The 56,276-nt window shown below is 57.9% G+C and carries 60 protein-coding genes and 3 tRNA genes (1 of these 63 running past the window's edge); 40 read left to right on the top strand and 23 right to left on the bottom strand.

Annotated elements, in window-relative coordinates; genetic code table 11:
* Both BN1137_RS09445 and BN1137_RS09440 read right to left on the bottom strand, forming a co-directional pair.
* On the bottom strand, positions 1-810 hold the 5' portion of the coding sequence (locus BN1137_RS09445; RefSeq protein ID WP_050718353.1) for an ABC transporter permease. Its footprint begins 1,590 nt before the window's first position; only the first 810 of its 2,400 coding nucleotides appear in the window; its start codon is at positions 808-810; its stop codon lies off the left edge, out of view.
* Between the two features lie 45 nt (positions 811-855).
* Positions 856-1,536, bottom strand: a complete 681-nt coding sequence (locus tag BN1137_RS09440) for an ABC transporter ATP-binding protein (protein WP_050718352.1) — start codon at positions 1,534-1,536, stop codon at positions 856-858.
* A gap of 140 nt (positions 1,537-1,676) precedes the next feature.
* Here BN1137_RS09440 and BN1137_RS09435 point away from each other — a divergent pair, with 140 nt between their 5' ends.
* On the top strand, positions 1,677-2,144 hold the full coding sequence (locus tag BN1137_RS09435) for a DUF4357 domain-containing protein (RefSeq protein WP_050718351.1): 468 nt from the start codon (positions 1,677-1,679) through the stop codon (positions 2,142-2,144).
* Between the two features lie 207 nt (positions 2,145-2,351).
* Here the strand turns inward: BN1137_RS09435 and BN1137_RS09430 are convergent, their stop codons facing one another.
* From BN1137_RS09430 to BN1137_RS09390, 9 genes are all read right to left on the bottom strand, one after another.
* On the bottom strand, positions 2,352-3,545 hold the full coding sequence (locus BN1137_RS09430; protein WP_050718350.1) for a Bcr/CflA family multidrug efflux MFS transporter: 1,194 nt from the start codon (positions 3,543-3,545) through the stop codon (positions 2,352-2,354).
* Positions 3,546-3,661: 116 nt separating this feature from the next.
* The gene (locus tag BN1137_RS09425) at positions 3,662-5,308 is read right to left on the bottom strand and encodes a 6-pyruvoyl-tetrahydropterin synthase-related protein (RefSeq protein ID WP_050718349.1); all 1,647 of its coding nucleotides are present in this window, start codon (positions 5,306-5,308) and stop codon (positions 3,662-3,664) included.
* Between the two features lie 94 nt (positions 5,309-5,402).
* On the bottom strand, positions 5,403-6,698 hold the full coding sequence (locus tag BN1137_RS09420; protein WP_050718652.1) for a hypothetical protein: 1,296 nt from the start codon (positions 6,696-6,698) through the stop codon (positions 5,403-5,405).
* Positions 6,699-6,872: 174 nt separating this feature from the next.
* A complete protein-coding gene (locus BN1137_RS09415) occupies positions 6,873-7,430 on the bottom strand; it encodes a hypothetical protein (protein ID WP_050718348.1) in 558 nt (185 codons plus the stop codon).
* Positions 7,431-7,538: 108 nt separating this feature from the next.
* Positions 7,539-8,963, bottom strand: a complete 1,425-nt coding sequence (locus BN1137_RS09410) for an FAD-dependent oxidoreductase (RefSeq protein ID WP_050718347.1) — start codon at positions 8,961-8,963, stop codon at positions 7,539-7,541.
* Between the two features lie 72 nt (positions 8,964-9,035).
* Positions 9,036-9,866, bottom strand: a complete 831-nt coding sequence (locus tag BN1137_RS09405; RefSeq protein ID WP_050718346.1) for an FTR1 family iron permease — start codon at positions 9,864-9,866, stop codon at positions 9,036-9,038.
* Positions 9,866-12,859, bottom strand: a complete 2,994-nt coding sequence (locus tag BN1137_RS09400) for an NHL repeat-containing protein (protein ID WP_050718345.1) — start codon at positions 12,857-12,859, stop codon at positions 9,866-9,868. The genes BN1137_RS09405 and BN1137_RS09400 overlap by 1 nt, the downstream gene beginning before the upstream one ends.
* A 3-nt stretch (positions 12,860-12,862) precedes the next feature.
* Positions 12,863-13,312 (bottom strand): hypothetical protein, encoded by a 450-nt coding sequence (locus tag BN1137_RS09395; RefSeq protein ID WP_050718344.1) that lies wholly within the window; start codon positions 13,310-13,312, stop codon positions 12,863-12,865.
* Between the two features lie 121 nt (positions 13,313-13,433).
* The gene (locus BN1137_RS09390) at positions 13,434-13,919 is read right to left on the bottom strand and encodes a YqhA family protein (RefSeq protein WP_050718343.1); all 486 of its coding nucleotides are present in this window, start codon (positions 13,917-13,919) and stop codon (positions 13,434-13,436) included.
* A 388-nt stretch (positions 13,920-14,307) separates the two neighbouring features.
* Here BN1137_RS09390 and BN1137_RS09385 point away from each other — a divergent pair, with 388 nt between their 5' ends.
* From BN1137_RS09385 to BN1137_RS09365, 5 genes are all read left to right on the top strand, one after another.
* On the top strand, positions 14,308-15,429 hold the full coding sequence (locus BN1137_RS09385) for a branched-chain amino acid ABC transporter substrate-binding protein (RefSeq protein ID WP_050718342.1): 1,122 nt from the start codon (positions 14,308-14,310) through the stop codon (positions 15,427-15,429).
* An 84-nt stretch (positions 15,430-15,513) separates the two neighbouring features.
* Positions 15,514-16,431 carry an ABC transporter permease subunit gene (locus BN1137_RS09380; RefSeq protein WP_232306916.1) on the top strand — a complete coding sequence of 306 codons (918 nt, stop codon included), beginning with the start codon at positions 15,514-15,516 and terminating at the stop codon, positions 16,429-16,431.
* An 11-nt stretch (positions 16,432-16,442) separates the two neighbouring features.
* Positions 16,443-17,735, top strand: a complete 1,293-nt coding sequence (livM, locus tag BN1137_RS09375) for a high-affinity branched-chain amino acid ABC transporter permease LivM (RefSeq protein WP_050718341.1) — start codon at positions 16,443-16,445, stop codon at positions 17,733-17,735.
* Positions 17,732-18,622, top strand: coding sequence for an ABC transporter ATP-binding protein (locus BN1137_RS09370; protein ID WP_050718340.1), 891 nt, complete (start codon positions 17,732-17,734; stop codon positions 18,620-18,622). The genes livM and BN1137_RS09370 overlap by 4 nt, the downstream gene beginning before the upstream one ends.
* Positions 18,619-19,338 (top strand): ABC transporter ATP-binding protein, encoded by a 720-nt coding sequence (locus BN1137_RS09365; protein ID WP_050718339.1) that lies wholly within the window; start codon positions 18,619-18,621, stop codon positions 19,336-19,338. Before BN1137_RS09370 ends, BN1137_RS09365 begins: the two co-directional genes overlap by 4 nt.
* 39 nt (positions 19,339-19,377) lie before the next feature.
* Here BN1137_RS09365 and BN1137_RS09360 read toward each other — a convergent pair.
* Positions 19,378-19,453, bottom strand: a tRNA-Asn gene (locus BN1137_RS09360).
* 2 nt (positions 19,454-19,455) lie between these two features.
* Positions 19,456-19,531: transfer RNA gene (locus BN1137_RS09355), tRNA-Asn, on the bottom strand.
* Positions 19,532-20,098: 567 nt separating this feature from the next.
* Here BN1137_RS09355 and dauA point away from each other — a divergent pair.
* Together dauA and BN1137_RS09345 are read left to right on the top strand one after the other, a co-directional pair.
* Positions 20,099-21,835 carry a C4-dicarboxylic acid transporter DauA gene (dauA, locus tag BN1137_RS09350; RefSeq protein ID WP_050718338.1) on the top strand — a complete coding sequence of 579 codons (1,737 nt, stop codon included), beginning with the start codon at positions 20,099-20,101 and terminating at the stop codon, positions 21,833-21,835.
* 182 nt (positions 21,836-22,017) lie between these two features.
* A tRNA-Ser gene (locus BN1137_RS09345) sits at positions 22,018-22,105 on the top strand.
* Positions 22,106-22,320: 215 nt separating this feature from the next.
* On the opposite strand, the gene BN1137_RS09340 is transcribed toward BN1137_RS09345, so the two are convergent.
* The 10 genes from BN1137_RS09340 to ascN form a co-directional block, all read right to left on the bottom strand.
* Complete coding sequence (locus BN1137_RS09340) at positions 22,321-23,535, bottom strand: hypothetical protein (protein ID WP_050718337.1); 1,215 nt, start codon at positions 23,533-23,535, stop codon at positions 22,321-22,323.
* Between the two features lie 165 nt (positions 23,536-23,700).
* Positions 23,701-24,765: a type III secretion system export apparatus subunit SctU gene (sctU, locus tag BN1137_RS09335; protein WP_050718336.1), complete on the bottom strand. Its 1,065-nt coding sequence runs from the start codon at positions 24,763-24,765 to the stop codon at positions 23,701-23,703.
* Between the two features lie 64 nt (positions 24,766-24,829).
* Positions 24,830-25,003, bottom strand: a complete 174-nt coding sequence (locus BN1137_RS09330) for a hypothetical protein (protein ID WP_157433694.1) — start codon at positions 25,001-25,003, stop codon at positions 24,830-24,832.
* Between the two features lie 46 nt (positions 25,004-25,049).
* On the bottom strand, positions 25,050-25,835 hold the full coding sequence (gene sctT / locus BN1137_RS09325; protein ID WP_050718334.1) for a type III secretion system export apparatus subunit SctT: 786 nt from the start codon (positions 25,833-25,835) through the stop codon (positions 25,050-25,052).
* Positions 25,832-26,098, bottom strand: coding sequence for a SctS family type III secretion system export apparatus subunit AscS (gene ascS, locus BN1137_RS09320; RefSeq protein ID WP_050718333.1), 267 nt, complete (start codon positions 26,096-26,098; stop codon positions 25,832-25,834). Before ascS ends, sctT begins: the two co-directional genes overlap by 4 nt.
* A gap of 1 nt (position 26,099) precedes the next feature.
* Entirely contained in the window at positions 26,100-26,753 is a 654-nt protein-coding gene (gene ascR / locus BN1137_RS09315) for a SctR family type III secretion system export apparatus subunit AscR (RefSeq protein WP_050718332.1), read from the bottom strand.
* Entirely contained in the window at positions 26,750-27,670 is a 921-nt protein-coding gene (gene sctQ, locus BN1137_RS09310) for a type III secretion system cytoplasmic ring protein SctQ (RefSeq protein WP_050718331.1), read from the bottom strand. The genes ascR and sctQ overlap by 4 nt, the downstream gene beginning before the upstream one ends.
* Positions 27,667-28,806 carry a type III secretion system needle length determinant gene (locus tag BN1137_RS22855; protein ID WP_232306914.1) on the bottom strand — a complete coding sequence of 380 codons (1,140 nt, stop codon included), beginning with the start codon at positions 28,804-28,806 and terminating at the stop codon, positions 27,667-27,669. Before BN1137_RS22855 ends, sctQ begins: the two co-directional genes overlap by 4 nt.
* Before the next feature lie 6 nt (positions 28,807-28,812).
* Complete coding sequence (locus BN1137_RS09300; RefSeq protein ID WP_050718330.1) at positions 28,813-29,274, bottom strand: type III secretion protein; 462 nt, start codon at positions 29,272-29,274, stop codon at positions 28,813-28,815.
* A complete protein-coding gene (ascN, locus tag BN1137_RS09295; protein WP_050718329.1) occupies positions 29,271-30,593 on the bottom strand; it encodes a SctN family type III secretion system ATPase AscN in 1,323 nt (440 codons plus the stop codon). The genes BN1137_RS09300 and ascN overlap by 4 nt, the downstream gene beginning before the upstream one ends.
* Before the next feature lie 189 nt (positions 30,594-30,782).
* Between ascN and sctW the strand changes: the two genes are divergently transcribed.
* The 32 genes from sctW to BN1137_RS09140 all read left to right on the top strand — a co-directional run.
* On the top strand, positions 30,783-31,661 hold the full coding sequence (gene sctW / locus BN1137_RS09290; protein WP_050718328.1) for a type III secretion system gatekeeper subunit SctW: 879 nt from the start codon (positions 30,783-30,785) through the stop codon (positions 31,659-31,661).
* Positions 31,642-31,923, top strand: coding sequence for a TyeA family type III secretion system gatekeeper subunit (locus BN1137_RS09285; protein ID WP_050718327.1), 282 nt, complete (start codon positions 31,642-31,644; stop codon positions 31,921-31,923). The genes sctW and BN1137_RS09285 overlap by 20 nt, the downstream gene beginning before the upstream one ends.
* On the top strand, positions 31,920-32,291 hold the full coding sequence (gene acr2 / locus BN1137_RS09280) for a SycN family type III secretion system chaperone Acr2 (protein ID WP_050718326.1): 372 nt from the start codon (positions 31,920-31,922) through the stop codon (positions 32,289-32,291). Before BN1137_RS09285 ends, acr2 begins: the two co-directional genes overlap by 4 nt.
* On the top strand, positions 32,288-32,653 hold the full coding sequence (gene ascX / locus BN1137_RS09275; RefSeq protein ID WP_050718325.1) for a type III secretion system protein AscX: 366 nt from the start codon (positions 32,288-32,290) through the stop codon (positions 32,651-32,653). The genes acr2 and ascX overlap by 4 nt, the downstream gene beginning before the upstream one ends.
* Positions 32,654-32,655: 2 nt before the next feature.
* Entirely contained in the window at positions 32,656-33,000 is a 345-nt protein-coding gene (gene ascY / locus BN1137_RS09270) for a type III secretion system chaperone AscY (protein ID WP_050718324.1), read from the top strand.
* A complete protein-coding gene (gene ascV, locus BN1137_RS09265) occupies positions 32,981-35,098 on the top strand; it encodes a SctV family type III secretion system export apparatus subunit AscV (RefSeq protein ID WP_050718323.1) in 2,118 nt (705 codons plus the stop codon). The genes ascY and ascV overlap by 20 nt, the downstream gene beginning before the upstream one ends.
* Positions 35,095-35,535 (top strand): LcrR family type III secretion system chaperone, encoded by a 441-nt coding sequence (locus BN1137_RS21905; RefSeq protein ID WP_083443415.1) that lies wholly within the window; start codon positions 35,095-35,097, stop codon positions 35,533-35,535. Before ascV ends, BN1137_RS21905 begins: the two co-directional genes overlap by 4 nt.
* 9 nt (positions 35,536-35,544) lie before the next feature.
* Positions 35,545-35,859, top strand: coding sequence for an LcrG family type III secretion system chaperone (locus BN1137_RS09260; RefSeq protein WP_232306913.1), 315 nt, complete (start codon positions 35,545-35,547; stop codon positions 35,857-35,859).
* Between the two features lie 9 nt (positions 35,860-35,868).
* Positions 35,869-36,993: a virulence-associated V antigen gene (locus BN1137_RS09255; protein WP_050718321.1), complete on the top strand. Its 1,125-nt coding sequence runs from the start codon at positions 35,869-35,871 to the stop codon at positions 36,991-36,993.
* A 15-nt stretch (positions 36,994-37,008) separates the two neighbouring features.
* Entirely contained in the window at positions 37,009-37,506 is a 498-nt protein-coding gene (locus BN1137_RS09250) for a SycD/LcrH family type III secretion system chaperone (protein ID WP_050718320.1), read from the top strand.
* Positions 37,487-38,641, top strand: a complete 1,155-nt coding sequence (gene sctE / locus BN1137_RS09245; protein ID WP_050718319.1) for a type III secretion system translocon subunit SseC family protein — start codon at positions 37,487-37,489, stop codon at positions 38,639-38,641. The genes BN1137_RS09250 and sctE overlap by 20 nt, the downstream gene beginning before the upstream one ends.
* Positions 38,642-38,653: 12 nt before the next feature.
* Positions 38,654-39,547: a YopD family type III secretion system translocon subunit gene (locus tag BN1137_RS09240; protein WP_083443414.1), complete on the top strand. Its 894-nt coding sequence runs from the start codon at positions 38,654-38,656 to the stop codon at positions 39,545-39,547.
* 129 nt (positions 39,548-39,676) lie between these two features.
* On the top strand, positions 39,677-40,120 hold the full coding sequence (locus BN1137_RS09235) for a type III secretion system chaperone (protein ID WP_050718318.1): 444 nt from the start codon (positions 39,677-39,679) through the stop codon (positions 40,118-40,120).
* A 2-nt stretch (positions 40,121-40,122) separates the two neighbouring features.
* Positions 40,123-40,356: a T3SS regulon translocated regulator ExsE family protein gene (locus BN1137_RS09230; protein WP_050718317.1), complete on the top strand. Its 234-nt coding sequence runs from the start codon at positions 40,123-40,125 to the stop codon at positions 40,354-40,356.
* A complete protein-coding gene (locus BN1137_RS09225; RefSeq protein ID WP_050718316.1) occupies positions 40,353-40,754 on the top strand; it encodes a YscW family type III secretion system pilotin in 402 nt (133 codons plus the stop codon). The genes BN1137_RS09230 and BN1137_RS09225 overlap by 4 nt, the downstream gene beginning before the upstream one ends.
* 331 nt (positions 40,755-41,085) lie before the next feature.
* Positions 41,086-41,901, top strand: coding sequence for a helix-turn-helix transcriptional regulator (locus BN1137_RS09220; protein ID WP_050718315.1), 816 nt, complete (start codon positions 41,086-41,088; stop codon positions 41,899-41,901).
* A 119-nt stretch (positions 41,902-42,020) separates the two neighbouring features.
* Complete coding sequence (locus BN1137_RS09215; RefSeq protein WP_050718314.1) at positions 42,021-42,839, top strand: T3SS regulon anti-activator ExsD domain-containing protein; 819 nt, start codon at positions 42,021-42,023, stop codon at positions 42,837-42,839.
* 11 nt (positions 42,840-42,850) lie between these two features.
* Entirely contained in the window at positions 42,851-43,276 is a 426-nt protein-coding gene (locus tag BN1137_RS09210; RefSeq protein ID WP_050718313.1) for a YscB family type III secretion system chaperone, read from the top strand.
* Positions 43,249-45,102, top strand: coding sequence for a type III secretion system outer membrane ring subunit SctC (gene sctC, locus BN1137_RS09205; protein WP_198150619.1), 1,854 nt, complete (start codon positions 43,249-43,251; stop codon positions 45,100-45,102). Before BN1137_RS09210 ends, sctC begins: the two co-directional genes overlap by 28 nt.
* On the top strand, positions 45,099-46,400 hold the full coding sequence (sctD, locus tag BN1137_RS09200; RefSeq protein ID WP_050718311.1) for a type III secretion system inner membrane ring subunit SctD: 1,302 nt from the start codon (positions 45,099-45,101) through the stop codon (positions 46,398-46,400). The genes sctC and sctD overlap by 4 nt, the downstream gene beginning before the upstream one ends.
* The gene (locus tag BN1137_RS09195; protein ID WP_050718310.1) at positions 46,363-46,566 is read left to right on the top strand and encodes an EscE/YscE/SsaE family type III secretion system needle protein co-chaperone; all 204 of its coding nucleotides are present in this window, start codon (positions 46,363-46,365) and stop codon (positions 46,564-46,566) included. Before sctD ends, BN1137_RS09195 begins: the two co-directional genes overlap by 38 nt.
* A gap of 2 nt (positions 46,567-46,568) precedes the next feature.
* Positions 46,569-46,832 (top strand): type III secretion system needle filament subunit SctF, encoded by a 264-nt coding sequence (gene sctF / locus BN1137_RS09190; protein WP_083443413.1) that lies wholly within the window; start codon positions 46,569-46,571, stop codon positions 46,830-46,832.
* Positions 46,833-46,834: 2 nt separating this feature from the next.
* Positions 46,835-47,185 carry a YscG family type III secretion system chaperone gene (locus tag BN1137_RS09185; protein ID WP_050718309.1) on the top strand — a complete coding sequence of 117 codons (351 nt, stop codon included), beginning with the start codon at positions 46,835-46,837 and terminating at the stop codon, positions 47,183-47,185.
* A complete protein-coding gene (locus BN1137_RS09180; RefSeq protein ID WP_050718308.1) occupies positions 47,182-47,739 on the top strand; it encodes a YopR family T3SS polymerization control protein in 558 nt (185 codons plus the stop codon). Before BN1137_RS09185 ends, BN1137_RS09180 begins: the two co-directional genes overlap by 4 nt.
* Complete coding sequence (sctI, locus tag BN1137_RS09175) at positions 47,739-48,077, top strand: type III secretion system inner rod subunit SctI (protein WP_050718307.1); 339 nt, start codon at positions 47,739-47,741, stop codon at positions 48,075-48,077. Before BN1137_RS09180 ends, sctI begins: the two co-directional genes overlap by 1 nt.
* Positions 48,078-48,083: 6 nt before the next feature.
* Positions 48,084-48,821 (top strand): type III secretion system inner membrane ring lipoprotein SctJ, encoded by a 738-nt coding sequence (gene sctJ / locus BN1137_RS09170; RefSeq protein WP_198150618.1) that lies wholly within the window; start codon positions 48,084-48,086, stop codon positions 48,819-48,821.
* The gene (locus tag BN1137_RS09165) at positions 48,821-49,447 is read left to right on the top strand and encodes a Yop proteins translocation protein K (protein ID WP_050718305.1); all 627 of its coding nucleotides are present in this window, start codon (positions 48,821-48,823) and stop codon (positions 49,445-49,447) included. Before sctJ ends, BN1137_RS09165 begins: the two co-directional genes overlap by 1 nt.
* On the top strand, positions 49,426-50,058 hold the full coding sequence (locus BN1137_RS09160; RefSeq protein WP_050718304.1) for an HrpE/YscL family type III secretion apparatus protein: 633 nt from the start codon (positions 49,426-49,428) through the stop codon (positions 50,056-50,058). Before BN1137_RS09165 ends, BN1137_RS09160 begins: the two co-directional genes overlap by 22 nt.
* Before the next feature lie 101 nt (positions 50,059-50,159).
* Complete coding sequence (locus BN1137_RS09155; protein ID WP_083443412.1) at positions 50,160-52,169, top strand: patatin-like phospholipase family protein; 2,010 nt, start codon at positions 50,160-50,162, stop codon at positions 52,167-52,169.
* 2 nt (positions 52,170-52,171) lie between these two features.
* Entirely contained in the window at positions 52,172-52,570 is a 399-nt protein-coding gene (locus BN1137_RS09150; RefSeq protein WP_050718303.1) for a type III secretion system chaperone family protein, read from the top strand.
* A 501-nt stretch (positions 52,571-53,071) separates the two neighbouring features.
* Positions 53,072-54,637, top strand: a complete 1,566-nt coding sequence (locus BN1137_RS09145; RefSeq protein ID WP_050718302.1) for a ShlB/FhaC/HecB family hemolysin secretion/activation protein — start codon at positions 53,072-53,074, stop codon at positions 54,635-54,637.
* Between the two features lie 11 nt (positions 54,638-54,648).
* A partial coding sequence (locus tag BN1137_RS09140; RefSeq protein ID WP_083443410.1) for a filamentous hemagglutinin N-terminal domain-containing protein occupies positions 54,649-56,276 on the top strand: 1,628 nt, incomplete at its 3' end.

Below are 56,276 nucleotides of genomic sequence, written 5' to 3'. Positions count from 1 at the left end.
TACGCTCTGCACGAAGCGCTGGGCGTTGAACACCAAAAATAACCCCACCGCCATGGCGAGCAGGGAGAGGGCGCTGAGGTTCAGCGCCAGGGCGTCGCCGAGCTGGCTGGCATCGAGCGCCGGGCTGATGGGTTCGAGCCACAGTGGTTTGGGCAGTTTGGCTTGCAGCGCCGCGGCTTCAGATTCGCTTAGCTTGAACAGGATGCGATCCAGCCGCCCGTTTTTGCCAAGCAGGGGCTGGGCGATGCCGAGATCGGTGAGCAGCAGTCGCTCCATGGGAACGGCGCCGGGCTCGAAGGTGCCCGCCAGGGTCAGCTGGAGTGTCCGCTCGGCCTGCATAAAGGTGCGGGTTTCTCCGACGGCCCAGCCCAGACGCTTGGCCTCGGGCGCCGCCAGCCAGACGCCGTCGGCCCGCGCCAGGGAGAATGCCTCGTCATTGCCACGCTTCTTGTCTGAGCCCAGCAATGGGCTCAGGGGGCCCGGGTTCAAGAGATCGATGCCGAGCAGCTGAAAGCTGCGGCCCTGCTGGTCTTTGAGCCAGGCGTGCACCTGGGGGAGGGCGGCGAGGGCGCGTTGGCTACGCACCAGCTTCACGTAGAGCTGCTCATCGAGCCCGCCGCTCGGGGCCAGCCGATAATTCGCCTCTCCTGCCAGCTGGCTGCGGGCGGCGACGAAGTTGGTCTGGGCGCTGTGGTTGAGCAAGTCGATGGCCACCACCAGGGAGACCCCCAGCATCAGCCCGGTCAGGCTCATCAGCAGCAGCCAGGGGTGGGCGCGGTAGAGGCGCAGCAGCGCCTTTAGCGGCAGCAAGGCTCGGCTCCTTGCGCTGGATCAGCCGTCCTGACCATCATCAGATCAGCCATGGGCAGGGCCCTTGAGAGCCACCAATTGGCCTCCTTCGAGCCGCAGTACCCTGTCCGCCAGCGCGCCATAGCCCGGGTTGTGGCTCACCAGCAAGAGCCCGGCGCCGGTCTCCTTGACCGCTTCCATCATCAGCGCCATCACCTGCTCGGCGTTGTGCTCGTCGAGACTGCCGGTGGGCTCATCGGCCAGCAGCCAAGTCGGTCGGTGAATGAGCGCCCGGGCCAGGGCGACCCGCTGGCGCTGACCGCCAGAGAGCTGCTCCGGCCAGGCCTGGCGTTTGTCCGCTATCCCCAGGCGTTCGAGCAGGGCGTCCACCCGATCGCGCTGGCGCGGCAGCTGGTTTATCTCCAGCGGCAGGCAGAGGTTCTCTTCCACCGTCAGGGTCGGCAGCAGGTTGAAGTCCTGATAGACGATGCCAAAGTGCCGGCCGCGCAGCCGGGCCCGCTCGTTCGGCGATTGCGCGTCGAGCCGGGTCTCCCCCAACCAGATCTCGCCACTGTCTGGCGCTATCAGCCCCGCAATCAGGTTGAGCAGGGTCGACTTGCCACAGCCGCTCTGCCCCAGCAGCAGGCAGGTTTCACCGGCGGCGAGGGCGAGATCCAGGCCGTGAAACAGCGGCAGGCGCTCGCTGCCATTGTCGAAGCTTTTGCAGAGGTTGCGCAGGGTCAGCATGTGATAACCGGTTGATGGTCAATGGCTTTCACTATGCCAGTTAGTGATCGCGGCTGCAAAAGAGGTGAGGATCCTTGCTGGATCCCAGCCGCCAGAGGTGGTTAGAATAGAGGCTTCCATGGGTCACAGGATGAGCAGGGATGTTACACAAGCAAGTCAGTTTTATCATCGATAGCAAGGGCACCAAGCAGGCTGCCGTGGTTCCCATCGATATTTATAACGAGCTGATGACCCTGCAAAAGGCGCTCTCCGACAACAAACCGGGGGAGCGCGAGCTCTACCATTTCAACGGCAAGGGGGCGGAAGCCCACGGCTATCCGGTCGGCAAACGGCAAAATCCCGGTTTCATGGTGCAGGCGGGATCCACCGCCAACGGTGAAGATGCGGCTTCCCTGCGCGAGGCGGTGATCGAGCTGCGCCTGGAGCTGCTCGATAAAGGGGTGCTCGGCCCCCGCGCCGAGGGGGGCTTCGTGTTTATCGCCGATCAGCTGTTCAACAGCCCGAGCCTGGCCGCCAGTCTGGTGGCGGGTAACAATCGAAGCGGGTTGGACGCCTGGCAAAACAGCGCTGGCTATACCCTCAAGCAGTCCGGGTTTGGCAAGAAATAGCCTCAGGTTCATCAGCTTTGCTAATGAATAAGGGCAATTGATTAGATTTTTTTAGCATTGTGAGCCGGTAGCGGCGAGTGAAGGTTTGGATTGGGCCCTCTCGCCGGCTCTTTACGGCTCAAAGCACGCGGCCCCGGCGCCCTTTGCATCGATACCCGTTCGATGAAAGTGGCGCCGGGGCCGCGTTTTTTATGGCGTTGGCCTGCCTCAGCGATTTTTTCCGGTTAGCAGCCAGTAGCTGAGCGCCGAGCCAAAACCACAGGCCGCGATGGCGATGGCCATGGGCAGGGGGGATTCGGGCGGATTGAGGTTGACCAGGATGCCGACCAGGGCGCCGACGCCAAAGCGCAGGGTGCCAGCCAGCGCCGAGGCGGTGCCGGCGGATTGGGGGAAGTGACCCATCAGGCCGGTCATGGCGTTGGCGCCCACCAGGCTGATGTGACCGACGAACAAGACCACCGGAATGACGATGCCCCACAGGCCGCCCGTCTGGCTCCAGGCGTTATAGATGAGCAGGGCACCGGCCAGCGGCAGCATCATCAGGCCGTATTGCAGCATGCGCTCGGCGCCCACCCCTTTCACCAGTCGACTGTTGACGAAGGTGACCACCATCATCAGCAGGATGTTGAGGCCAAACAGCCAGCCATAGTGCTCGGTCGGTACCTTGAAATATTCGATATAGACATAGGGCGAAGCGCTCAGGAAGGCGAACATGCCGGAGCTCGACAGGGCGCCGCACAGCACATAGCCCATGGCGCCGCGATGGGAGAGCACCCCCCAGTAGTTGCGCAGCACCTGCCCGAGCTTGAGCGGCTGGCGGTGTTCGGGTTTGAGTGTCTCTTGAATCTTCCACTGCATCACCAGACAGATGAGCAGGCTGATCCCCACCAGCAGCCAGAAGATCACCCGCCAGTCGCTGTGGGCGCTGATGTAACCGCCCACCACCGGCGCCACCAACGGTGCCAGGGTCATCACCAGGATGACAAACGACATGGCGCGGGAAAAGGCATCCTTCTCGAACAAGTCCCGCAGCAGGGCGTTGACCACCACGGAGCCGGCCGCCCCGCCGGCGGCTTGCAGCATACGCCAGGCCAGCAGCTCGGGCAGGGAATCCGCCATGGCGCAGCCGACCGAGGCGACGGCAAACATCGACAGTCCCGCCAGGATCACCGGTTTGCGGCCATAGCTGTCGGCGAGCGGGCCGTAGAACAGTTGGCCGATGGCGAAGCCGCCGAGGAAGGCGCTGATGGTGAGCTGGGCACCGTCGATGCTGGTGGCGAGATCCCGGGCGATGGCCGGGATCGCGGGCAGGTACATGTCGACCGCCAGCGGTGTCAGACCCGCCAGGGCACCGAGCAGAATAAACAGGAAGCGAGGAGAGAGGGCTGTGGACTGGGGCATAGGGTATCCGATCGTGAGCGAATGGGGCGTGCGCAACAAAGCTTCATTTTAACAGCTTTGGCCGCCCCTGGTTGGACTATCACGCCCCGGGGCGGGAGGTCTGATCTGCTGGCAAATCAATCCCCTGGCCGCGCCCTGCGGCGATAGCAGGCGAGCCCTGCCCAGAGCAGCCAGCCCAGCAGTGACAGACCATTGCCGAGGCGCTCCGGCCAGCGTGCCGCGAGCTCCAGGTTGAGGCGATGGCGACCTGCGGGTACCCAGACCTGCAGCAAGCCCTGGCGGTTGGCACTCACCGTTAGCATCAGCGTCTCATCCAGCCAGGCCTGCCAGCCGGGGTAATCATATTGGTGCAGCACCAGCCGGGTGGGCACCGTAGCCGTGACGTCCAGTGCCAGTGCGCGGGGTTGCCAGCGCTGCACCGTCCAGCTGGCACCGGGTTGGTCGGCGCTGATCGGGGGCAGAAACTCATCCTTCCAGGCGAGCAAGGTTGGTGCGAACAGGCCGCTTGGCACTTGTTTTGGCCGATATTCGCGGGCGCTGCGTTTGCTGTCGAACTCGTCCGCGATGGCGGTTTTCTCCGGCGCCTGGGTGAGCGGGGCATGGTAGAGATAGGCGAAAGAAGAGATCAGCGTCAGCAACAACAACCCCCACCACAGCCCTTGCCAAGGGCGGTGGGCTGGGCTTGCCAGTGCCACCACGGCCACAGTCGCCAAGGCGAGGATAAGGTTCAGGCGCCAGGGGAACTGCACCCGTTGCAGCGGGGGCAGCAAAGACCAGATGGGCTGACTTGGAGGCAGCATCATCAGGAAGGCGCCGACCCCGATCACTCCCCAGCACAAGAGCTCGGGATGGTGCGGCTCGCGGGCGGCGGCCCAGGCGGCCAGCAGCAAGGCCATGGTCAGCACGCTCTGCCAGCCAAGGTGGGCGCGAAAACGCCAGTCTCCCCACCCGGTTGGCAAGCGGTCGAGGAAGTTGCGTTTGAAATCGAACATGCCGCCGCGCATCAGCTCCATGGAGATGCCCCCCTGATCGGCCAGAGCGGGCAGCAGCAGGGCGGCCGCCATGCAGAGCCCCAGCAACTGTGCTCCCAGCACTTGCCAGCAGGGGCGCAGGGTGCGGCCACGCCAGGCGAGCAGCAGGGCACGCAGGCAGATGAGCCCCATCATCAGCAGCAGACTGGGCAGGTGGGAAAACGCCAGCAGCGCCAAGGCGAACACCAGCAGGAGCAGGCCGCTGCGTTGTTGCCGGGTGGCGAGATCCTGCCCCAGCAGGATCAGCGGCGCCCAGACGAAGGCCCAAAACTCGGCAAGGGCGAAGCGGGCATAGAGATCCATGGTGAGGTGGTAGGGCAGGGCCAGATAGAGCAGGCTGACCAGCAGGGCGCGGCCGGGTGTGCTGACGCTGCGCAGCCAGAGATAGGCGGTGATGCCGGAGAGCAACAGCGCCAGACTGGCGCTCCACAGCAGCGGCTGGATGGCGTGCTGGGCGAGGGCGCCAGGACCGGCAAAGAGGGCGCTGACGTAATAGGGTAGCGGTGGATAAAAGAAGAAGGTCGGGCTGCCAAAGCCGCCGTTCATGGCCATCAGCCAGCGTGGATAGAGCTCCCCCTGCCACAGCTGCTGGGCGAAATAGTGGCCCGACAGCAGATGGTGGAACAGGTCATGCCCCCGAGTTCCCCCCTGTAGCCAGATGGGCAGCAGCAGGAGCGAGCAGGCGAGCAGCAGCACCGGCAGGACGAGCACCCACTCCCTGATCCCCTTCATCGACAAAACCTCCCATGGCGAATGCGCAGTGAGTTTAGTCGAGCCGAGAGAGGGAGCCTATAGGGTCTGGTTACCCATATGGTGAGCGGGCAGCTTAGCCTTGGCGTGGTATGGCGAGCCAGAGGCCGGGTTCGGTGCGAAAGCGGGGGGCGAACCAGTGCGCCTCAAAGGGGCCGGGTAGCTCGCTTGCCGCCAGGGGCCGGCGGCTGAGGCGGCAGGCGCCCTGGGCCAGGGCGAGGCGGGCATCGCCCCCGTACCAGCCATCGGTGACAGGCAAGGCCGTGCTCTCGCGCAGCAGGCGCACCCCCCACTGGGTCACCAGCGCCGGACAGCGCTGCTCGGCCAGTGCGCTGGCCCGACTCATGGCCGGCAAACTGGGCGGGATCAAAGTGGTACCCAACAGCGCCAGCGCCCCCAGCATGGCCGCTTTCATTGGCCAAGCGGCGACAGGCCTTGCCGCAGGCAAGCATCCGGCCAGCAGGATCAGGCCAAGGTAGAGGATCGGTGCGAGGTGGCGGGGGTTATCCGGGTTCTGGCCAAACAGAGTCCAGAGCAGCAGGGCGAGCCAGCCGAGGATCCAGCTTCTATCAAGATGTGTTGGCTTGGCCTTTGACCAGAGCGGCCAGAGCAGCATGCCCATCAGCAGCGGCCAGAGCGGGCCGAGCTGGATATTCAGGGTCTGGCCCCAGCTCAGCAGGCGCGAACCGTGGGCCGCCGCCGTGTTGCCCCAGAGGTGGAAGTGGCCGTCGGTAAAGCGCCGTCCTTCGCTGAAATAGGCCCAGCCATCCGCCTGCCAGACAAACAACAGGCAGGCGAGCCCCACCAGGACGATGGGAGTGAGGAAGGCGAGCCGCTGCCCCTTGTGTTGCCATCCCTGCCAGAGCGGCAGCAGCGCCAGCACGAAATAGGAGGGTCGCAGCGCCAGCAGCAAGCCCAGCAACAGCCCCGCAAGGGCCAGCCGACGCGAAGACACCGATGACGAAGAACGCAGTGCCAGCAGGGTGCCGAGCCAGGCGGCCAGCGCCGGTCCATCGGAGAGACCGGAGAGCGCCAGGGTCGGGGTGAGTGGCAGCGCCATCGCAGTGAGCCACACCGGCGCCAGCAAGGCTGGCCGTTGCCACAGCCGCGCTGCCAGAAAAGCACTCAAGGGGGGCAGCAGGCTGCTGCCAAGCAGGCTGGCCCACTGCACCGCAGCAGCAGGATTATCCACCATCAGATTGAGCAGGCGGGCGAGCCAGATAAAGGCGGGGTAGCCGGGGAAGTGAGGGGAGAACTCCAGCACGCTGAAACGTACCACCCCGTGGGCGAAGTTCAGGGCATCGTCGGAATCGAGCGCCACCGGGAAGGCCAGCAGCCAGCCCATCCAAACCCCTTGCAGCAGGAGCAGCAGCCAGATAGGGCTGGCAACACATTGCTCCTTTCTCCCCTTGCGGGAGAAGGGTTGGGGATGAGGGGGAGAGAAAAACGGAGGACTGGATCCTGGAGGCTCCTGATTAACGCTCTCCTCACCCAGCCCTCGCCCGGAGGGAGAGGGGATAGATTGGCTACGACTGATGGGTGGCAATCAGAGTGGCGCCAGCACGGCCATCAGATCCTGCTCGGCGGCCTTGAATGCCTTCTCATCGGCGACCTTGGCACCTACCCCGAACACGCCCGGGTTGCCGATGGCATCCAGCACTTTGGCCAGGGCCCCGTCGGCAGCCTTGCGATCTTCTTCACTCAGGGCCGGAAGGATCAAGTCCAGGAAGCGCTTGCTCTTGACCACCAGCACCTTGGCGGTCTGGTAGTCCCCCAGATTCTGGCCGACACCCTCGAGACGGCGCTCGATCTCGGCCTTGTAGGCGCGGTTAAGCAGGGTTGCGGTCGCTGCCGCATCCTTGTTTTTGATGGCCTCGGCCAGCGGCGCCTGCAGCACCACCTTGTGATGCTGCTCGAGGTAGGTGAGCTCCTCGGTGAGGCTGGCCAGCACGGCGCTGGCATCCTGTCCTTCGCTAGCGGCTGTCAACAACTGCTCGCGGGCATCGATCAGGGGCTCCTTGCCCGCGGCCGCGTAGGAGTAGGCCTGAGCCTGTCCCATGGTCGTCAGCAATAAGAGGGCGATAAGACCGGCACGAATAGGCATCCTTGGCTCCTTGTATGTGTTGTTCAAGCTGACTCAGGCCCGGTTGTGGGTGTCAGTCACTGCATCTTGGTCGCGATGATCGAAAGTGGCAGGGTGTCTGCCACCATGTCAGGCCACACTCTGGGTCTCGATCACGGTATTTTCGTTGCGATGATTGAAGATGGCGTGCCGTCTGTCCACCCCGTCGATCACCATGTCGGCGGCCATCAGCCCCATCTCCATGGCGGTGTCGGTGAAGATGTAACGAAAAGTCCCCTGGCGGCCGCTCATGATGAGGTTGCCAATGGGCATCAACAGCTGGATGGCTGCATCGCGCCGTCCCTGATAACCGAGATCCATCAGCGGGTAGGCATATTCACTGCGCGCTTCGAAGGTCTCTTCCCCGAGCCGGGTGGTATCGACCCCCAGGCTCGCCAGATCCTGGCTGACTCGCTCGCGCAGGCTGGCCAGCGGCGCATGCCAGGTTTCATCCCCCGGATTGCAGGGGACTTCCAGCATCACCGAGGTTTTACCTGCGGGCGCCATAAAGGGGCTGCGGCGGCGCGGCTCCTGCAAGCGGGTGGCGAGGATGTGCGGATCCGAGAGGTACTGCCAGGTGTTGTCCGACAGGTTTTCCTGATTCAGCGGCATATTGACGAAGCGCAGGGCGCGGTAGTGCAGCTCGCAGGGAAGACCGAGGTGCTGGCAGGTGAGCGGCAGCGGCAGGGTGGAGATCACCTGATCGAAGGCCTCGCTCTGCTCCACGCCATCATGCTGCCAATTCACTCTCTGGATGCGGCCATCGGCCTGAACGAGCCGAGTGATGGTGGCGCTTGTCTTGAGCTCAACCCCTTCTGCGACCAGCCGCTCCCCCAGGGTGGTGAAGATCTGGCCGAAGCCATATTTGGGGTAGCGGTACTTGCGGGCATAGGTACGCACCGAGAGGTTGCCCTTGCGCCTTGGCAGCAGGCGGCGGGCCACGTCTTTCAGATCGATGAGGCTGATGCGCTGACCGGCCCAGTCGGCGGAGAGCCGATCCGGGTTGATGCCCCACAGCTTGCCGGTATAACCCTCGAAGAATTGGCGATAGAGGGTGCGACCGAAGTGACTCTGGATCCACTCGGCGAAGCTCGCCTTGGCAAAATCGGTGGGTTTGTTGGCAAAGGGCAACAGCAGCAGATCCCTCACCGCCCCCGCCATCAGGGAGAGCGGCGCCGTTTTCAGCAGATTTGGCAGGTTGAGGGGGTAGTCATAGGTGCGTCCGGCGAAGCGGATAACGCTCTTGCGCTCGGCATGCAGCAGATCGTCGCCCATCAGCTCGTCGATAAAGGAGAGCAGCTCCGGGTTCTTGGTGATGAAACGGTGACCGCCGTAGTCGAAGCGATAATCGCCATCCTTGCCCGCGAAGCGCTGGGTGGCACACATGCCGCCCACCACGTTCTCCTGCTCGAACAGGGTGACCGCAAAGCCCGCCTGGCGCAGACGCCAGGCCGCCATCAGACCGGCCGGACCCGCGCCCAGCACGGCCATTTTTTTACTGCTGTTATCGCCCATCAATCACAATCCAACGCTATCCACGAGACAAGGAGAAAAGGGGCCCGCAGGCCCCGCTACTGAAAAAGTGACTTATGCCTTGTTGGCTTCAACCGGCTTGTAGTTGCGATACCAGATGGTCACAAAGACCGCCAGATAAGTCAGCCAGGTGGCCAGTTGCAGGCCGGCCGGGGAGGCATTGTAGCCGAACAGGGCGCGCAAGAAGGTGCCAAATACGCCTCTATCGTCGAGGATATGGCTGATGTTGAACACCGGGGTAGTCCAGAGAGTGATGACCCCCGCCGCCTGTAGCATATTGACGGCAGACGACAGCAGGCCGGCAGCGATGATGATGATGAGCAGGCCGGTCCAGCGGAAGAAGGGGGCGAGCGCCACCTTGCGAGTGGATCGCAGCAGCATCCACACCAGCAGCAGGGAGAGGGCCAGCCCCGCCAGTGCGCCAGTCAGACCGGACTGGAGATCCACCCCCTGACCCGAGTAGATCAGCGCCGAGAAGAACAGCACAGTCTCGAAGCCTTCCCGCATTACCGCCAGGAAGGCGAGCAGCACCAGGCCAAACAGGTTGCCGCCGTCGATGGCCGCGTCAATCTGGGCCTTCATGGTGCCTACCTGGGATTTGCCCTGCTTCTGCATCCAGACCGCCATGTAGGTGAGCACCAGGGTGGCAAAGATCAGGATCCCCGCCATCAGCAGGTGGTTGTAGCGCTCGCTTTCGAACTGGCTGACCACCACCTGGAACAGGAAGGCCACCGCCAGGGAGGAGAGCAGACCCAGCCCCACCCCCAGATAGATGAACTTGTTGTAACGACTCGCCCCCAGCTTGGCGAGGTAGGAGAGGCAGATGCCGACCAGCAGGAAGGCTTCCAGCCCCTCGCGCAGGGTAATGAGGAAACTTGCAAACATCAGCGTTCATGCTCCATGTCGGTAGAGGATTGAGTCGGCTGTAACTGTGACAGTTGTAGCCGGTTGAGTAGCACTATGGGGGGCTCGGGCAACTGCGGCTCGCTGGCGCGCACTATGTCGTTGACCCACTTGGGATAAGTTCGGAAATTGAGTTTGATATCGGCCTGGAAGGGACCTTTTGCATCCGCCGGCAGGGGCCAGGCTTCGTCGCGCCAGCCATCGGCCGGGATGCGGGTATCTTCCAACAATTTAGCGTAGCGCCAGAACTTGAGCCCCACCGGCTTGCCTTCGGCATCGCCGAACACCTTGCGAAACAGTCTGGCGTCCTCGGGGACGGCACCGTCCACCGGTTGGCCGCTTTTCAGCACCACCTGGCCGTTGGCATCGGTGACGGTCAGCTCCAGCCATAGCTCACGAAAATCCGCGACCCCGGTGGGCAGGGCGTGGCCAGCGCCGGTGTTGGCGACCCGCACCACCAGGGCTTGTTGTTCATTTTGCGCTTCGATACGGGCGGAGAGGGTGGCGCTGGAGCGCAGCAGCGCCAGGCTCTCTTGCTCAAGACTTGGATTGCGCAGCCCCACCAGCTGGTGCTGGGCACCGGTGAAGTTGTGGCGATAGAGGCGCGTCTTTACGGTGCCGTTCTCGGTGGACTGGCCAGACACAGCCGCGCCGCCGTTGCCGGGCTCCGGGTTCATATGGCAGTCGATGCAGGTGCGGCGCTTGGCCGGATCCTCGGCCTTGGCGAAGCTCGAGTTCTGCCACTCATCCCAGGTGTTGACGATGTTGGCGCCCGTGCCTGGGGCGAACTCGTTGTGGCAGGACTTGCACAGCGCCGCGTCCTGATAGAAGTCCTTCTGATAAGACGCCTTGTGCATGGCCGGGCGGGCGTTGATCTGGCGCTCGGCCAGCCAGTGGCGAACGCTGCCACCGGGGGCATCCTCGAACACATAGCTTTCCCGGTCTTTGAGATTGACGGTGAAGGCGCTGTTACCGCCGGCGTCCTCCAATCTGGTGATGCGATGGCAGAGCAGGCAGCCGGTGCCTTCCTCGACCACGGGCTCGCCCGCCTTGTGCGCTGCGATAAGCGAAGCGCCCCTTTGCTCCAGCATATGGGAGCCCTTGGGCAAGTCGGTCTGGCCCGTCATCACCTGCTGGGGCATGTGGCAGCCCTGGCACCACTGACCGAAGGCCTCCCCCTCGGTCTGTCTGGCCAGCGCTTGCACCGCCTTGTAGTAGGGGTGGGAGTTACCCATCAGCCTGTGGTTGCTGTCGCTCCAGTCGGCGAAGGCCTGTTGGTGGCAATTCTGGCAGGAGGCGGAGTTGAGCCACTCCTTCGGATGGGAGGTCGGCGCCTTGGCCGGATCCGTGCGCGGGGTGTCGAGGCGCAGCCAGTTGGCGAGATAGGGCAGGTTGCCATCCGCCGTCACGAAGGCATGCAGGTCCTCCATCATGGCCTTGACCTCGGTGGGGGGATTGGCGGGATCCACTGCTTGCGCGCCATCGCGGCCATCATGGCCCATGCCACCCTGAGTTTGCTGCGTCATGCGCAGGTACTCGCCGATAAAGTCCCCGGCCACCATGTTGGTCAGGTTGGCGTGGCCATTGATGGCGTTATCTTTACTGGCTTGGCGGTGAGCCTGCATCAGGAATTTGTTGGTGAAGTTGAACCCGTCCAGATGGCAGGAGTTGCAGCTCATCCAGTTGTCCCCCGCCATGGGGAAGCGGCCATTGGCGCTGCTGCTGCCGAGGGTGTTGCCCAGGTTGAACAGCCGCTCGCCGCGTTTGAGGGCGGCAGGGCGGGGATCGGATGTGACCAGTTGGGCGAAGTGAGGCTTGTCCACCGTGACCCGGGCGAAGGGGCCGCTGCCGCCGCTGGCGAGGCGGGTCAGATCCTGGCTCATGACGTTGTGCACCAGTATGTGGTCGCCGTCGATGAGCAGATCCCGCGGGTTCTGGCCTGGCAGGTGGCGCAGCAATTGGGTCGCCTTGGCACCGCCCTGGAACTTCTTGCGGCGGTGACGGTTGCTGTTCTGTTTGCCGCTGCGCGACAGATCAAACACCAGCAGATCCTCGGAGCCCGCCAGGGTCAGGTAGACCCGTTTGCCGTCTGCGGCGAAGCGGGCTGCGAAGGGGTTGGAGACGATCTGGCTGCGGTTGCCGACGCTTGGCAGGTTTATCTGCAAGAACAGCTGTTTACGTTCATCCACTCTCTCCGTCTCGCTGTCCAGATCGATGATGGAGACCGCCGGGAAGACGGTGCTCTGGAACTGGAAGGGATGATCGAGACTCCAGAGTACGTGGGGCAGCCAGGCCTCGCTGCCGTCGGGGGAGAGGGCAATCCCATCGAGCAGGCGTGGCAGGCCCTGGGAGTCGCTTGGGGTGTCGCTGTGGGTCTCGGCCAGGGTGATGAGTTTGGGCTTGGCGAGGGCGGCGGCCGTGGGGGCATTGCCGAGGTTTTTCAGACTGTAGATGGCGAGCTGCCCCGTCATGGCGTGGGTCAGCAGCAGGCGGTCGTCATCGGTGAGTGCCAACCCGCGTGGGGCCTCGGCGGTCGCCACATCCAGCACGAGAGTCCCTTTCAGATCATAGGCTTGCAGGCGCGCCGCCTCGAACAGCGTGACCCAGAACCAGCGCCGCTTGGGATCGAAGATGACGCCATAGGGTCTATGACCGGTGGCAATGGCTTTCTTCAGATCGAGATCGTCATCCAGCAGCAGCAGGCGATCGCCGCTGTAGTCAGTGACCAACAAGGTGCCATCGTCGGCTCGCGCCAGCTGGCGCAGATCGCCGCCAAAGCTGGCCTCCTTGAGCCGCTCGCCGCTATCTCGCGCCAGCAGCGTGATGGAGCCCGTACCCTGGTTGGCACTGAGCAGGCGCGGGGCACCTTGCTGGTCAAAGGCTTGCAGGGCAGAGCCCATCTGCTGGGCCTGGGTCAGCGGAGCCCCCAGCAGTGAGAGGCCGAGGATCAGACAGGAAATCAGTGACTTCAACATGGATCAGGGACGCCACTTGAGCAGGGTCCAGCGCCAGGCGTGACGCAAGACCAGAGGAGTGAGACACAGGGCGCTGAGCCAGTGAACCCAGCTTGCCAATGCACCTAACTTGTCTCCTGGCGTGCCGTGCAGGACGAGCACCAGGCCGCTGCCGAGGCAGGCCAGCAACAGGATCTCGATGATTTGACCTGTGGTGCGCAGAAACGGCTTGTGGCTGTGGCGCAGCAGGCGACGATGAGAGAGCCAGAAGGCGCCAAACAGTAGGGGGAACAGGGAAAGCGAGAGCATGACGTGGAGAAACAGATTCCAGCGAGCCAGTGACCAGAGTGGGGTCAGTGGTTCCCACAACAGCAGCCCGGAGAAGAACATCAGGTAGAGGCTGCCTTCGGCGGCTTGATGGTGATAGGCCAGCCATCGCCAAAAATGTCGTGGTGAGAGAGAAAGGCTTGTCATACAGGCTCCAACGCCCGGACATTCAGTCCGGGGGAGCAAGTTTACAATGGGGTAACCGCAATGAAAAGAGTTATCAATTCTCTCTCTGATGAATAAACCCTGAATGAAAACAAAGGCTGAGCTACTTGTGATCCGCCAGGCGCTCGGTGATCGCATAGATGAGCGCCGCCAGCGAGAAGGCCAGGAACACGATCACCGACCACTTCATCTCGATCTCGTTACCGACACCGTCATCCAGGAACGCCTTGAGCACCTCAATCCCGGCGATGGTCACCAGGGAGTTGATGACGATCAGCTTCAAGGAGGCGAAGTTGATCTTGCTGAGCCAGTTGTTGCCAAGTGCTTCGCGCTGCTCCTGGGTCTGGATGAACTGCACATAGCCGCAGATGGCCACCAGAATGAGCATCTGCGCCACCAGGACGAAATCCACCAGCGTCAGCACCCCGGTGATGAGGTCCATGTAGTGGATGTCGATGATGTCGCGACACAGCACATAGAGCTGCATGGCAAATTTCACCATCAGCAGGGCAACACAGACCAGGATGCAGACATAAAAGGGGAACATCATCAGTCGGCTACCGTTGAGCATGAAATTGAATCGACGCATGGAATTTCCTGAGCAGAGGGTGGATATGGGGTATTGGCGCTGATTATGACTGCTATTGGCCGGCCAGGGCAGCCATTGCGGCAACGCTGCGGGAAAAGTCTCAGCGGGATGGCGCACTGCCTGTTAAACGGCGAAGGGGTCTTGGGAATGGGGTCAAAGTAGCCAATATTGAGGCCATCGTATAAATCATTTTCATTATTTTCAGATAGTTGTGATCCCCGCCGTAATTTCACTTTGTGATGCCGAGCCGCTGAAAACAGCGCTCTATACTCCAGTCTGTCAAATACTTGCCTGATTTGCTCACCGGACAGGATCTGGTTTGAGTGTGTCTTGTGCAAGTTGCGCTCGACCTCACCTAGATAAGCTTCTTTTGATAAGGAACATCATCATGTCGCTGACATTCATCAAAACACCCATTGCGCTTGGACTGGCAGGCTGTCTTATCACGGCGTTTTCCGCCCAGGCGGAGATTGTGATCGGTGTGGCTGGCCCCTTCACCGGCCCGAACGCCACCTATGGCGATCAGTATTGGCACGGTGCGACTCAGGCTGCCAATGACATCAACGCCGCAGGCGGGATAAATGGCGAGAAGATCAAGCTGGTGCAGGGGGACGACGCCTGTGAACCGAAACAGGCAGTCTCCGTGGCCAACCGCTTGGTGGACCAGGAAAAAGTGAATGCGGTGGTCGGCCACTTCTGCTCATCCTCCACCATGCCAGCCTCCGAGGTGTATAACGACGCGGGGATCATCGCCATTACCCCGGGCTCGACCAATCCGCTGATCACCGAGCGTGGCATGAATGACATGTTCCGCATGTGCGGGCGCGATGACCAACAGGGGCAAGTGGCCAGCGACTTCATCGTCGACAAGCTCAAGGCCAAGCGGGTGGTGATCATTCACGACAAGGATACCTATGGACAGGGGCTTGCGGACGCGACCAAGGCGGCGCTGGCCAAGCGCGGGGTGAAAGATGTGATGTACGAGGGCCTGTCGCGCGGCGAGAAAGACTTTAACGCCCTGGTGACCAAGATTGGCGCTCAGAAACCCGATGTGGTGTTCTTCGGTGGCTGTCACCCGGAAGGGGGGCCGCTGGTGCGCCAGATGCGTGAGCAGGGGGTGTCGGCCAAGTTCTTCTCGGGTGACTGTATCGTCAACGCCGAGATGGTCACCGCCGCCGGCGGCCCGCAGTACACCAATGGCATCTACATGACCTTTGGCCAGGATCCGCGTCTTATCCCGGACGGCAAGGCGGTTATCGAGGCATTCCGGGCCAATAAATTTGAGCCAGAAGGTTACACCCTCTATGCCTATGCCTCCGTGCAAGCCATTGCCGCGGCATTCAAGGCAAGCGGTGGCACGGATTCTGCCAAGGCCAGTGCCTGGCTGAAGGCAAACACGGTTGAGACAGTGATGGGTAAGAAGTCCTGGGACAGCAAGGGCGACCTGAAAGTCTCCGATTACGTGGTCTATGAATGGGATGACCAAGGAAAATATAAAGAAGTCAAATAACGACATAGTGGATAACGCTCAGCGCCGACGGAAGTCGGCGCTTTATAAACAGCGAGCCTCAGTGGCCTATAACGAGAGCGTACTATGATGGATGCATTCTTCTTGCAACAACTAATCAATGGATTAACGCTGGGTTCCGTCTACGGTTTGATTGCCATTGGTTACACCATGGTGTACGGCATTATTGGCATGATCAATTTTGCCCACGGCGAAGTGTATATGATCTCGGCCTATCTCAGCGCCATTGGCCTAGCACTGTTGTCCTTCTTCGGGTTGCACTCCTTCCCTCTGCTTATTCTCGGCACCCTGGTATTTACCATAGTGGTGACGGGGGTATATGGCTGGACCATAGAGCGCATCGCCTATAAACCGCTGCGAAATTCTACCCGTCTGGCGCCACTTATTTCCGCTATCGGCATGTCGCTAATATTGCAAAATTACGCACAAATAAGCCAAGGGCCGCGTCAGCAAGGGGTACCTACTCTGCTTGATGGGGTATTTCGTTTCCATATCGACGATGGCTTTGTCCAAATCACCTACACCAAGGTCTTTATTTTGATTGCCTCGTTTGCGGGCATGCTATTGCTCACCTGGATCATCAACAATACCAACTTGGGGCGCATGTGCCGTGCGGTACAACAAGACAGAAAAATGGCCTCGATCATTGGCATCAATACGGACAGGATCATCTCGCTGGTATTTGTGATGGGGGCGGCCATGGCGGGGCTCGCCGGAGTCTTGATCACCTTCAACTACGGCACCTTTGACTTCTATGTCGGCTTTATCATCGGCATCAAGGCCTTCACCGCCGCGGTATTGGGGGGGATTGGCTCTTTGCCCGGTGCCATGTTGGGGGGCCTCATCCTCGGCATTGCCGAGGCGCAATTCTCGGGCATGGTCAATTCCGATTACAAGGATGTCTTCTCGTTCGGACTGTTGGTGATGATCCTCATTTTTCGTCCCCAGGGGCTGCTTGGCCGCCCCATCGTCAGCAAAGTGTGAGGGCGTAAAATATGACGTCACAAACGATGTTACATCAGGGTTTCTCGTTTAAACGCTGTTCGCTGGATGCCATTCTTGCCGGTTTGGTGGCGCTGATTATTTTTGGCCCCATCGTCGGCGTGGTGCTGGATGGTTACAGCTTTAATTTCGCAGGACAACGGTTGGTGTGGATAGTCATGGCCGTCATGGTCGGCCGTTTTCTGATGAGCGCCTTTCTGACCACGGCCGCTGGCACTCGTCTGCTCGCCTGTTTTGAAACGGATAACGGCGGGGTCTATGTACGGGAGCCTGATTACAAGAATCCGCTGCGCTGGATCATTCCACTGGTGCTCGTGCTGGCAATTTGTTTCCCCTTTGTGGCCACTAAATATGTACTGACGGTGGCGATCCTCGGCCTGATTTATGTGTTGCTTGGGCTGGGATTGAATATCGTGGTGGGGCTGGCCGGCCTGCTGGATCTGGGCTACGTCGCCTTCTATGCCATTGGCGCCTATGGTCTTGCGCTGGGTTATCAATATCTTGGGCTGGGATTTTGGTCGATGTTGCCCTTGGCGGCGCTGATATCGGCAGCGGCCGGTGCCTTGCTGGGGTTCCCGGTATTGCGCATGCACGGGGATTATCTGGCGATAGTGACGCTCGGGTTTGGGGAGATCATTCGGCTGATCCTGAATAACTGGCTGGCGTTTACCGGTGGCCCGAATGGCATTTCGGCCCCCGCGCCCACGCTGTTTGGTCTGGAATTTGGGCGGCGGGCAAAAGAGGAGGGCGGCGTGCCCTTCCATGAATTCTTTCACCTGACCTATGATCCCAACCTGAAATTCATCTTTATCTACAGCATCCTGGTGGCGGTGGTGGTGTGGGTGCTCTATGTCAAACATCGGCTGACCCGCATGCCCATCGGGCGCGCCTGGGAAGCGCTGCGCGAAGATGAAATTGCCTGCCGCTCCATGGGGCTCAATCATGTACTGGTGAAACTCTCTGCCTTCACGCTCGGGGCCTCTACCGCAGGCATTGCCGGGGTGTTTTTTGCGACCTATCAGGGCTTCGTCAATCCGACCTCCTTCACCTTCTTCGAATCGGCACTGATCCTCGCCATCGTGGTGCTGGGCGGAATGGGCTCGACCATAGGTGTCGTGCTGGCGGCCTTTGTGCTGACCGTCACGCCTGAGCTGCTGCGGGGCTTTGCCGAGTATCGTGTGTTGCTGTTTGGAATCTTGATGGTGGTGATGATGATCTGGCGACCACGGGGTCTGATTCGCATCAACCGCAGCGGCTTCACGGTGCGAAAGGGAGTGGCGCCATGACACCCCACACACTGAGCGACATGATCCTGAGCGTCGAGCACCTGATGATCTCCTTTGGTGGCATCAAGGCACTCAACGACGTGAGCCTGGAGGTACGGCGGGGATCCATCACCGCCCTCATCGGCCCCAATGGCGCAGGCAAAACCACGGTATTCAACTGTCTGACCGGTTTCTACCGGGCCTCTGGCGGCAATATTTTCTTCAACGCCCGCAATGAAACCACCAACGTGATCCAGATCCTGGGTCAAAAATTCCAGCCAGGGGACTGGGTCAACCCGGCGCAACTCGGGCAGCGCATCTTCTACAAGATGTTTGGCGGCACCCACCTGGTGAATCGGGCAGGACTCGCCCGCACATTCCAGAACATCCGTCTGTTTAGGGAGATGTCAGTGGTGGAAAATCTGCTGGTTGCCCAGCATATGCAGGTGAATCGCAATCTGCTGGCCGGTGTGCTCAACACCACGGCATACCGGCGGGCCGAGAGCCGCGCGCTGGACCGTGCCTTCTACTGGCTCGAGGTGGTGGATCTGGTGGACTGTGCCAACCGGCTGGCGGGGGAGATGTCTTACGGTCAACAACGGCGGCTGGAGATCGCCCGCGCCATGTGCACGGCCCCGGAGATGATCTGCCTCGATGAACCTGCGGCCGGTCTGAACCCGGTTGAGACGCGCACCCTCAGCAAGATCATCCGGTTTTTACGTGACCATCATGGCATCACTGTGCTGTTGATTGAGCACGACATGGGCATGGTGATGGAGATTTCGGATCACATCATAGTGCTGGATCACGGCGATGTGATTGCACAGGGGAAGCCCGAGCAGATCCAGCACGATGATAAAGTGATTGCCGCCTATCTGGGGACCGACGAAGACGAGGCCAGCGCATGAGCGAGACGATGCTGGAGTTTCGTAATGTCGATGTCTTCTATGGCGCCATTCAGGCGCTGCAGCAGGTCAGCCTGCAGGTCAATCAGGGGGAAACGGTGGCCTTGATTGGCGCCAACGGAGCCGGCAAATCCACGCTGCTGATGTCGATCTTTGGCCAGCCCCGCATTCGCAGCGGGCAGATCCTGTTTTGCGGTGAGGACATCAGCCATCAATCGACGCACTTTGTGGCCTCGGCGGGCATTGCCCAGGCGCCGGAGGGGAGGCGAGTCTTCCCCGACATGACGGTGGAAGAGAACCTGCTGATGGGCACCATCCCCATCGGCGATCACCATGCGGCGCAGGATATGCAAACCATGTTCGACTTGTTTCCGCGCTTGAAGGAGCGGCGCAAGCAAAGGGCGATGACCATGTCCGGTGGTGAGCAGCAGATGCTGGCTATCGCCCGCGCCCTGATGAGCCGCCCCAAGCTGCTGTTGCTGGATGAACCCAGCCTGGGGCTCGCGCCCATCGTCGTGAAACAGATCCTGCATACACTGCGGGAGTTGGCGCAAAGCGGCATGACGATCTTCCTGGTGGAGCAAAATGCTCACCATGCGCTGAAACTGTCCGATCGTGGCTATGTGATGGTCAACGGCAAAATCCGGTTAAGCGGCACTGGTGAGGAGTTGCTGGGCAACCAGGAGGTACGCAAAGCCTACCTGGGCGGCGCGGAATAACAAAAAGCCCGCTTAGTTTCCTAAGCGGGCTTTCTAAAATGGCTCCCTCGACAGGACTTGAACCTGTGACATACGGATTAACAGTCCGCCGTTCTACCGACTGAACTACGAGGGAATTGGCTCCTCCTACTGGACTTGAACCAGTGACATACGGATTAACAGTCCGCCGTTCTACCGACTGAACTAAGGAGGAATTACCTGTCTCGATGAGACGGTGCGGATATTAATGGTCACTGGGCCGGGTGTCAACCCGTAACCCCGCGCAAAAAATGGGTTTTCGGTCCGTTTGCCCAAAACTTGCCCGTTATGGACTATTTTCAGCACAATCAGCAGCTTGAGATCGCATTTTATCGACCGACCGGCATTTTTTGCATTCAGCGCCCATCGCACCTCCCATTGTGTCTATCAGTCAGAGCACTGGCTGGAATGCGTTGCCTGTGAGATGCAGGGTCGCCAACATCGTTGATACTAGGGCGACCGATGCGGGGCTGTGAGCCGGTTTGACTGAGCCGTTGCCGAGCCGCCATACGGGCAGAGAAAAGTTGGCTAACGGTGAGCAACATCGGCGATATACGGGTAACCCGCGGCAATACTGCGTGGTAATGGCCATTCCTTGATCCTGCCCATCGAATTTTATCGTAAGCTCGGGTATGGTTGCCCTCGATACCATCGCCGTGTCGACAGCTCTGCCGGCCCTTGATGATGATCGGGTGCCGGTTCACCCCGGCCTTTGTCTCCTTCTTCTGGTATTACCCTATACATGCACAATCAAGCTTCCATAAAAGGCGTGAAGCTGGCCATTGCATTGCGCCAATCCTGTTTCGACGAACCCTATAGCGTTGCGCGCTTCGGTCGCGATCTCATTGCCGGTATCACGGTGGGCATCATTGCCATCCCGCTGGCCATGGCGTTGGCCATCGCCAGCGGTGTGCCGCCCCAGCATGGCCTCTACACCGCCATCATCGCCGGCATAGTGATTGCCGTGACGGGTGGCTCACGCTTCTCCATCTCGGGACCCACCGCCGCCTTCGTGGTGATCCTCTACCCGGTGGCCCAGCAATTCGGGGTGGGCGGCCTGTTGATGGCGACCCTCATCTCGGGTGTCTTTCTGGTCGCCATGGGCATGGCCCGACTGGGCCGTCTGATCGAATATATTCCGCCTTCAGTCACGTTGGGCTTTACCGGCGGGATCGCCATCGTGATCGCGACCCTGCAGATCAAGGACTTCTTCGGCCTGAGCGTGGCCGAGATGCCGGAAACTTACATCGGCAAGGTCGAGGCGTTGGCCCAGGCCCTGCCAAGCTGGCAGTGGGGCGATACCCTGGTGGGGGTGGCGACCCTGGCGGTGTTGCTGCTCTGGCCCAAGTTGCGATTGCCGGTGCCGGGTCATCTGCCGGCGGTGCTGGTCGGGGCAGGCCTTGGCTTTGGATTGCACACCATGGGCATCGATGTGGCCACCATCGGCAGCAAGTTCAGCTACACCCTGAGCGATGGCACCCAAGGCATGGGGATCCCGCCCATAGCGCCGACTCTGGTGATGCCCTGGGCGCTGCCCGGGCCAGACGGTGCGCCCGTGGTCTGGGATCTGGCGGCCATCCAGCGGTTGCTGCCCGCGGCCTTCTCCATGGCCATGCTGGGGGCCATCGAATCCCTGCTCTGCGCCGTGGTGCTCGACGGCATGACCGGGCGCAAACACAGCTCCAACGGTGAGTTGGTGGGGCAGGGGCTTGGCAACATCCTGGCCCCCTTCTTCGGTGGTATCACGGCAACAGCCGCCATCGCGCGCTCCGCGGCCAACGTGCGGGCCGGTGCGACCTCTCCCATCTCCGGCATAGTGCATGCGCTGGTGGTACTGGCCGCCATCTTGATATTGGCTCCCTGGCTCTCCTGGTTGCCGCTCTCCGCCATGGCAGCGCTGTTGCTGCTGGTCGCCTGGAACATGAGCGAGGCACACAAGGTGGTGGATCTCATCCGCCGGGCACCCGGCTCGGATGTGCTGGTGTTGCTGGTCTGCCTGTCGCTCACCGTGGTCTTCGACATGGTCATCGCTATCACCTTCGGGGTGATCCTGGCGTCCCTGCTGTTCATGCGCGAGATAGCCAAGATGACCAAGTTGCACAACCTGGCCGAGCACAAGCGCTATGCCAACGAGGTGCAGGCCGGGACCCTGATCTACAAGATCAACGGCCCGCTGTTCTTCGCGGCGGCGGAGCGGGTGTTCGACGAGCTGCTGGCCGAGGTGCGGGAGAATAAGACGCTGATCTTGCAGATGGAGGCCGTCTCCATACTCGATGCGGGGGGCCTGGCGGCCTTCCAGCAATTTGCCAAGCGGATGGCCAAGGGGGGAGTGACGTTGAAGGTGGCCGAGTTGCAGTTCCAGCCCCTCAAGACCCTGGCCCGCGCCAAGGTGCGTCCCACCTTGGGTGAACTGGAGTTTTACGGCTCACTGGAAGAGGCTATCAAGGGGGAACCCTTGCACGAAGCGGCTAAAAATTGATTGAAAGGGATAGGAAATGACATCTTTTTGGGCAGTTGGTTCGGTAATTGAGCGATTGATTGCAAAAAGTGAAAAATGAGATTGACCGGTCTGCTCCTATCCCTTACATTACGCCCCGTTCCAGCGCAACAGCGCGGCGAACGACGTGGCGATTGGACACGTTAAACCGCAGTCGAAAATTTGGTGAGGTGTCCGAGTGGCTGAAGGAGCACGCCTGGAAAGTGTGTATACGGCAACGTATCGAGGGTTCGAATCCCTCCCTCACCGCCAAATAGCAAAACCCCGCTTGAGAAAGCGGGGTTTTTGTTTTCTCGCGCTACTGAATTTCCCTTCATAGTTCCTATTTCGATGAGCGCTGGCTCGTACCACAGGCGCCAGTCACTCCTTCTTTCTCTTACTCCCCTTCCCATTTACCTGTTTGCCAACGCTTTCTGAGCCCGGCAGAAATCCCTATTTTCATCACATATCACCCGCTTTGCCCTTCATCAGAAAATCACGCCAATAAGCCTGTCGAGCAACACGTCGAAGGGGAACATGGTGAGGAGCAGCGGAATGAAGGGCACGATGGCCGCGAGGATCAGTTGCAGGAACATGTCCCGGTTAAAGGGCATGGGCCTGACCTCCTTGATGACGGTGTAGGCATTGCCCAGATCGGCGAGGGACTGAATGTCGGCGGCGCCGAGCAGGGATTCCCCGTCTCTATCGGCCGTGCGCAGCCAGCGGCGCTCGAAACTGCGGCTGTATTCGGCTGCAAGGGCGCCATATTCCCGTAACCCCTGGCGTTTGGCCGCCATGATATGGGGGGCGAAGACACTCAACGGCGCCAGCACGAGCAGTAGCCCGAAGCTGGCCAATAGAATGATCTCCGGTTTGTAGGTGGTCAGTAAGGCGCCATCATAGAAGATCCGGTTGGCGATGAAACCGGCTAATTGCGCGCCAAATGCGATCAGCAGCGGTGAATAGGCATAGGCAGAAGCCCCCAGAAAACCGAGGCCACAGTTGCGATCGGGGTGGGTCGGAATGAGATCGAGCGAGATCCTGGAGACTTGCCAGAGGAAGCGGGTCCAGATGGTGATCCGGTAGAGCCAGCGCAGGATCAAAAATTGAATGATGGGGTTGCTCACCCAGAAGAACCAGAATCCCGGCAGAGTCAGGGTCACACTGCCCTCGTGCATGGTGGCGTACCAGGTCGAGGCTTGCAGGGTGAAGGTGTTGATCCGGATGAAGTACCCCATCGAAAATACAAACAGAATGAACCCGACCTCCACGGGGATCGAATTGCGCCACGCCATGGCACTGCGGATGGCATCATAAAAGCGTGGCAGGGCGAGGGGGGATACCAGACCCCGATCGATGAATTGGCGGACGATCAGCCTGATCCGCAAGTGGACGATGAGCTCCGCATAGACCAGCAGTGAGACGCAGACCAGAAAGCGGACATGGGTCTCCACATCCAATAGAAAGGGGACGGCGACCCCTTGCAACAGGCTGCCTTCCAGGGCGCACAGCAGCAACAGAGGCAGCCAGCAGAGCCCACTCAGCACCAGAATTCGTCGCCTGATATGGGTCTCGATATCGCCGAGATGCGCCTTGCTCCACAGTTGATAGAGTGGCCCCCCCAGGATCAGCGAGAAGTTGTTTGGATCGGAGAGTGGCGGGGACAGCGGATCGGGTGGGGTGACAGGTCTGTGGCTCGACATGATGAGATCACCTCGTTGGGCAATGTGATGGGGTTGCTCGCCTTTTTACCGGTGGAGGAGGTAATGAGGACGCGGCTAATATCGAAAAGATTAGAGCAATGAAGAGCCCCTTGATCCTTGTATCACTCAAATTTGACCTTGATTCAGACCATAGCCGAACATTTGTTACCAGGATGCATGGTGCCCCTCTGCCTGACGCCACTGTTCCAGCCAGCGCAGTACTTCGGCGGTTGCCTCAATTTGGTCGGCCGGGATGTAGTTGTTGATCAGTGCATCCCGATAAAGGGCTCGGGCCAAAGGGATCCTTTGCAGTACAGGTATCCCCTCCTCTTCGGCAATCTTGCGCACCTGCAGAGCCTGGGCATCTGTGTATTTCAGGGTTACCAGCGGCAGAGGGGTTTCTCCTCGCTCGTAACGGATCCCGACGGCAATATGGGTTGGGTTGGCGACGATAACCGAAGATCGCTTCACATCGGCGCGCATGTTGCTCGATTGCAACTCCTGATGGAACTGGCGGCGCTTGCTTTTGATCTCGGGGCTGCCCTCCATCTCTTTGTATTCCCGTTTTACTTCATCTTTGCTCATCTTCAGCTGCTTGATGTGCTGGAAGTGCTCAAAAGCGTAATCGGCAATGGCAATTACCACAAAACCCATGGCACAAACTGCCATCAGCTGACCTAGCATGCCACCGAGTACGGGGGGGATGCAGGCCATACCGCAGCCTGGTAGTTGCAGCAGGGCTTGCAAGTTGCCTCTGATAGTGACCCATACCAGCAGGCTGAGTAGGGTGACTTTGAGCAGGGATTTGGCAAACTCCATCAGGCTCTTGACGGAGAAAATTTTCTTGGCTCCTTCTACTGGATTGATCTTCTTGATGTCGGGCTTGATCGACTCACCACTCAATAGAAAGCCGTACTGGGCAATATGGGAGATGAGCACCACCAGTACGGCGACCACTAGGATAGGAATGCACAGATAGGCCATCTCCTGTAGCAGGTTCTCCACAACATGGTTGAGCGCTTGGGCAAAGGGGAGATTGATGTGGGGCTCAGGGATCATCATTAATTTGCCAAGATGCTCCAGATAGTAATCGGACATCACCATCAGCATGCCTATCAAGCTCAGGATGATGGCGGTGGAGATCACCTCCTTACTCTTGACGACCTGCCCTTTCTTGCGAGCATCCCGCAACTTCTTCGGGGTGGGCTGTTCGGTTTTTTCGCCGCTCATTGAATCTCCTGAGTAATACGAGTCTGGGCAACGTCAGTCCGGGTCATAGGGTGTTTGTCTTCCATCAGGTTTTCAAAATAAGAATGAACAGGCCGAGGGGATCAATCATCCCTAACACCCAGCAGCAGAGGCGATCCATTGCCCACAGGATAGTGTGTTGTAGGTAGCCATCTGATATCGCCATCAACATGACGATTAAGGTGATAGTTTTTGCTGTCATCGTGCTGCGCTCGACCATGAACACAGCTTGCTGCTTGGTTGAAACTGGAGAATATCAGTGCTCATTATGGCCCCAGAATGGGCTCGAGCAGACGTAGTGGATCCATGACTGCCAGTACCTGCCGGTAGGCGTGATCCATCATCAACTTGATGTAAATGACCAGCAGCAAGCTGGCGACGGCGCTCTTGATCGGCATTGCCAGCACAAAGACGTTCAGTGATGGTGCAAATCGGCTGATCAGAGCCAGTCCAAACTCGGCTAGAAACATGGCGATTAGCAGGGGGGCTGAGAGCAGGGCACAGAGCAGCAGCATCTGACTGAATTGGCTGTAGAAAAAGCTGACCCATTGGTTGCCAATAGTGGGGAAGAAGTGAGCGACTGGCCAGCTGGTGTAGCTCTGGAACAATGCTGTCAGCAGGGCGAGAAAGGCCCCGCCAGCAAAGAACAAGGTGATCAGTGTTTGAGTCAGCAGCAAACCGGTAGGGCTGGTCTGGCTACCGAGGCTCGGATTGAACAGGGACCCCATGGCGGCGCCCCGCTGGTTGTCGATCAGAAAGCCGCTCGCCTCGATGGCCCAGAAAGGGATGGCAGCGACAAAGCCTATCAGCAAGCCCAGCAATACCTCCTTGGCGATCAGCAGGGCCAGCTCCATGCTACCGATGCTTGGGGGTAGGGTGTCGGCGATCATAGGGTAGGCGTAGAGTGCCAGCGAGCAGACGACGCCGTTGCGTATCATCGCGCCCCCCAGCATCTGTTTGCTGAGTATCGGCAACATCACGAAGCAGCTAATAAATCGCGGTAATAGCAGGGTATAGGCCAGCATCTGGGCCTGCAGGCTCTCCAGTGTCATTGGATTTGCGGCACCTTGAATAACACCATATCGGCGAAGCTGTAGAGCTCGTTGCCCAGCCAGGCGGCGGTGGCGAACAGAGTGATCACCACCGCGATCAACTTGGCGACAAAGCCCAGCGTTTGTTCCTGGATTTGGGTCAAGGCCTGCAGCAGTGATACCAGGGTGCCGACCAGCGCGGCGACCAGCACCGGTGGCATCGATAAGATCAATACCAGCCAGAGGGTCTGACTGGTGAAGTGAAGAATATCAGCATGGCTCATGTCATCCTCCGTAGCTGATGACTAGCCCGTGGGTCAGGCGGGCCCAGCCATCTAGCAGCACAAACAGCAGCAGCTTGAATGGTAGAGAGATGGTCATGGGAGACACCATCATCATCCCCATCGCCAGCAGTATGTTGGAGATGATGAGATCGATGGCGATGAAGGGTAGATAGATGAGAAAGCCTATCTCAAAGGCACGGCTGAGTTCGCTCACGGTAAAGGCGGGCAACAGGATCAGCAGGCTGTCTGGCTCCAGACGGTCGGCATACTCACTGGGCCATAGTTGTTTGGTACTGTCGATAAAGAAGGCGTGTTCCCGTGGCTTGATCTGCTTTTTAAGAAAAGCACGGTAGGGAGCCATTCCCTCAGCGAGGAATTTCTCCACCGATTCTGATTTGGCCAGCGATACCTCGTTCTGGCGCAAGTAATCCTGAGTCGCAAAGCCGACCGGGGCCATCACATAGATGCTAAGGATGATCGCCAGTCCATACATCGCCATGTTGGGGGGGATCTGCTGTACCCCCAGGGCGTTGCGTAGCAGGGAGAAAACTACCGCCATCTTGACGAAGGAGGTGGCCATCACGGCGATAAAGGGTAGCAGGGCCAGCAGGGCCAGGCCGACGATGAGGTTGAGCTCATCCGGTAGCTGGATCATGCCTGTGACTCTCCACTCAGTTTCTCGACTCGTACCCCAAGGCGCCCCTGAATTTCCACTAACCGGCCGCTACCGAGTTGGTGACCATTACTGATGATGCGCACCTCTCCATCAAGGGGAGTACCTAGGTCTATCAGGGAACCTGGTTGCAGACTGGTTAGGGTGTGCCAATCAAGAGTCTGGCGACCCACTTCGAAGCTCACCTGAATGGGTAGACTCTCCAGCTCGGTTAGGCTGAGAGGGTCATCGGCGGTGGTGTTATACATATCGGTCAATTCCAGATGTTGATGATGGGCTTGGCAGTAGGCAAAGGGTCGACCCTCCAGGCAAGCCAGTAGCCTCTGACCCAGAGTGCTTTGCTGAGGGGGGAGCAGCACGTCGCCATTGGTAAGATCAGTCAGCTCGGCCATGGTCAGGCGCATTTCTCCCCAGATCAGGGAGACGGTCAGTGGTAGCGACAAGCGTTGCTGGCTAGGTCGAAGTGGAAGTTTGGCCAGCAGCGACTCGGGTTGATGCAGCCAGAGCGAGAGGGTAGATCCGTCACGTTGCAGCAGGATCTGCAGCGCTGGTTCACAGGACGTGGTTGCGGCTTGCTGGATTAGCGCCGAGCAGGTAAGGCCGAGGGGCTCTCCTAACCGTTCGACCAGTGCCAATTGCAGCGCTTCTGGCAGGCTGAACAGCGCCGCCTGTTGCAGATCTGGTGCCAGCCAGTGCGCCAGTTCGGCGCCATGGCACATGAGGGACAGGGCCAGCCCTTGCCACTGCAGTTGCAATCGGGTATCCAGGTTGGCTGGGGCGAGCACAATGGCGAGGTTAATCTCGCCATTTCCCCAATGAAAGTGGTGACGGTGGTGACTCAGGCTCTGTTGCAGGGTCAGCTCCGCCAACGAGGCAGAGCTGAAGATAATCGGTGTCATGCGTCGGCGTCCCACTCTTCATAGATGGATCTCTGCTGACGTGAACCCTGCTCACTATCAGCCTGATTGAAGAGGTCGAGGGTGACCTGTTCGCCTGGATAGAGCCGCTGCAGGCGGTCGATCAGTTCGCTGCGCCCCTGATTGAGCAGCAGTTGTCCCTGGCTGGTGGCGAGGATCTCTATTTGTAGCTCGCCATGGTGGTGAGCGATGCGGATAGCTAGCTGACCTAGCTCTGGTAGGTTAAGGCGCAGCAGAGGTGGGCGCTCCGGCCGTCCCAATTCAAGCTGGATATCCACCGCCAGCCGCTCCAGCAACTGATCTAATTCGTGATTCATCAGCGTGGGTGAGACCCGGGCCAGTAACAGATCTCCTGGGGTTCTGACCAGCGGAGTAAACGGCTGCCCGTTGGCGCCGAGTTCTTCATCCGCTAGTCGAGTCTCTTCGGATTCAGTGGCGAGCAGGGGGCCAACGTCACTATCTACCAATGAGGTATTGTCTTCTGGCTGGGCTATGTTGCTGGCGGTTGGCACCATATCCGGTACCAATGGGTCGATCATCGTGTGCGGTGCCATATTATCTGCTGCGTCGTGCATTCCCTGCGTTGTGCTGGGAGTGGATGAGCGCGGGGTATCCAGTGCAAGAGGCAATGAGGTTGGCTGAATTCGCTCTTGAGCCGAGAGTTGCAATGGATCTGCCGTAAAGAGATCCAAATTTATGTGTTCTTTATCCAGGTCAAAGGCGTGTTGTGCGGTTTGGTCTCTCTTGTCCAACGCGTTATGGGTAAACCATTCCGATGGGGTTATATGCTGCGTGTTGCTCCCATTCTCTTGGATAGATACCGGGTTTAGCAGTGATTGCTGGGGTGCCTGAGACGTCGGTATATCATGCTGGAGGGTAGAATCCGCCTCGATGTTTTCTTGTGCATCCGATTTGTGCTTGCGCAATGATTGTTGATTTCGGTGCAGTTGATCTCGAAGACGGTGCAGTTCATCCACTACATGGTGACGGGCTGTCTTCTGTTCTTGATCGAGGTGCATTGCTTGCTCAAAGCGCTGTTGTTGCACTTGATTAGCCTGTGCCATCGGAGGACCGTCCGGTGCTGTGGTAGTGCCCTGTAAGGACATGACTCGGTTCATGATTCATTACATCCTGATCTGCTGGCGGAACTCTTCTTGTTCCTGCTCTTCGTGGTAGTCACGCAGGGCCTGCTGTGACGCCTGTTCCTGACGGTGAAGCTCGGCAAATTTTTCTTGCTGCTGGCGGGCGCGATGTACTGCCAATTGGCGCTCCTGCAGCCGGATACGCTCTTCGGCCACCCGCTCGGCTTGTTCTGCGACTGTTTGCTCCAGATGGGCCTCTTTCTCTCGTAGCAGGGCGACTTGCTGTTGCCACTGATCCAGCCCCTTGCGATCGACTTGTTGTTCCTGACAGAGGATGAACAGACGATCCTCCTCTTGCAGGCGCCACTGGCGGTAATGCTGGCTTTCCAGTTCCGCCTCTTGTTGACGCGTTCGAGCCAATTGCACTCTAGCCTGTTGGGCCGCGAGCTGTTGCTCGGTCCGCTCCCGTCGCAAAACCTTGATCCGTTGTAAACGACCGATCATCGGGTCAGCACCTCCAGGCTAGTGAGGGCTTGCTCGAGCGAGCTTGGTTCATGGGTTCCCTGCCTGAGCCACTGACGAATTGTTTCGATGCGAGAGATTGCTTCGTCGGCAACTTTGTCCTGTCCCTTCTGGTATTCGCCAATTTGCAGCAGTAGCTCCACCTCTTCATATTTGGCAAGCCAGCTACGCAGTCGACCGGCTTGCTCCTGATGGGGCGATGCGATGATCTGATTCATCACTCGACTGGCCGAGCGCAATACGTCGATGGCCGGGTAATGGTTGGCCGCCGCCAATTTGCGTGAAAGTATGATATGGCCATCCAGGATAGATCGGGTCTCATCAGCGACCGGCTCCGTCATATCATCCCCTTCCACCAGCACTGTATAGAGGGCGGTGATGGAGCCTTTGTCAGATTGACCCGCCCGCTCCATCAGGCGGGGCAGGGCGGCAAACACCGAGGGGGGATAGCCACGCCGAGTGGGAGGCTCTCCGGCGGCAAGCCCTATCTCCCGTTGCGCGCGGGCAAAGCGGGTGACGGAATCCATCAGCAGCAGCACCCGTTTGCCCTGATCTCGAAAATACTCGGCGATGGAGGTCGCGACAAAACCCGCCTTGGCGCGCTCCATTGCGGGGCGATCCGAGGTGGCGACCACTAATACTGCCTTTTTAAGCCCTTCCTCCCCCAAGTCTGCCTCAATAAATTCACGCACTTCCCGCCCCCGTTCCCCAATGAGGGCGAGCACGGTGACATCCACTTCAGCACTGCGGATCAGGGATGCGAGCAGGGTGCTCTTGCCACCCCCCGCTGCGGCGAAGATCCCCATCCGCTGCCCTTCACCACAGGTGAGCAGGCCATCAATGGCCCTGATACCAAGGGAAATAGGCTCTGCGATCCGCTTGCGACTCATGGGGGGCGGGGCATCCCGATATACCGGATACCAGGCCGCAGGCTCTGGCAGATGACCGCCACCAAAAGGATTGCCTAGGCCGTCCAGTACCTGACCCAGCAGGTGTTCCCCCACACCGACCTGATGCATGGTGCCGGTTGGGCTGACCTCGGTGTTGGAGGAGATACCGAACATCTCTCCAAGGGGAGTCAATAAGGCCTGATGTTGGGCAAAGCCGATCACCTCTGCCTGCAGGGAAAGGGTGTTGTCGGGATTGCGCAAGTGACACAGCTCACCGATACGGACCCCAGGAACCACGGCTTTGAGCAGGGTGCCGGTCACCTGAGTAACCCGACCACGGATCTGGATCAATCTGCACTCGTCGATGGCATGACGAAGCTGGCTGGGGATGGGGTCGAGGGAGAGAGTCATAAGGATCGGCGCAAGTTAAATTGGTGGCCACTATAGGTGATAGCGGCAACGCAGGATTTCAGCCTGAGCCGAGACTTTTTAGAAAACGGTTGGGGCTGGGCTAAAAATTCACGGCCAATTTTGGCATCGATGGTCAGTGCCGATTTTTATAATGCAACCATCGTCAATCCATTTGTCACGGGAGTTTCCATGGCCATTATCCAGAGCACCCCCTATGCCTCTGCTACGCAACTTGAATCGCGTTCCGCAGAGGGTGCATCTCGCTCGGTCAGCTTGCAGGGTGGCCAGTTTCAGGGCGAACGGGTCGTGTTGACCAGCGCATCTCAATCCCTTGCCGATGCGGCGGAAGAGCTGACATTTGTCTTTTCCGAGCGAGCCGAGCTCTCCTTGGCCAAACGCAAGCTGAATGATAGCCAAGCTCGGATAAGTGAGATCGAAGCATTGGTGGGAGACTATCTGGACAAGGTGCCCGAGCTTGAACGTCAGCAGAAGATCAAGGAGATGGTGAGCCATCTCGGCAGCGGTCGTCTGGCCAATCTCTCCCAGTTACTGGCCTATTTAGAGAGTTTTTCGAGGGAGGTGAGTGAGCAATTCGAGGCACTCTGCCAGGCACGCAAGGCGTTGACAGGGCGACCAGAGATGCAGGGCACCCTTATGTTGGTCGAGCAAGCGCTGGCTAAAATGGCCGACGAGCAGGGCACCGCCATTGTATTGGGCGCGCGCATTACCGGGCCCGCCACCGAGGCGACCAAGCAGGGCATTGGCGCTGAGCAGGATCTGCGGGACTTATATCGTGATGCGGTACAGGACTATCGCGCCCTCTCGTCCGCCTGGCGCGATATTCACAGCCGTTTTGGCAATGGTGCGTTGGAGAAGGTGACAGGTTTCATGATGAAGGCGCTCAGCGCCGATCTCGATACCCAGCGACACTGGCTCGATCCGGTCAAGCTGGAGCGGGTGATGAGCGACATGCACAAGCTGCGGTTGCTCAACAGCTTGTCGGCCCAAGTGGAAGAGCTGTGGCTGCGGGTGAAGGAGGGATCGGTCCATGGCATACGGGCCTTCTGATTTAATGGGGGACCTGATCGCTCTGGTCGAGAAACGCTGGGCCAGTGTATGGGATGTGGAGCAGGTCGGTGTGGCGCTCGAGTTGCCTAGTAATCGTGAACAGGTGCAGCTCTATCAGGAACTCAAACGACTGATCCGACTGTTGCCGGTCGAGTTGTTTAGCGAAGAGGAACAGCGCCAGAACTTGTTGCTGTGTTGTCAGGGAGCGCTCGATAACGCCATTGAGCGAGAAGAGGATGAGCTGTCAGGAGAATCGTCATGAACTGGATTGAGCCCTTGCTGGTGCAATTTTGCCAGGATCTGGGCATCACCATAGGGGATAACCCCCATCATCTCATTCAATTGGAGTTGGAGCAGAGTGGCACCTTGCAACTGGAGCGCCATCAAGGGCAACTGAGTCTTTGGCTCGCGCATCGCCTGCCGTGGCACCAGAGTGATGTCGGGATCCGCCGGGCCATGACCCTGACAGCGGCAGCCAATGGTCCAGCGCTGCCGGTACGGTGCGGTTGGCTGGCAGAAGATCAGCTGATCCTGTTCGTCACTCTGGACGAGCGTTCGATCACTCTGCCGTTGCTTCACCAGGCGCTGCGTACCCTGATCCAGTTGCAGCATGAGGTACTGGCTCCATGAGTCGTATTTCTGCCGCCCACATCGGCATCGAACAGCTCAGTGCCATCACTCTGGCAGAGCAGGGAACCAGCCTGCCGGGGCGTTATGCCCTGTTGCCCGATGGCCAGTCTGTCGAACCCCATATCAATCGCCTCTATCCCGAGCGGCTGGCAGAGCGGGCGCTGCTCGATTTTGCCATGCCCACCTGTGGCTTTCATGGACTGTTGCGACCAAAGGATTTCAACCAGGCGCTGCTGGGTGTTCGAGCCAGGTTGGCGGATGGAGAATCCGCCGAAGTGCAAGCTGCGGCTCACTTGCTTGAGCAGATGCATCAGGATGAGCAACTGATGCAGATGACCCTTCACCTACTACACAAGGTATGACCATGGTTCTCTCGTCACAGCAGCAGGATCTGCTACTGCTCACCGGTTGGTTGCACCTGCAGTACGGCCACCCTGGCCGAGCTTGTACCCTGCTCATCGCTCTGCTGCAGCTCCATCCCGAACATCAAGCGGGAAGGCGCACCCTGCTGGTTGCCCTGCTCAAATTGGAAAAGGGGCAGGAGGCGCTGATCCACGTCGATCACCTGATGCAGGAAGAGGGCGCCAATGGTGCGCTCTGGCTCTGTCGCAGTCGTGCCTGCCAACTGGTGGGACGGCTCGACGAAGCCCGCTTTGCCTATCAACATTATCTCGAACTGGAAGAGCAGAATGAATCAACGCTCCCTTGAGTTGCTGCGCCGGATAGGTGAGCGCAAGGACATTATGCTGGCGGCGTTGCTGCTTGCCATCGTCTTCATGATGATATTGCCGCTGCCGCCGGTGGCCCTGGACATTCTGATCGCCATCAACATGACCATCTCGGTGGTGTTGCTGATGATGGCGGTCTATATCAACTCTCCTCTGCAGTTCTCAGCCTTTCCCGCTGTGTTGCTGATCACTACATTATTCAGACTCGCCCTCTCGGTGAGTACTACCCGGATGATCCTGTTGCAGGCCGATGCTGGTCAGATCGTCTACACCTTCGGCAACTTCGTGGTGGGAGGCAATCTGGTGGTGGGGGTCGTCATCTTTCTCATCATCACCATCGTCCAGTTCCTGGTGATCACCAAGGGATCGGAGCGGGTGGCAGAGGTCAGTGCCCGTTTTTCCCTCGATGCCATGCCTGGCAAGCAGATGAGTATCGACGGTGACATGCGTGCCGGGGTGATCGACGTTCATGAGGCTCGGGAGCGTCGGGGAATCATCGAGAAAGAGAGTCAGATGTTCGGTTCCATGGATGGGGCCATGAAGTTTGTGAAGGGGGATGCGATTGCGGGTCTCATCATCATCTTCGTGAACATATTGGGTGGCGTCACCATAGGGGTGACCCAGAAAGGGTTGTCGACAGCCGACGCATTACAGCTCTACTCCATCTTGACGGTGGGGGACGGAATGGTGTCTCAGGTACCTGCACTGCTGATCGCCATCACCGCAGGCATTATCGTTACGCGCGTTTCCTCTGAGGAGTCGTCCGATCTGGGTACCGATATCGGCGCCCAGGTGGTAGCACAGCCCAAGGCACTGCTGATCGGCGGTGTACTGCTGGTGTTATTCGGGTTGATCCCGGGCTTTCCCATGTTCACCTTCTTTACCCTGGCGGCCGTGGTGACCGCTGGTGGCTACTTTATTGGGCTGCGCCAACACAAGGAGCTGAGTACCAACAGTCAGGATCTGCCCACTGTGCTTGCCCAAGGGGCAGGCGCACCCGCTGCGCGTAGCAAGCCCAAGCCAGGTAGTAAACCGAGGGGAAAGCTCGGCGAGAAGGAAGAGTTTGCCATGACGGTGCCTCTGTTGATCGATGTGGATGCTGCCTTGCAGGCCGATCTGGAAGCGATAGCGCTCAATGATGAATTGGTGCGGGTGCGACGTGCGCTCTATCTCGATCTGGGGGTGCCGTTTCCGGGAATCCATCTGCGTTTTAACGAGGGGATGGGACCGGGAGAATATCTGATCCAGTTACAGGAGGTACCGGTGGCCCGCGGACTGCTGCGGCCGGGTCATCGGTTGGTGCAGGAAAATGCCTCTCAGCTTGAGCTGCTGGGGATCCCTTATGAAGAGGGGGAACCACTGTTGCCGGGGCAGGCCACCCTGTGGATCGTCAATGAACACCAAGATCGACTCGAGCAATTGCGGCTGGCTTCGCTCACCACCGATCAGGTGGTGACCTGGCACCTCGCCCATGTGTTGCGGGAATATGCGGAAGACTTCATCGGCATTCAGGAAACCCGCTATCTGCTCGAACAGATGGAGGGGAGCTATGGTGAGCTGGTCAAAGAAGCACAGCGCATCATTCCGCTGCAGCGAATGACGGAACTCCTTCAGCGGCTGGTGGGGGAGGATATCTCGATCCGTAATATGCGTGCCATCCTGGAAGCCATGGTGGAGTGGGGCCAGAAGGAGAAGGATGTGGTGCAGCTCACCGAATACATCCGTAGCAGCCTTAAACGCTACATCTGCTACAAGTACGCCAACGGTAACAACATTCTACCAGCCTACCTGCTTGATCAAGCAGTGGAGGAGCAGATCCGTGGCGGTATCCGTCAGACCAGTGCTGGTAGCTATCTGGCGCTCGATCCCACCATTACCCAAGGTTTTCTGGATCAGGTACGCCGTACCGTAGGGGATCTGACCCAGATGCAGAACAAGCCGGTGTTGATCGTCTCCATGGATATCCGTCGCTACGTGCGCAAGCTTATCGAGGGGGATTATCACGCCCTGCCGGTGCTCTCCTATCAGGAGCTGACTCAGCATATCAACATCCAGCCGCTGGGGAGGGTCTGCCTGTGACAAGTGACCCTCTGTTGCCCTGGTTTGAAGCGCGGGGGATCGTCTGCACCAGACATACCCTGTGCAGTACTCCGATCCCGCTAGGGTATGCCTTCGAGCACGCGGCTCTGCGTGTAGCTTGGCGTGTTGAGCCATCAGAGCGACGTATCTGGATCGTGCTTATCGAAAGAGCCCATACAAGACAAGGGCTGGCTAATCCCTTTGCAGCCTTATATCTCTTGGCTCAGGCCGGTTTTGCTGTGCTGGGAGCGGGTTATCACCTTTACGGAAATGTCAGTGTACTCAGCGACAGCACCTTGAGTAGTGAGCGGCTATCTCGCTTCTACCGTCATTGGACCGGGGCAGGTGAACCCCTGCCAGGATGGTTTTCACTCGATGTTGCGAACGTTATCTCCTTGGCATCCATGAGAAAACAACAAAACACCGACCTCTCTTGATAGGAACGATTGGCACCTGAAATTAAAATAGAAGGCAAGATGAAAGATCACCGAGATAGCGGTCATGACGCGATCATTGCGAAGGCAGAACTGGCAATAAAAGACAGTGAACATCGTTCAGATCTATTAAACGAGATGTGGGATTCCCTCGGTATCAGTCCGCAGATAACCAATTTGCTGTTTGCAGAGGGGACTGTGGCAGAAAAGTCACAGGCTGAGCAGGAATTGTTGAGTGAGATTTATCGTCGTCAGCTTGTCCCGCAAGAGAAAAATAACGGAGTACGTCCAAGACGTCCGGCCATGATGCGTGGTCTGGTAATATAGGATAAATCGATGGAAATTAGCTCGTACAAAAAAGACCCACAGCAATTCTTGGCAGGGCTTGGCAATGTTGAATTGAAACAACTGCAAGGTGGCAGTTCTTCGGCATTGGATGACTTAGTAAAGCTTCTCAAAGACAAGAAAATAACGATCACTGCCACCTATGATAAAAAGGTAGACAGCTCACCATTTGCTGATCAGGTCGTGACAGATAATGAAGCCTTATTGAAAAAAGTACTGGCCTATTTTATGCCAGCCGATTCGGTGAATCCTGGTGGGCAGTATGATGCTCAAATAAAGGCGGGGTTTGAAAACTTCAAGAAGATAATTACCGGTGCAGCGGATACGGGCAAAACGAAATATACTCTGCGAGAGTTCCTAGCAACCACTCATTACTCATTGACACCGGACCGTATCGACGATGATGTCATTGAGGTTATGCATGATGCTATGGGCAATTACACCAACAAGCGAAATGTACTCAAAGATGAAGTGGGGAAGTTAACCGCCGAGTTAAGAACATATTCGGTCATTCAGGCAGAGATTAGCACCGCGCAGTCACAAAAAGACAATGGCACGGTGCAAGTTGGCAGGAAAGGGGTCAATATTTTTGACTATAAACTTTATGGTTATGGCAGCCATGCTGAGTTCTCCAAAAAGGATAAAAATGGAGAATATAATGAGCAATATAAGCTGCTAAAGGATATTGCTGTTGAGCGAAAGGAAGCGATGTTGATTAGAGGTAATGGGGACGTCGATAGGATAGTAGATTTTGAGGCCAAGGAGTTAGAGATTTCTAGTGATGAATATCGAGCTAGATTAAGTGCTGAACTTACCGACTTGAAAAGTGACAAACAAGTTTTTCTGTCAGCAAGAGATTTCCTAGTTTCATCCAAGAAGGATACCGGGTCATTGAGTCAGGTAAATCACTCCTATTCCTATGCCAAAGATAATAACCCACTCAGCAATTTTGCGACGACGGTCAGCGATAAAGCCAAGCCACTCAACGACAAACTCAGTCAAAAAACGACCGAACTGAATGATATCAGCTCTCGCTATAACTCGGTCATCGAGGCATTAAATCGCTTTATTCAGAAATATGAGAGCGTAATGCAACAGATCCTTCAGGCTATTTAATTTTCAGGAGCAGTAATGGAACACGACATGACCCAGGTGGACGAACAGGCGGTAGAGGCCTTCCTGCAGGATGGGGGCACCCTCGCCATGCTCAACGAGGTGTCCGGCGACACCCTGGAGCAGCTCTATACCCTGGGCTTCAACCAGTATCATGCTGGCAAGTATGAAGAGGCACATAAGATCTTTCAGGCCCTCTGCGTACTGGATCACTACGAGGCTCGATTCTTTCTGGGGCTGGGAGCATGTCGTCAGGCGCTTGGCCAATTCCAGCTGGCCATCGACAGCTATAGCTATGGCGCCATGATGGATCTCCAGGAGCCCCGTTACCCCTTCCATGCCGCCGAGTGTCTCCTGCAGATGGGAGAACTCGAGGGGGCCGAGAGTGGCTTCTACTCGGCCCAAGTGCTGGCGGCAGCAAAGCCTGAACTGGCAGAGTTGGCCACCCGCGCTGGCATCATGTTGGAAGCTGTTAAAACAAAAAAGGATATGGATCATGCATCCGATAAGCAGTGATCGCCCTCTCTCCATCGGAGGGGCTCAGCTCTCTCCGGTTGAGGGCAACGTCGGAGCCGGTCAGGCCACTCAGGTGGCGGCCGGTGAGATCAATGGCAAAAAAGAGAGGCGTGCTCAGGGGGTTGCTCTGCCACAGCCCAAGCCCGGTATCAACCAGCAGATAAACCCCGCTCAGCAGCAAGAACTGGGGCAACTGATGAAGACGGTTCAGCAGGGGGCGGCCAACGCGGCCAAGTTGCTGGGTAGCAGTTCCTTGCTAGCCAAACTGGCTTTTACTTCCCCCGATGAGTTCGAGATCGAACTGGGCAAGATGACCAGCGAGCTGGAGCAGACCCAGAAGAAGTTGAAGCTGGCCGATATCGAGCGCAGTCGTGCCGAGAATCTAAAAAAGATCGATGAAAACCAGACCAAGATGAAGGAGGCCACTGAGGCCGCCGATAAGGCCAAGAAATCCGGCCTGGCCTCCAAGATCTTCGGCTGGATCAGCGCTATTGCCTCCATCGTCATCGGGGCCATCCTGATGGCTACTGGTGTCGGTGCCGCAGTGGGCGCCCTGATGATCGCCGGTGGCGTGGTCGGTGTGGTCAATATGGCGGTGCAGCAGGCTGCTGCTGATGGCCTCATCTCCAAGGAGGTGATGGATAAACTGGGGCCCGTGCTGATGGCCGTAGAGATTGCGCTCGCCGTGCTGTCTGCCGTGGTCACCTTTGGTGCGGGGGCCGCGGGGGCCATCGCTAAGGCGGGTGCCAAGATCGGTGGCAAGGTGGCCGATGTGACCGCCAAGATGGCCGTCAAGGCCGCCGATCTGTCCACCAAGCTGGGGAACACGGCGGCGAGCACTGTCGCTAAGACCGTTAAATTTAGTACCCAGACGGCGGATCTCGTGCTCGACGCAAGTAATGGTGTGGCCAAGACCGTTGACAGTGCAATGCAGGCCGATTCTCAGAATAAGCAGGCAGATCTACTGGAAAACCGTCAGGCCATGACCTTGTTGCAAGGGGTGATGGACAAGATCAAGGAGGCCCTGTCGCAGATGACGGAGTCATTCCAGCAGGTAATGGAGATGATCTTCCAGATGATCACGGCCAGAGGGGCCATGCTCAACAACCTCGCCAGCAGACCGGCCGCGATTTAAGGAGAGAGTGATATGAATGGTATTAATAACAGCTACACCCAGGTTAACAGCACCACCCCCATCGGCAGTGAGGGGGTGCAGGGTAAAGAAGGCGCGACCGGGCAGAAAACCGCTCATGAAGCGGCCAATAACAAGTCAGCTCAGGTCTCCCAATCCCGAGCATTGCCCGAATTGATCCGGCCGCGCCAGGGGCCGGATGCGAGTCTGCTGGCCAAAGGGAGTTCAGAGCTCGACAACGTTCTTAGCATCATGAGCCTGCTGTTCGAGATGGCGCGCAAAGCGCGCGAGATGGGGCTGTTGCAGCGGGACATGGAGAACTCGGCCGTGATCTCGGCCCAGAAGGACCAGGTGAACGAGATGCGCAGTGGTGCCAAGCTGATGATTGCCATGGCTGTGGTGTCCGGTGTGATGACGGGGATCTCGGCGGTCATGGGCGGTTTCTCCATGAGCAAGTCGGTCAAAGCTATCAAGCAGGACAAGGGCCTGAATGCCAATATCGCCGGGCGAGAGAAGGAGCTGAAGCAGATAGGAGACATGAAGAAGTCTGCGGGTCTTGAGATGGGGGATGCTGGTCAGGAGTTAGCGATCAGAAACCAGCATGACAAGGCTGCCTTGAAGACCTTGAACAAGAAGTTCGAGGCCAACAATGGCCGTCAACAACTGGCCAGTACAGTGTTGCAAGGCAGTACCCAGATGGGTAATAGCGCCATCCAGGTTCACCAGGGCTATTCCCAGGCGGATGCCAAGGAAGATGAAGTGCGTGCCAGCATTGCCCAGACTCAGAAACAGAAGGTGGAAGATCATATGAACTTCAATAACAGCTTCATGAAGGATGTGCTGCAGATGATGCAGCAATATTCCCAGAGTCATAATCAAGCCATGCGAGCCGCCTTTGGCGTTGCATAAGCGCGATAAGAATGAAAGCGCCCATCCGGGCGCTTTTTTTCGGCCATTTTTCTTAAAAGAGGCGGCGTTAAGTGACAGCCAGCATGGCGTCAGCCCGCTAACATCCTCCTCTCTGAGCTGGAGGAAATCATGGACGTAATTGTCATCATCAATCGGTTGCTAGCTGAATTTGCTACCAAATATGGTTTGCCATCCCTGACTCTTAATCAGGAAGGGGTTGCCGCACTCTGCTTTGACGATCATCTGCAGCTTTGCATGATCCTGGTACCGGAGCGGGATCATCTGGTGTTGCAGGCCGATGTGGCCGAGTTGCATCAGGTGGGTGAGGGGATCTTTCGCCAGTTGGCCAGCTTCAACCGTCACTGGTATCAGTTCAATCTTCACTTTGGTTTTGATGAAGAGAGTCTGACGGTACAGCTTTATCGCCAGATGACCGCAAGCCAGCTCACGCTGGCATACCTGGAGGAGAGCCTTTCCGGCATGCTCGAACATGCCGAGTTTTGGCAGGAATTGCTGGAACCGCAGCAATCGCTCGCTGGAAGCGGTGATGAGATGATGGGGGTTCGGGTATAACCATGAAGATCCTGGGATCGCAAGTCAGCATGATGCAAAGGACGACAGCTTCGGAAGTCACAGGCACATTTTCTGGCAAACAAATGAGCACAACGCAGATGATGACTGGCCAGATGCCATTATCCGTCTTGTTGCGCCACTCTATCGCCCTGGATCAGACACAGGAGCTGGCACTCCAGCGCTTGCAACAGGGTGAGCACAGGTCACTGGCCAAACGCAGTATCCGGGTAATATGAGGTACCTACTGGCGCTGGTACTGTTTGTCATGCTGCCCGGTTGTGTCACCTCGCAGCCAGTGAAGCCATCAACGCAACAATTGAAAGGAGAGGTGCATCTTTCAGGTGCATTGCCGCACCCCGCTATGGTGGAAATTGTCGTGCTGAGTGTGATTGATGGACGAGCATTACCGGTCGCGGCTATCCAATATGAGGTAGCCATGTTGCCGTTGATATTTGATTTACGACTGACACCGCTGCAACTGGCTAAAGGGGATATATATATACGGACTAGGCTGTACTTCCTCGGCAATTCGGTAGTGCAGGCGGCTAGCCAGCAAAAAGTTTTTAAGGACTTTAATGATAGGCTAATCGTTATTAAATTGCAGCCCAAAAACTGTTATCCACAATGTCATTAAATGCCAGATTGATAAAATAGTTTAAAATCAACCATTTATTTTATTTTTAGATGATTGTAAATGTTTTTTTTTGTAACGAACTATCTCTCTGCGTGAGTGTGTTTTTGTATCTATTATAGATTTATGCGTCACTAGTGCTTGGGCTCTAATTTTTATCTGGTTTTTTTATTCATGGCTGTTGTAGGATGCCGCCATATTTCAATGTGGATTAATTTCTGCCTTGAGGTGAACTTACAAATGATAAATATAACGCCAATAAGAAAATATCCAGAGGAAGTCTGCTTCCACTGAGGTGTTACTGGCACGACGCGCAGATTCAGGAAGACACAATATGAAGGACATTACTACCGCAGAGAAGGGCGATATAGCCCTGCTCCAGTGGCGCATGTCTACTTTTAACGTCATCGAACATTCGCAAGAGGGAATATATATCCTCTTGAAAGGAACGATGAAGTGGCAAGACTGCAGCGATACCTACGAGTTATCCCCCAACGAACTGATGTTCGTGCGCCGTGGCAACTACGCGGTCTGTACTGGTGAAGGTGTTTGCCATCTGCTCTGGCTACCACTTTCAAGCACTTTTCTGCAAGGTTTCTTGCAACGTTTCGGCTCCTTGCTCAGTGAGGTTACTCGAATAGACGGTATGGCACTTAGCCTATTGCCTTTCAACGCTTCACCATTGCTAACACAGTCTATTCAGGGACTGTGTGGCTTGATGGAGCATGAGCATCCTCCTGCCCTGGCTCATTTGCGCATCGAAGAGTTATTGTTTCTGCTGGCGTTTGGCGAGCAGGGATCTCAGCTGATGTCAATTCTGCGACAGCTGAGCAGTCGCCAGGTTGAGCGGTTGCAACACTTCATGGAAAAGCACTATCTCATGGAGTGGAAATTGAGTGAATTTTCCAAAGAGTTTGGGATGGGGCTGACTACGTTCAAAGAGCTATTTGGTTCGATATATGGAGTGTCCCCTCGAGCCTGGATCAGCGAGCGGCGCATTCTCTATGCTCATCAGTTATTACTCAATAGTGAAATGAGTATTGTTGATATTGCCATGGAAGCTGGGTTCTCCAGTCAATCCTATTTTACTCAGAGTTATCGGCGTCGTTTCGGATGCACACCGAGTCGTGCCAGACATGGCAAAGATTAACGCCGGACTAAAATAATCTGACGTTTTTTATAAGCCAGGAGGCAGGGCAATGGATAGAATAGCCAGCATATTGAACCATCATCCCATCATTGCCCGCAGCAAGATGAGCAAGGCATAGCATGAGTCAGCAAGATCATCATTCACCTAGCCAGGGCCTGTTTGCAGGTCGCCGGGTCGCTGTTGTCCAACCAGAGTCCTTGCATCGGGATCGCCTGGTTGGACGGTTGTCTGTCCTTCGTTATCAGGACGCCGGCGTGGTTACATCGCAGCAGATGGGGTTATTACAACGCTTGTTACCGAGAACCCGGTTGGAGGCTTTGCTGGGCTCCATATGGTTTCAGCGTCGCCTGGATGCAACACTGGCGGTGTCACGCCAGGATCTGCAACAAATCTTGCGGGTAGCGAGCCAGGGTGAGCGCTGTGATTGGATGCAACAGTTGGGGGACCGAATCAATCTGGCTGACTGCACGCTGTTGTGGCACTGGGTGCTCTATCCACTGCACCAATGGTGGGTTCTACAGCGAGAGCCCCTCTATGGCACTTGGCGCAACGAGCTGGATCATTTGCAGATCATGCGACGGCAGCTGAAGGCTCAGGCTCTGTTCTGGCAGACGGTCGTCGATGTGCCTGCCGATCTTGAGACTCGAATTGCGACCCAGCTTGAGCAGTTGAGTCAGCGCGAGATGGAGCTGCAGCAGTTGCAAATCCAATGCGAGGAGCGCCTCCACTTGGCCTGGCCTGCCTGGTATGCACTGCAGCGTCATGAGGGTGAGCCAGAGAGCTTGATGCCGGTGCCGCATGAACTCGGCGCCTTCTGGCATGCCCTGCAAGCGCTTCCCCAACAACCCGCAGCAGCACAGCGACTGCACGAGTGGTTGGCTGGCCGTGGAATGGCCCTGGGTCAGGATCACTTCTACTGGCAGTCGCCCGCTAGATAGCTCGAGGAATTATGTACACTCTACTGAATCGATTGGCCTCCAAGCTTGGCCAAGGGGCTTTTGTTGCCGATGCACAGGGTAAATACCATTTACGGCTCGATGGTTACCCCCTTTTTCTGACGCCCAGAACGGGTGAATTGCTGCTGAGCACCCCCCTTGGAGGCGGATCGCTTGTGGGAGGAGAGGGCCATGATCTGGCACTGCTGAAGAGCTTATTGCAACAAGTGGTGGCCTGGGGGCGTCACAGTCCCCACGCCCTGGTGCTTGACGAATTGGGCAACTTGCAACTTGAAGCCAGACTCCGACTGGAATGGCTGGACGAGCAGCGGCTGGAGGCACACCTGAGTCAGCATATTACACTGCTGGAGCGCCTGGAAGCCCAGTTGAGTGAGGCCGCGTTGGCCCCCCAATGGAGGCAGATGATATGGCGCCCTTGAGTGTGCGAAACCTGGTGCGGCCCCTGTTGTTACTCTGCATCGGTGTGGCCCTATGGCTGCGACCAGTAGTAGCACAGGAGCTGGACTGGGTTCCTATGCCATACAGCTATGTGGCGGAAGGGGAAAGCCTACGGGATGTGCTGGTCAACCTTGGCGCCAACTATGAGGTGTCGGTGGTGGTCAGTGACAAGGTCAATGACCAGGTCAATGGTCAGTTCGAGCATGAGGAACCACTAGCATTCTTGCAGCAACTCTCATCCCTCTACAACCTGGTCTGGTACTACGACGGCAACGTGCTCTACGTCTTCAAGAACAGCGAAGTGCAGTCCCGACTCATCAAGCTGGAGCAAACTGGCGCGGCTGACCTGAAGCTAGCGCTGCAGCGTGCCGGGATCTGGGAGCCCCGTTTCGGGTGGCGCCCCGATCCGGATAATCGTCTGGTTTACGTCTCCGGTCCGCCACGTTATCTCGAGTTGATTGAGCAGACTGCGGTGGCTCTGGAGCTGCAGTCCCAGTTACGTAGTGAAAAAACCGGCCCCTTGGCTATCGAGATTTTCCCGCTCAAATATGCGTCGGCGACTGATCGCTCCATCCAGTATCGCGATACCGATGTGGATGCCCCCGGAGTGGCCACCATTCTGGCTCGACTGCTCAGCGATGCCGGCGTGCAGATGGTCAATGGTGAGGGGAAAAAAGGCCCTGCGCCCATCTCGGGGCAAGCCATCGTCCAAGCGGATCCTTCTCTCAACGCCGTGATCGTAAGAGACGCCCCGGAGCGGATGGCGATGTACGGCAAGTTGATCGCTGCGTTGGATAAACCCGCGGCGCGAATTGAAGTCGCGCTCTCCATCATCGATATCAATGCCGAGGATCTCTCTCAATTGGGGGTGGATTGGCGGGTCGGGATCAGTACCGGCTCCAACCAGCAGGTAATCATCAAGACCACCGGGGATCGTAAAGGAATCGAAGGCGGGGCGGCCCTCGGTAGCTTAGTGGACGCCAGGGGGCTCGATTATTTGCTTGCCAGGGTCAATTTGCTGGAAAACGAAGGCAATGCTCAGGTTATTTCCCGCCCGACCCTGCTGACCCAGGAGAACACTCAGGCGGTGATTGATCACAGTGAAACCTACTACGTCAAGATCAGCGGTGAGCGCGTAGCGGAGCTGCAAGGGATCACCTACGGCACCATGTTGCGGATGACACCACGAGTGATCCAGATGGGAGATAGGCCCGAGATCAGCTTGAGCCTGCATATCGAGGATGGCAACCAGAAGCCCAACAGTGCTGGTGCCGATGGTATTCCCACCATCAGCCGTACTGTGGTGGATACCATCGCTCGGGTCGGACACGGTCAGAGCTTGCTGATTGGTGGTATTTACCGCGACGAGATGAGTGAAAGCCTGAGCAAGGTCCCCTTCCTTGGTGACATTCCCTATCTGGGAGCGCTGTTTCGCAGCAAAGACACCCAGACGCGGCGCGCGGTGCGGCTTTTCATCATAGAGCCAAGGTTGATCGATGACGGTGTTGCCCACTACTTGTCACTGGGCAATGGCCAAGATTTACGAGCGGGAATACTGGGGAGCGATGAAATCTCCAACCAGAGCCTCTCGCTTGGCAAGGTGCTGGGAGGCGCTCAGTGTCAGCCGTTGGCTGCAGCGCGTGAGGTACAGCAACTGATGCGTCAAGCGGGCAAAGGCTCCTTCCTGACACAGTGCCGTATGGGCAATGAGCAGGGGTGGCGGTTGGTGGAACTAAAACGCGATCAGCGGTGTGCTCCTGATGCCAGCTGGTGCGAACAGGCTGCCAACGGAGGGGCAACCCGATGAGCTGGAAGTGCCGCATATATCGCGGGCTAAACCGCGGGGTGGAAGTCCCCCTGCCGGAGGGGCGCCTGGTGATAGGGGCCGATCCACTACTGGCGGACCTGGTGTTGGTCGATGAGGGTATGGCGCCAGCTCATCTGGTGCTGATGGTCGCGGCGGAAGGCATCCTGCTTCAGGAGTGGGCCGAGGGGATCACGCCGACCCAGGATGGTGTGGTGCTTGAAGCAGGGACCTTGCTCAAGGCTGGCGCTCGCCTTGAGGCGGGTCCATTGCTCTGGAGTTTTTGTGACAGCAGCCGTGCGCTCCCCGAGCAGCTAGATGTGCTAGCCACAGTCACTGCGCCTCCTCGTCCCCGTCCGGGGGCGGGTCGTGCCGAGCTATGGATGACGGGGATCTGCCTGACCCTGATAGTGGCCGTGGTGGCTCTGCTGGGCCATGGCTGGTGGCAGGGACGCATTGAGAGCGACGCCACTCGCAGTGAGCAAGCCTTGAGGCATTTCCTCACCGCACCCCTTTATCAGCAGGTGGTGCTTAACACTACCGATCCGGAACTTTGGCAACTATCGGGCTATGTCGATGAGAACAGTACCCGCAGGGCTTTGCAGCAATACCTTGATGGTAATGGTTTCAGTTACCGCCTAGAGCTGCGCAGCATGGAAGATCTGCGTCAGGGAGCTGGTTTTATCTTGCAAAAGCTGGGTCATGAACAGTTGCAGGTTCGCAACGGCAAGGAGCCTGGTTGGCTGCGGTTAAGCGGTGAAATCAACGGGCAAGATGCGAAGTGGAACACGATTGAGTTGCTTCTCAAGCAGGAAGTGCCTGGCGTGCTGGGGATTGAGAATCAGGTACAGGTTGCCGGTGCTTATCGCAAGCGGCTGGATGCCCTACTTCAGGAGCAGGGCATAGCAGGGCTGTTGCGGATACGGGAGGCTGGCTCCCGGATCGAGGCATCGGGGCAGTTGGGTGAGACTCAACTTGGCCAGTTTCAGCGGGTGCAGCAGCAGTTTCGCCGCGAATTTGGCACTCATCCTGTGTTGGAGTTGATTAATCAAGAGCGGGCACCTCGACAAGATGAGTTGGAGTTTGATGTGCGTAGCGTGTCGCTCGGCCGAGTGCCCTATGTGACCTTGGTGGACAACCAGCGGTATCCCGTCGGGGGGGCGACTACGAACGGCGTTCGCGTACAGGCCATTCGTCGGGATGCGGTGGTGGTGACCAAGGGCAAGCAGCAATACATCGTCAAGTTAAAAGGAGTCGATCGTCATGATGACCAATTTGGAAACGCGACTGTCCGGCGCTGATCCTGTCTTTGCCCGTGATCTGCACGATCAGCTTGTCCAGGCTCAGGGGGACATAAAGCGGCAACTGTTACGGGGCGGTACCCAACAACAGTACCGGCAGTGGCAACAGGAAGCCGATGCCATTGAGGCTGGGCTCAAGATCATTGAGAAAATAAAGGGAGAGTAACTGTGGCTATTGAGAAGTTTTTTGTAAGTGGTGGGGACAGTAACAACACCCTTGATAGTGTTGCCAAGGCTCTGAAAGAACAGGCAAATGAAAGCAATAAAGCAGTCAACGATGCGATTGCCGATATGAAAACAGCCCCGGACAACCCAGCCTTGCTGGCCGAGCTGCAACACAAGATTAACAAGTGGTCGGTTATCTACAACATCAACTCCACCGTGACCCGTGCGATGAAAGATCTGATGCAGGGCATTTTACAGAAGATTTGACGATGAACTCTCAACTGAAACGCCAACTGGCCGAACTTGCGTTGGCAGGCACGGGTCACCACTGCCACCAGGAAGCTGCTTTGATTGCAGACTGGTTAACGGGTGAGCTGGGGATGCTGGAGTGCGCAACTCTGATCCGGCTCTCCTCCCTGATGAATCAGGGGGATTATCAGAATGCTTTGTTGCAGGGGGCGCAGCACTGTACACCCGATATCGAACCCTGGCTTGCGCTGTGTGAATGGTGGCTTGGCAACACTGATGCGCTGGCATCACGTCTTATTCGGCTAGAAAACAGTGATCTGCCCGCGTTGCAGTTGTTCGCGACGGGTCTGCGTGAGCAGATGGCGTCATGAAGGTCGACAGCCATGAGGCCGCTGCTCAGAACGTCAGGCCGGATGTCCCGTTACGCCCTCCAGAGCAAACGGTCCAACATCAGTTTGAGCGCTTGCTGGCCACAGAAACCGCGCCGGACTTGTTTGCCCGCTGGAAAGAGGGCGCTTCGCTTGAAAGCTTACTGAGCGGTGCGGCCCCCGCAGCGCAACGGGATTTGTTGTGGCAGATATATCAACAAGATAGCAAGGCACCAGGGATCGGTGAGCGCTTGTTCCAGCCGGTGACTGACAAGTTGGTCGAGCGTTTTAGTGGACGCCAGTTGCCCGTGGTCACGGCCATAGATCTGCCTGAATTACGGGCCTTGATGCGGGAATTTGATCCGCTGGCATCGCGGCGGGAGAGGGTGCTGTTGAACGTGATGGCTGAGCTTAAGGGTGAACAAGGTGTCGTACCCGCCGAGTGGGAATTTCTCGGGGAGCTGGCCCGCCGGGAGCTGATGGTGAGCCTGATCCCGCTCAACGGCATTGTGAATAATCTGATGCGACATTCGCACAAACTGGATCTGGAGGGGTGATGGAGATTACTCAGTCTGCTCAGGCGGTGGTAACCAGCCTGGATGAGTTGAAAACGGTAGATGCCTCCTCTTCCCATGTGGCCAGCTTCGAACAGGTGATGGGAGGCTCGTCACAGGGGCTCGGTGGCTCCCTGCTAGGCGAGCTGGGAGAAATAAAGCAGCAGTTTACCGAGGCCAAGAAGAGCCTTGAGGCTGAGCTGGCCACGCCTGGGGATGACCCCAACAGCCTGATGCAGATGCAGTGGTCGCTGATGCGTATCACTATGCAGGAAGAGCTGATTGCCAAGACGGTTGGCAAGATGAGCCAGAACGTAGAAACCCTGTTGAAGACCCAGTGAGGTAGTGTGAAGAAATCGATGCTGATAGGGGTGTTGTTCACCTCTCTGCTGCTCAGTGGCTGCAAAGTGGAGCTCTATACCGGGATCAGCCAGAAAGAAGGTAACGAAATGCTGGCGCTGTTGCAAACCGAAGGGATTTCTTCTGATAAGCAGCCGGACAAGGATGGTCAGGTCAAATTGCTAGTGGAGCAGTCTGATGTGGCGCAGGCCATCGAGACGCTCAAGCGCAAGGGATACCCGCGCGAAAGTTTCTCTACCTTGCAGGATGTGTTTCCCAAAGATGGCCTTATCTCCTCGCCAACCGAAGAGCGGGCCCGCCTCAACTATGCCAAGGCTCAGGAAATCTCCCATACCCTCTCCGAAATAGACGGGGTACTGGTGGCCAGGGTGCATGTGGTGTTGCCGGAGGGCAATGAGGGGATTAACAAGAAGCCATCCCCCGCCTCGGCGTCCGTCTTTATCAAGCATGCCGCAGATATCCAGTTGGACACTTATATTCCGCAGATCAAGCAGCTAGTCAACAACAGCATCGAGGGGCTGGCCTACGACAGGATCAGTGTGGTGCTGGTTCCCTCTGCCGATATCCGTCAGATGCCGCTGATGGCACGCAACACTAGCCTCTTCTCCATTGAGGTCAGCGAGGGATCTAAGTGGCGTCTGGCTGGTCTGATTGCACTACTGCTGACACTGGTGGTGACGACCAATCTGGCGCAATACATGTGGCATCGGAGCCGGAGTCGCTGATGGCCGTCGGTCTGACCCCCTACCAGCTGCGCTTTTGCCCTGCCAGTTATCTGCATGAAGATCACATGCCCCACCCATGGCGCTGGTTGCTTGGTCCCCTGCCTGACTGGCGGACTCACCCCGCGATCAATGGCGCCCTGCTGGATGAGCTGGCATTAGGTATCGGTTACGAAATGCCTGCTCTTCTGGGGGGCGTGGCACTTTTCCCCCAGATTGAACTCACCTCGGTATTACGCCGTCTCGGCGCCGTGCTGCATGGTGAGGCGATCCGGCATAGTGTGCTCGCGCCCGTTTTGCGCCAGATTATTGCCCTGTTGGGTGAAGAGGGGCACAGGGCCCTGCTCTCCCAGCTCGATCTCCTGATTGGGCCCTGGCCGGTGGGGTGGCAACGGCCGCTGCCGGATCAACTTGATGCGGCGTATTTGGAAGAGGCCGGGTTGCAGTTCTGGTTGGCGGCAGCAGGAGAGGCGGATCCTGACTGGGCTCGTCGCCTCGCTCTGCGACTTCCCCCCGCGACGCGAGATTCATCATGGTGTCTGGGCGCCGATCAGCAACCGCTGGCCCAAGCGCTTTGTCTCAAGATTGCCAAACAGGTAACCCCACAATGCTGCCATTTGTTGAAATAAAGAGTGAGCACCTGCAGTTGGCCCCGAGCCAGCGTATTTTGCGCAGTCAGGATTACCAATCCTATCTGAGCGCACAGGCGCTAGTGGAGGCGGCCCGAGCTCAGGCGGCCGATATAGTGCAGGAGGCTCGAGCCGTGTACGAGCAGCAAAAAACGCTCGGCTGGCAGGCCGGTGTTGAGTCGGCACGTTGTGAGCAGGCAGTACTGGTTCATCAGACCCAGTTGCAGTGTCAAGAATACTACCGCACGGTCGAGCGGCAGATGAGTGAGGTGGTGCTGCAAGCGGTGCGTAAAATCCTGCACGATTACGATCAGGTCGCGCTCACGCTCAAGGTAGTGCGCGAGGCGCTCTCCCTGGTGAGCAACCAGAAACAGGTGACTATCCGGGTACATCCAGATCAGGTGCAGGCAGTGCGTGACCAGATAGCCAAGGTGCACAAAGACTTCCCCGAGATAGGCTACCTGGAGATATCGGCGGATGCCCGGCTCGATCAGGGGGGCTGCATTCTCGAAACCGAAGTGGGGATCATTGATGCCAGCCTCGATGGCCAGTTGGAAGCGCTGTCGCGAGCCATGGCTGAAGCGTTTGAACGAGCCGGAGCACATTCGTAAAAATAAAATGCGGCATTGATAAAATAGCGGCCGATGTTGCCAAACGACCATCATGAGTCTCCTTAGAATGGGCACATATCCACCATGACAGGAGACATCTTATGCAGATCCAACAAGCACCTAAATTCACCACCACTCCCCCTACGGGGGTATCAGAAATCAGTCCCAGCGAACAACAAGGAAGTGCGCCCAGTCTGGCTGCCAACCTGGGTGGCATCCCCGTCACTCCTCAGGTGCGAGTCAGCAATGCACCTGTTGTGGAGCCATCCAAGGGGGAGTCTATCTGCGAAGCCTGTGGGCCACGTCAGGTGAGTATCGCTCGTCATCAGGACGGCTCTACCTCCGTTACACTGCAACATCCTCCGCTCACCAGCCTGGTACTGAGTGGTGGTGGGGCCAAGGGCGCGGCCTATCCGGGCGCTATCAAGGCGTTGGAGCAGCAGGGCAAGTTAGCCGAGGTCCGTACTCTGTCCGGTTCCTCCGCCGGGGCGATTACGGCGTCTTTGCTCGCGGCGGGGATGAATGCCGATAAGTTCAAGAGCCTGTCCGATAAGATGGATCTCATTGATTTGCTCGATTCCCCAGTGAAAAACATCAGGCTGGCTCAACATCTGAGTGGGGAAAATGGCAAGACGATCGCCGGACTTCTCGATAAGATAAAACTCAGCAAGTTGGGTAGCTTCGTGCAATTGCTTTGCAACATCTTGCCCCGCCTGCAGTCCGAAGCAGCCCCCCTCGAGAAGACACTTAAACAGGAGTCGAGCCGCTCCGTATTGGCCCAGCTTGGCGCGCACCCTGAGCTGAATTCCAGACCCGAGATTGCCGCCATCCGGCAACGTCTGCAGCAAGGTGGTGGAGTGACTTTCGGTGATTTGGCGCTGCTCAATCGCCACATTCCGGCCATCAAGGAGTTGAATATCACGGGAACCGGCATGTTCGATGGCCGCCCGCAAATGATCCTGTTCAATGCCAGTCTGACACCGAACATGGAAATTGCTCGTGCTGCTCATATTTCTGGTTCTTTCCCTGTGGTATTTAGTCGCCCTGAGGAACAGCATCAACCCTTCTTGATGAAAGGCGAACAACTGTCATTGCAAGATGGCGGCGTCATGCTCAATGTCCCAGTCCCTGAGTTAATCAATCCCACTGTCGGGCGATCGCCCATTTCTGAGCATGACAATCTGATCCTGAAATTCGAGGGGGGCAGTGACGAACCCGCCGAGCGGGGGACTCGCAAAGGCGCCATTGCGGATTGGGTGGTGGGTGCGCCGGTCGGGGCTCGCTCGGCGTTGCAAACCAAAGGACTGGCCGCATTTGCCGATCAGATGGTGACAGTGCCGCTCAAAACCGAGCGTGGCGACTTCACAGGCACTCTGAGTGGCACGCTTAATTTCACCATGAGTGAGGCCGACAAACAGCATTTGCAAGACAAGTTGGCTGATGCGGTGACGGGGCATCTGGAGGGCAGGGCGAGCGATCGGCAGCAATATCAGTTCAACGATCTGGAGTCAGCCTTGCTGGCCCTGCCGGAGCGGGACTTTGCGGCCGTTGCTCTGGAAGGTAATGCTGAGATACAAGAAACCGTTCGTTTTCAACAGACGGCTCAGGAGCAGCTTTCTGTCATAGTGGTATCTGTATTGAGTCAGGACCCATCTGCCCGGTTGGAGCTGTCTGGCTCATTATCCAATGCGCTCGAGCAACTAGATTCACTGGCCAATTCCCCGGCTCGTCGAGACTGGCTCGTGGCTCAGTTCAACCAAGCGGATAACACAGCGCTGGCTCGCTTGCTCAATGCGGCTAGTCCAGCGGGCCAATTCCCCATATTGGATCAGAGCAAAGGTGAGGCAAGACACCGTGAGGTGATGACGGTGGCACACAACATCATTCATGAGGTGATTTATCCCTCCCTGTTCCGCCCAGGGCAACCGGACAGTAACGTGGCATTGCTGCGCCAGACAGAGCATGCGCTGGTGAATGCGAAGACGCCGTCCGAGGTGAACATAGCTCTGAAAGAGCTGGCAGATAATTACGGTGCTCGCAACAAACCTTGGAGCAAACCTCGCTCTTCTACCACAGTCAGCCAGGCTCAAGCCTGGATGATGAAGGAGTAAGCATGCTGATTGAATGGCTAAAGGGGTTGGGGCAGACCCTGCCCGCAGCCGGTGAGAGCCGGCGCATCCGGTTTGAGTCATCGCCAGAGTTGTGGCTCGAGAGAATGGGAGATCAGTATGTGCTGGCGCTGCCGATGGCTCCCTTGCCCTCGAATGGACTCTCGGGGGTCATGCTGTTGCTGCTGCAGGTCAACAGCCCGATGTCGGCGCTGCAACCAACCAGGCTGACGGCTGATAGCAGCGGCAAGCTGTTGTTATGGCTGCCTTTAGAGGAATTGGCCAGCCCTGAGGCATGTCAATCTGCTTGTGATTTGCTCCACAGTGCATACTGCTCGCTGTTACCTCTGCTGCAAGAACCAGAAGAAGATATTCCAATTCAAAAAAACAATATGTTTGTTTAGATGATGATTCTTATTTGGTTGTTTTGTGTTTCAGTGATGTTGAGCTTTATCAAGTGGTAACGAAATATATTTAAATAAGGGGCTTGGGTAGCCCCTATTTTTATATCTGGAGTTTGAATCCCAAATGGTGATGCAAAGGGTAACCCACATGTTGCCCAGAAGATCTAGAACCCTCTCATTTCGATCCTGAAGTTAAATAATTATTGGCAGTGAAGTGTGATGTCCGAGTCGATGAGATCGGCATCACATGAATAAGACAAAAAGTGTCGCACCCAATATTCCCTTCTGTATAATCCGCCCCGTTCAGGTCTTTCGTGTTCATAAAGAAACCAATTCGAGTTTCTGGTGCACGACAAGGTGGCACTAAAAATAATTAGAAGATTCATCACCATGGGTTGCTACACCTCACGCATGCGCACGGGCGCAGTTGCGTTGCTTTTGCTATTCGCTCAGGGCGTCGATGCTGCTGGGCCCTTGTCGTCTCCGCTAGATCAAAATGATGTGGAACGGCGCCAGCGCGCTCTGCTCGAGGATGCGGCCCGGCAACGTGATGAGGTGGCGCGTCAGTTGCCATTACCTGCCCCAACAACGCCGGGTGATACCGAGGCGAGTGGCCCCTGCTTCCAAGTGACCGAGATCCGCCTGGAGGGGAACACGGTGCTGGACGCCAAGGCGAGATCAAGCCTCACCGCTTCCTACCTGAATACCTGCATGGGGCTCGCCCATATCAACGGTCTGATCCGTGCCGTTAGCCAGTGGTATCTGGCCAAGGGCTATATCACCAGCCGGGCTTTTCTGCCGGAGCAGGATCTTGCGACTGGCGTTCTGACGCTGGGGGTATTGGAAGGGCGCATCGAGGCCATCGTGGTGGATGGTCAACCCGATCCCATGACCCGAACCCTGTTCCCCGGTTTGGTGGGGGAGATCCTCAATCTGCGGGATCTCGAGCAGGGGGTGGATCAACTCTCCCGACTGCGTTCACTCTCCTATCGCCTCGATATTCAACCCGGTCACCAGGCGGGATTATCCATCGTCAACCTCAAGGGAGGGCGAGGCTTCCCCGTGCAGGGGAGCCTGGATCTGGATAACAGCGGCCAGCAGAGCACGGGGGAAGAGCAGGGGCGGCTGTCGTTGAGCGCCGATGATCTGCTGTCGTTGGCCGATCAATGGACCCTGGGGGCCTCCAGCAGCACGGACGGGCGCGATGCCCATAATGCGGCGACCTGGCAGGCTGGCCTGAGTTTGCCCTACGGCTATTGGCTGCTGGATGCTGGTTATCAGTACAGCGAATACCGCAACGACGTGCAATCTCGCGGATTTGTGTTCGAAAGCCGGGGCGACACGCGCACCGTCACCGGCAACCTCACCCGGACCCTCTATCGGGATGGGGAAAGCAAGATATCGGCGGTAGCTGGCATGACTCATCGTCAGAGCCGCAACCTCATCATGGAGCAGCTGCTGGAGAGCAGCAGCTATGAGCTTTCCTCTCTTCGTCTTGGACTCAACCTGGCGACGCGGGTCGACCGCCACTTCTTTACCCTGAACCCGGCCCTGACCCTGGGCACCGACTGGTTCGGCGCCGACAGCGACCATGGTCGTACCCCTCTGTTGCCCCAAGCCCAGTTTGAAAAATGGGGGCTGTTTGGCAGTTACAGCACGGCGGGGGAGCATCTGGGCTGGTTGTCGACGGGTGCGTTGCAATGGTCACCGGATGTGCTCTACAGCGTGGAGCGCCTCTCTCTGGGGGGAGAGGCTTCTGTACGCGGCTTCAAGGAGCAGAGCATCAGTGGAGACACCGGCGGCTACCTGCGTAATGAAGTGAGCTGGCAGGGACAGTCACCCACCTGGCTTGGTCAGTGGCGTACCTGGCTGGCTCTGGACATGGGCCGGGTCGATTTGGGAAATCAGCAAGATAGCTGGCGCAGCCTGATGGGAACCGCCGCCGGTTGGGAACAGCGCTATCAACACCTTACCGCCAACATCAGCATAGGGTTTCCCGTCAGCGCGCCCGGCTGGCTCAATCCCGACCCCTGGGTACTCTACTACCGCGCCAGCGTCACGTTTTAAGGAATAAGTCGATGACTATCATGACTGCCCGTCAACCCCAACTCTCCCTGGTGTGCCGCGCCGTAGTGTACCAAATGTGTCTGATGATGGCGCTGCAGCCCGCTCATCCTGCCTTCGCCGAGGGGATCGCGGTGGCGACCGGTAATACCACCCTCAACCAGGCGGGGAACGGTGTGCCCATCGTGGATATTTCAACGCCAAATGGCGCCGGGATCTCTCACAACCTCTATACCGATTTCAACGTCGGTCAGGGGGGGGCCATTCTCAACAATGCCACCGGGCAGTTAACCCAGACCCAGTTGGGCGGTCTCATCCAGAATAACCCTCACCTGGGGGGACAGGCCGCCAGTGCCATCATCAATGAAGTCATCGGGGTCAATCCGTCCCAGCTGCAAGGTTATCTCGAGGTCGCAGGCCAGCAGGCGGGTGTGGTGGTGGCCAACCCCAATGGCCTGACCTGTGATGGCTGCGGCTTCATCAATACCCCGACCGTAACCCTGTCGACCGGCAAGCCTGTTTTGGATGCCCAAGGGCAACTGCAGATGCTGGATGTCAAACGCGGCACGTTGACGGTGGGGGGCAAGGGGCTGGATGCCAGTCGTCAGGCTTCGGTTGATCTGGTGGCGCGAGCCGTACAGCTCAATGGGGCCTTGCATGGCAAAGATATCAACGTGATAGCCGGGGCCAATCAGGTCAACCGCCAGACCGGGGAGATCAGGGCGCAGGCAGGGGAAGGCCCGACACCGGAAGTCGCCATCGATACCGCGGCCCTCGGCGGCATGTATGTAGGGAAGATCCGTCTGGTCTCAACCGAGCAGGGGGTGGGGGTCAATCTGGCCAATACGGTGGCAAATCAAGGGGATCTGACCCTGGATGCCAGCGGCAAGATCCGACTGAGAGACTCATCCTCCACAGGCGCACTACGGGTTGAGGGGCGGGATGATGTTGCCCTGACGGGCAAGGTGCAAGCCGGCGGCCCGGCACAGATTGGCGCAGCGGGGACGCTGAGCGCACAGAATGCCGACATTCAGGTCGCGCAAGACACTCGTCTTGCGGGCAAGTCGCTGCAGCTCGATCAGAGTAGCCTTACCAGCGGTGGTGCCTTGGCACTGCAAGCCGATGAGGGATTGACCCTCGCGGGTGGCAAGGTGCAAGCCGATGCTATCGACGCCAACGCCCGGGATATCAACGTGCGCACCACAATGGCAGCCAAGCGGGTTGCCCTGACGGCAGACGAGATCGTTCAAGCGGGGGATCTGCAGGGGGACGCAGTCAACCTCGTCGGAAAAAATGTGCGCAATCATGGGAAGACCCAGGCAGGACAGACCCTGAATGTCCAAGGCCAACGCCTTGAGAATAAAGGTCTCCTCAAGAGTGGGCAGACGTTGGAGGTAGCGCTGAGTGACAGCGGTCGCAACGATGGCGTACTGAGCTCGGCAGGTTCGCTGGATATCAAGGCTGGCAACCAGTGGGAGCAAGGCTCACAAGGCAAAAGCGAATCGGGTACCAAGACAATGCTACAGGCTGGGCGAGCGGCCTTGGGGGGCGAGGTGGCTGCGCAGCAGCTTGCGGTGAATGCCGACGCCCTGACCGTAGGCGGCAAAGTGCGGGGGGACGAGGTCCAGCTGACGGCAGGCAA

It is taken from the genome of Aeromonas tecta, from assembly GCF_000820185.1.
Taxonomy (GTDB): domain Bacteria; phylum Pseudomonadota; class Gammaproteobacteria; order Enterobacterales; family Aeromonadaceae; genus Aeromonas; species Aeromonas tecta.
This window is presented reverse-complemented; position numbering and strand designations above follow the sequence as displayed.

Coding starts and splice junctions, on each gene's coding strand:
- BN1137_RS09440 (WP_050718352.1), bottom strand. CDS start 1,536: ATGCTGACCCTGCGCAACCTCTGCAAAAGCTTCGACAATGGCAGCGAG.
- BN1137_RS09435 (WP_050718351.1), top strand. CDS start 1,677: ATGTTACACAAGCAAGTCAGTTTTATCATCGATAGCAAGGGCACCAAG.
- BN1137_RS09430 (WP_050718350.1), bottom strand. CDS start 3,545: ATGCCCCAGTCCACAGCCCTCTCTCCTCGCTTCCTGTTTATTCTGCTC.
- BN1137_RS09425 (WP_050718349.1), bottom strand. CDS start 5,308: ATGAAGGGGATCAGGGAGTGGGTGCTCGTCCTGCCGGTGCTGCTGCTC.
- BN1137_RS09415 (WP_050718348.1), bottom strand. CDS start 7,430: ATGCCTATTCGTGCCGGTCTTATCGCCCTCTTATTGCTGACGACCATG.
- BN1137_RS09410 (WP_050718347.1), bottom strand. CDS start 8,963: ATGGGCGATAACAGCAGTAAAAAAATGGCCGTGCTGGGCGCGGGTCCG.
- BN1137_RS09405 (WP_050718346.1), bottom strand. CDS start 9,866: ATGTTTGCAAGTTTCCTCATTACCCTGCGCGAGGGGCTGGAAGCCTTC.
- BN1137_RS09400 (WP_050718345.1), bottom strand. CDS start 12,859: ATGTTGAAGTCACTGATTTCCTGTCTGATCCTCGGCCTCTCACTGCTG.
- BN1137_RS09395 (WP_050718344.1), bottom strand. CDS start 13,312: ATGACAAGCCTTTCTCTCTCACCACGACATTTTTGGCGATGGCTGGCC.
- BN1137_RS09390 (WP_050718343.1), bottom strand. CDS start 13,919: ATGCGTCGATTCAATTTCATGCTCAACGGTAGCCGACTGATGATGTTC.
- BN1137_RS09385 (WP_050718342.1), top strand. CDS start 14,308: ATGTCGCTGACATTCATCAAAACACCCATTGCGCTTGGACTGGCAGGC.
- BN1137_RS09380 (WP_232306916.1), top strand. CDS start 15,514: ATGATGGATGCATTCTTCTTGCAACAACTAATCAATGGATTAACGCTG.
- livM (WP_050718341.1), top strand. CDS start 16,443: ATGACGTCACAAACGATGTTACATCAGGGTTTCTCGTTTAAACGCTGT.
- BN1137_RS09370 (WP_050718340.1), top strand. CDS start 17,732: ATGACACCCCACACACTGAGCGACATGATCCTGAGCGTCGAGCACCTG.
- BN1137_RS09365 (WP_050718339.1), top strand. CDS start 18,619: ATGAGCGAGACGATGCTGGAGTTTCGTAATGTCGATGTCTTCTATGGC.
- dauA (WP_050718338.1), top strand. CDS start 20,099: ATGCACAATCAAGCTTCCATAAAAGGCGTGAAGCTGGCCATTGCATTG.
- BN1137_RS09340 (WP_050718337.1), bottom strand. CDS start 23,535: ATGTCGAGCCACAGACCTGTCACCCCACCCGATCCGCTGTCCCCGCCA.
- sctU (WP_050718336.1), bottom strand. CDS start 24,765: ATGAGCGGCGAAAAAACCGAACAGCCCACCCCGAAGAAGTTGCGGGAT.
- BN1137_RS09330 (WP_157433694.1), bottom strand. CDS start 25,003: ATGGTCGAGCGCAGCACGATGACAGCAAAAACTATCACCTTAATCGTC.
- sctT (WP_050718334.1), bottom strand. CDS start 25,835: ATGACACTGGAGAGCCTGCAGGCCCAGATGCTGGCCTATACCCTGCTA.
- ascS (WP_050718333.1), bottom strand. CDS start 26,098: ATGAGCCATGCTGATATTCTTCACTTCACCAGTCAGACCCTCTGGCTG.
- ascR (WP_050718332.1), bottom strand. CDS start 26,753: ATGATCCAGCTACCGGATGAGCTCAACCTCATCGTCGGCCTGGCCCTG.
- sctQ (WP_050718331.1), bottom strand. CDS start 27,670: ATGACACCGATTATCTTCAGCTCTGCCTCGTTGGCGGAGCTGACCCTG.
- BN1137_RS22855 (WP_232306914.1), bottom strand. CDS start 28,806: ATGAACCGAGTCATGTCCTTACAGGGCACTACCACAGCACCGGACGGT.
- BN1137_RS09300 (WP_050718330.1), bottom strand. CDS start 29,274: ATGATCGGTCGTTTACAACGGATCAAGGTTTTGCGACGGGAGCGGACC.
- ascN (WP_050718329.1), bottom strand. CDS start 30,593: ATGACTCTCTCCCTCGACCCCATCCCCAGCCAGCTTCGTCATGCCATC.
- sctW (WP_050718328.1), top strand. CDS start 30,783: ATGGCCATTATCCAGAGCACCCCCTATGCCTCTGCTACGCAACTTGAA.
- BN1137_RS09285 (WP_050718327.1), top strand. CDS start 31,642: ATGGCATACGGGCCTTCTGATTTAATGGGGGACCTGATCGCTCTGGTC.
- acr2 (WP_050718326.1), top strand. CDS start 31,920: ATGAACTGGATTGAGCCCTTGCTGGTGCAATTTTGCCAGGATCTGGGC.
- ascX (WP_050718325.1), top strand. CDS start 32,288: ATGAGTCGTATTTCTGCCGCCCACATCGGCATCGAACAGCTCAGTGCC.
- ascY (WP_050718324.1), top strand. CDS start 32,656: ATGGTTCTCTCGTCACAGCAGCAGGATCTGCTACTGCTCACCGGTTGG.
- ascV (WP_050718323.1), top strand. CDS start 32,981: ATGAATCAACGCTCCCTTGAGTTGCTGCGCCGGATAGGTGAGCGCAAG.
- BN1137_RS09255 (WP_050718321.1), top strand. CDS start 35,869: ATGGAAATTAGCTCGTACAAAAAAGACCCACAGCAATTCTTGGCAGGG.
- BN1137_RS09250 (WP_050718320.1), top strand. CDS start 37,009: ATGGAACACGACATGACCCAGGTGGACGAACAGGCGGTAGAGGCCTTC.
- sctE (WP_050718319.1), top strand. CDS start 37,487: ATGCATCCGATAAGCAGTGATCGCCCTCTCTCCATCGGAGGGGCTCAG.
- BN1137_RS09240 (WP_083443414.1), top strand. CDS start 38,654: ATGAATGGTATTAATAACAGCTACACCCAGGTTAACAGCACCACCCCC.
- BN1137_RS09235 (WP_050718318.1), top strand. CDS start 39,677: ATGGACGTAATTGTCATCATCAATCGGTTGCTAGCTGAATTTGCTACC.
- BN1137_RS09230 (WP_050718317.1), top strand. CDS start 40,123: ATGAAGATCCTGGGATCGCAAGTCAGCATGATGCAAAGGACGACAGCT.
- BN1137_RS09225 (WP_050718316.1), top strand. CDS start 40,353: ATGAGGTACCTACTGGCGCTGGTACTGTTTGTCATGCTGCCCGGTTGT.
- BN1137_RS09220 (WP_050718315.1), top strand. CDS start 41,086: ATGAAGGACATTACTACCGCAGAGAAGGGCGATATAGCCCTGCTCCAG.
- BN1137_RS09215 (WP_050718314.1), top strand. CDS start 42,021: ATGAGTCAGCAAGATCATCATTCACCTAGCCAGGGCCTGTTTGCAGGT.
- BN1137_RS09210 (WP_050718313.1), top strand. CDS start 42,851: ATGTACACTCTACTGAATCGATTGGCCTCCAAGCTTGGCCAAGGGGCT.
- sctC (WP_198150619.1), top strand. CDS start 43,249: ATGGAGGCAGATGATATGGCGCCCTTGAGTGTGCGAAACCTGGTGCGG.
- sctD (WP_050718311.1), top strand. CDS start 45,099: ATGAGCTGGAAGTGCCGCATATATCGCGGGCTAAACCGCGGGGTGGAA.
- BN1137_RS09195 (WP_050718310.1), top strand. CDS start 46,363: ATGATGACCAATTTGGAAACGCGACTGTCCGGCGCTGATCCTGTCTTT.
- BN1137_RS09185 (WP_050718309.1), top strand. CDS start 46,835: ATGAACTCTCAACTGAAACGCCAACTGGCCGAACTTGCGTTGGCAGGC.
- BN1137_RS09180 (WP_050718308.1), top strand. CDS start 47,182: ATGAAGGTCGACAGCCATGAGGCCGCTGCTCAGAACGTCAGGCCGGAT.
- sctI (WP_050718307.1), top strand. CDS start 47,739: ATGGAGATTACTCAGTCTGCTCAGGCGGTGGTAACCAGCCTGGATGAG.
- BN1137_RS09165 (WP_050718305.1), top strand. CDS start 48,821: ATGGCCGTCGGTCTGACCCCCTACCAGCTGCGCTTTTGCCCTGCCAGT.
- BN1137_RS09160 (WP_050718304.1), top strand. CDS start 49,426: ATGCTGCCATTTGTTGAAATAAAGAGTGAGCACCTGCAGTTGGCCCCG.
- BN1137_RS09155 (WP_083443412.1), top strand. CDS start 50,160: ATGCAGATCCAACAAGCACCTAAATTCACCACCACTCCCCCTACGGGG.
- BN1137_RS09150 (WP_050718303.1), top strand. CDS start 52,172: ATGCTGATTGAATGGCTAAAGGGGTTGGGGCAGACCCTGCCCGCAGCC.